The organism is Pseudomonas phytophila (assembly GCF_025643095.1).
Lineage (GTDB): Bacteria > Pseudomonadota > Gammaproteobacteria > Pseudomonadales > Pseudomonadaceae > Aquipseudomonas > Aquipseudomonas quasicaspiana.
On the sequence record NZ_CP081201.1, the window covers coordinates 113,881 to 169,373 of the forward strand.

56 protein-coding genes and 1 pseudogene (2 of these 57 only partly in view) are annotated in these 55,493 nt (G+C 58.1%); 32 read left to right on the forward strand and 25 right to left on the reverse strand.

Features of this window, described 5'->3' with window-relative positions; translation table 11 throughout:
• On the reverse strand, positions 1-405 hold the 5' portion of the coding sequence (argH, locus tag K3169_RS00525) for an argininosuccinate lyase (protein WP_122396899.1). The gene continues 990 nt to the left of window position 1, outside the view; only the first 405 of its 1,395 coding nucleotides appear in the window; the start codon lies at positions 403-405; the stop codon falls past the left edge of the window.
• Positions 406-537: 132 nt separating this feature from the next.
• Here argH and K3169_RS00530 point away from each other — a divergent pair, with 132 nt between their 5' ends.
• The 8 genes from K3169_RS00530 (at position 538) to K3169_RS00565 (ending at position 8,161) form a co-directional block, all read left to right on the forward strand.
• Entirely contained in the window at positions 538-1,620 is a 1,083-nt protein-coding gene (locus K3169_RS00530; protein WP_027899426.1) for a sensor histidine kinase, read from the forward strand.
• Positions 1,617-2,363: a LytR/AlgR family response regulator transcription factor gene (locus K3169_RS00535; protein WP_027899425.1), complete on the forward strand. Its 747-nt coding sequence runs from the start codon at positions 1,617-1,619 to the stop codon at positions 2,361-2,363. Before K3169_RS00530 ends, K3169_RS00535 begins: the two co-directional genes overlap by 4 nt.
• A 235-nt stretch (positions 2,364-2,598) precedes the next feature.
• Complete coding sequence (hemC, locus tag K3169_RS00540; RefSeq protein ID WP_027902933.1) at positions 2,599-3,540, forward strand: hydroxymethylbilane synthase; 942 nt, start codon at positions 2,599-2,601, stop codon at positions 3,538-3,540.
• Complete coding sequence (locus tag K3169_RS00545; RefSeq protein WP_263269495.1) at positions 3,537-4,313, forward strand: uroporphyrinogen-III synthase; 777 nt, start codon at positions 3,537-3,539, stop codon at positions 4,311-4,313. Before hemC ends, K3169_RS00545 begins: the two co-directional genes overlap by 4 nt.
• Before the next feature lie 48 nt (positions 4,314-4,361).
• Positions 4,362-5,504, forward strand: a complete 1,143-nt coding sequence (locus K3169_RS00550; protein WP_099270262.1) for a uroporphyrinogen-III C-methyltransferase — start codon at positions 4,362-4,364, stop codon at positions 5,502-5,504.
• Positions 5,501-6,745: a heme biosynthesis protein HemY gene (locus tag K3169_RS00555; protein ID WP_099270263.1), complete on the forward strand. Its 1,245-nt coding sequence runs from the start codon at positions 5,501-5,503 to the stop codon at positions 6,743-6,745. Before K3169_RS00550 ends, K3169_RS00555 begins: the two co-directional genes overlap by 4 nt.
• A gap of 230 nt (positions 6,746-6,975) precedes the next feature.
• Complete coding sequence (locus tag K3169_RS00560) at positions 6,976-7,506, forward strand: disulfide bond formation protein B (protein WP_263269497.1); 531 nt, start codon at positions 6,976-6,978, stop codon at positions 7,504-7,506.
• 181 nt (positions 7,507-7,687) lie between these two features.
• The gene (locus tag K3169_RS00565) at positions 7,688-8,161 is read left to right on the forward strand and encodes an Rsd/AlgQ family anti-sigma factor (RefSeq protein WP_027902928.1); all 474 of its coding nucleotides are present in this window, start codon (positions 7,688-7,690) and stop codon (positions 8,159-8,161) included.
• Between the two features lie 352 nt (positions 8,162-8,513).
• On the opposite strand, the gene K3169_RS00570 is transcribed toward K3169_RS00565, so the two are convergent.
• A complete protein-coding gene (locus K3169_RS00570; protein ID WP_027902927.1) occupies positions 8,514-9,191 on the reverse strand; it encodes an FKBP-type peptidyl-prolyl cis-trans isomerase in 678 nt (225 codons plus the stop codon).
• 217 nt (positions 9,192-9,408) lie between these two features.
• Here K3169_RS00570 and K3169_RS00575 point away from each other — a divergent pair, with 217 nt between their 5' ends.
• Positions 9,409-10,548 (forward strand): AlgP family protein, encoded by a 1,140-nt coding sequence (locus tag K3169_RS00575; RefSeq protein WP_263269500.1) that lies wholly within the window; start codon positions 9,409-9,411, stop codon positions 10,546-10,548.
• On the opposite strand, the gene K3169_RS00580 is transcribed toward K3169_RS00575, so the two are convergent.
• Positions 10,545-11,009, reverse strand: a complete 465-nt coding sequence (locus tag K3169_RS00580) for a TIGR02444 family protein (protein WP_099270267.1) — start codon at positions 11,007-11,009, stop codon at positions 10,545-10,547. The two genes, K3169_RS00575 and K3169_RS00580, sit on opposite strands and share 4 nt — an antisense overlap.
• Before the next feature lie 46 nt (positions 11,010-11,055).
• Between K3169_RS00580 and K3169_RS00585 the strand changes: the two genes are divergently transcribed.
• The 3 genes from K3169_RS00585 to K3169_RS00595 all read left to right on the forward strand — a co-directional run bounded on the left by K3169_RS00585 (position 11,056) and on the right by K3169_RS00595 (position 14,283).
• A complete protein-coding gene (locus K3169_RS00585) occupies positions 11,056-12,966 on the forward strand; it encodes an ATP-binding cassette domain-containing protein (RefSeq protein ID WP_099270348.1) in 1,911 nt (636 codons plus the stop codon).
• Between the two features lie 16 nt (positions 12,967-12,982).
• Positions 12,983-13,570: a mechanosensitive ion channel family protein gene (locus K3169_RS00590; protein WP_027902923.1), complete on the forward strand. Its 588-nt coding sequence runs from the start codon at positions 12,983-12,985 to the stop codon at positions 13,568-13,570.
• A gap of 86 nt (positions 13,571-13,656) precedes the next feature.
• Entirely contained in the window at positions 13,657-14,283 is a 627-nt protein-coding gene (locus K3169_RS00595; RefSeq protein WP_263269501.1) for a LysE family transporter, read from the forward strand.
• A gap of 134 nt (positions 14,284-14,417) precedes the next feature.
• Here the strand turns inward: K3169_RS00595 and rnk are convergent, their stop codons facing one another.
• The 3 genes from rnk to cyaY all read right to left on the reverse strand — a co-directional run bounded on the left by rnk (position 14,418) and on the right by cyaY (position 15,532).
• On the reverse strand, positions 14,418-14,825 hold the full coding sequence (gene rnk / locus K3169_RS00600) for a nucleoside diphosphate kinase regulator (protein ID WP_099270269.1): 408 nt from the start codon (positions 14,823-14,825) through the stop codon (positions 14,418-14,420).
• Positions 14,826-14,957: 132 nt separating this feature from the next.
• Positions 14,958-15,197 (reverse strand): DUF1289 domain-containing protein, encoded by a 240-nt coding sequence (locus K3169_RS00605; RefSeq protein WP_027902920.1) that lies wholly within the window; start codon positions 15,195-15,197, stop codon positions 14,958-14,960.
• 2 nt (positions 15,198-15,199) lie between these two features.
• Complete coding sequence (gene cyaY, locus K3169_RS00610; RefSeq protein WP_099270270.1) at positions 15,200-15,532, reverse strand: iron donor protein CyaY; 333 nt, start codon at positions 15,530-15,532, stop codon at positions 15,200-15,202.
• A 238-nt stretch (positions 15,533-15,770) separates the two neighbouring features.
• Here cyaY and lptM point away from each other — a divergent pair, with 238 nt between their 5' ends.
• From lptM to K3169_RS00640, 6 genes are read left to right on the forward strand one after another with little or no spacing between them, the layout of a single operon-like run.
• Entirely contained in the window at positions 15,771-15,917 is a 147-nt protein-coding gene (gene lptM / locus K3169_RS00615; RefSeq protein WP_049827215.1) for an LPS translocon maturation chaperone LptM, read from the forward strand.
• 9 nt (positions 15,918-15,926) lie between these two features.
• Positions 15,927-17,174, forward strand: a complete 1,248-nt coding sequence (gene lysA, locus K3169_RS00620) for a diaminopimelate decarboxylase (RefSeq protein WP_263269504.1) — start codon at positions 15,927-15,929, stop codon at positions 17,172-17,174.
• Between the two features lie 3 nt (positions 17,175-17,177).
• Complete coding sequence (dapF, locus tag K3169_RS00625; RefSeq protein WP_122396657.1) at positions 17,178-18,008, forward strand: diaminopimelate epimerase; 831 nt, start codon at positions 17,178-17,180, stop codon at positions 18,006-18,008.
• A gap of 13 nt (positions 18,009-18,021) precedes the next feature.
• Positions 18,022-18,756, forward strand: coding sequence for a DUF484 family protein (locus K3169_RS00630; RefSeq protein WP_122396656.1), 735 nt, complete (start codon positions 18,022-18,024; stop codon positions 18,754-18,756).
• Positions 18,757-18,758: 2 nt separating this feature from the next.
• The gene (gene xerC, locus K3169_RS00635) at positions 18,759-19,658 is read left to right on the forward strand and encodes a tyrosine recombinase XerC (RefSeq protein ID WP_027902915.1); all 900 of its coding nucleotides are present in this window, start codon (positions 18,759-18,761) and stop codon (positions 19,656-19,658) included.
• Positions 19,651-20,343 (forward strand): HAD family hydrolase, encoded by a 693-nt coding sequence (locus K3169_RS00640; protein ID WP_122396655.1) that lies wholly within the window; start codon positions 19,651-19,653, stop codon positions 20,341-20,343. Before xerC ends, K3169_RS00640 begins: the two co-directional genes overlap by 8 nt.
• A 209-nt stretch (positions 20,344-20,552) precedes the next feature.
• Here K3169_RS00640 and sutA read toward each other — a convergent pair whose 3' ends face one another.
• The 4 genes from sutA to glnK all read right to left on the reverse strand — a co-directional run bounded on the left by sutA (position 20,553) and on the right by glnK (position 23,359).
• Positions 20,553-20,879, reverse strand: coding sequence for a transcriptional regulator SutA (gene sutA, locus K3169_RS00645; RefSeq protein WP_027899839.1), 327 nt, complete (start codon positions 20,877-20,879; stop codon positions 20,553-20,555).
• Positions 20,880-20,979: 100 nt separating this feature from the next.
• Positions 20,980-21,405: a secondary thiamine-phosphate synthase enzyme YjbQ gene (locus tag K3169_RS00650; protein ID WP_263269506.1), complete on the reverse strand. Its 426-nt coding sequence runs from the start codon at positions 21,403-21,405 to the stop codon at positions 20,980-20,982.
• 245 nt (positions 21,406-21,650) lie between these two features.
• Positions 21,651-22,988: an ammonium transporter gene (locus K3169_RS00655; protein ID WP_027899841.1), complete on the reverse strand. Its 1,338-nt coding sequence runs from the start codon at positions 22,986-22,988 to the stop codon at positions 21,651-21,653.
• 32 nt (positions 22,989-23,020) lie between these two features.
• Positions 23,021-23,359 (reverse strand): P-II family nitrogen regulator, encoded by a 339-nt coding sequence (gene glnK, locus K3169_RS00660; RefSeq protein ID WP_002555808.1) that lies wholly within the window; start codon positions 23,357-23,359, stop codon positions 23,021-23,023.
• Positions 23,360-23,777: 418 nt separating this feature from the next.
• On the opposite strand from glnK, the gene K3169_RS00665 reads away from it, so the two are divergent.
• A complete protein-coding gene (locus K3169_RS00665; RefSeq protein ID WP_027899842.1) occupies positions 23,778-24,041 on the forward strand; it encodes an accessory factor UbiK family protein in 264 nt (87 codons plus the stop codon).
• Positions 24,042-24,275: 234 nt separating this feature from the next.
• Here the strand turns inward: K3169_RS00665 and K3169_RS00670 are convergent, their stop codons facing one another.
• Positions 24,276-25,325, reverse strand: coding sequence for a PLP-dependent cysteine synthase family protein (locus tag K3169_RS00670; protein WP_263269507.1), 1,050 nt, complete (start codon positions 25,323-25,325; stop codon positions 24,276-24,278).
• A 135-nt stretch (positions 25,326-25,460) separates the two neighbouring features.
• Between K3169_RS00670 and K3169_RS00675 the strand changes: the two genes are divergently transcribed.
• On the forward strand, positions 25,461-25,955 hold the full coding sequence (locus tag K3169_RS00675; RefSeq protein WP_122396652.1) for an Lrp/AsnC family transcriptional regulator: 495 nt from the start codon (positions 25,461-25,463) through the stop codon (positions 25,953-25,955).
• Positions 25,956-25,962: 7 nt separating this feature from the next.
• On the opposite strand, the gene K3169_RS00680 is transcribed toward K3169_RS00675, so the two are convergent.
• The 4 genes from K3169_RS00680 to K3169_RS00695 form a co-directional block, all read right to left on the reverse strand.
• Positions 25,963-28,383 (reverse strand): TonB-dependent siderophore receptor, encoded by a 2,421-nt coding sequence (locus K3169_RS00680; protein ID WP_263272376.1) that lies wholly within the window; start codon positions 28,381-28,383, stop codon positions 25,963-25,965.
• Positions 28,384-28,567: 184 nt separating this feature from the next.
• Complete coding sequence (locus tag K3169_RS00685) at positions 28,568-29,566, reverse strand: FecR domain-containing protein (protein WP_263269508.1); 999 nt, start codon at positions 29,564-29,566, stop codon at positions 28,568-28,570.
• Complete coding sequence (locus K3169_RS00690; protein ID WP_095093285.1) at positions 29,563-30,063, reverse strand: sigma-70 family RNA polymerase sigma factor; 501 nt, start codon at positions 30,061-30,063, stop codon at positions 29,563-29,565. Before K3169_RS00690 ends, K3169_RS00685 begins: the two co-directional genes overlap by 4 nt.
• 106 nt (positions 30,064-30,169) lie before the next feature.
• A complete protein-coding gene (locus tag K3169_RS00695) occupies positions 30,170-30,691 on the reverse strand; it encodes a nuclear transport factor 2 family protein (RefSeq protein ID WP_263269510.1) in 522 nt (173 codons plus the stop codon).
• Between the two features lie 442 nt (positions 30,692-31,133).
• Between K3169_RS00695 and K3169_RS00700 the strand changes: the two genes are divergently transcribed.
• Positions 31,134-32,627 carry a YifB family Mg chelatase-like AAA ATPase gene (locus K3169_RS00700; RefSeq protein WP_122396647.1) on the forward strand — a complete coding sequence of 498 codons (1,494 nt, stop codon included), beginning with the start codon at positions 31,134-31,136 and terminating at the stop codon, positions 32,625-32,627.
• Between the two features lie 233 nt (positions 32,628-32,860).
• Here K3169_RS00700 and K3169_RS00705 read toward each other — a convergent pair whose 3' ends face one another.
• The gene (locus K3169_RS00705) at positions 32,861-33,244 is read right to left on the reverse strand and encodes a hypothetical protein (protein WP_263269513.1); all 384 of its coding nucleotides are present in this window, start codon (positions 33,242-33,244) and stop codon (positions 32,861-32,863) included.
• 111 nt (positions 33,245-33,355) lie between these two features.
• On the opposite strand from K3169_RS00705, the gene K3169_RS00710 reads away from it, so the two are divergent.
• The 3 genes from K3169_RS00710 (at position 33,356) to K3169_RS00720 (ending at position 35,479) form a co-directional block, all read left to right on the forward strand.
• Positions 33,356-33,643 (forward strand): hypothetical protein, encoded by a 288-nt coding sequence (locus tag K3169_RS00710; protein ID WP_263269515.1) that lies wholly within the window; start codon positions 33,356-33,358, stop codon positions 33,641-33,643.
• Positions 33,644-34,231: 588 nt separating this feature from the next.
• The gene (locus K3169_RS00715) at positions 34,232-34,747 is read left to right on the forward strand and encodes a phage antirepressor protein (RefSeq protein ID WP_255878661.1); all 516 of its coding nucleotides are present in this window, start codon (positions 34,232-34,234) and stop codon (positions 34,745-34,747) included.
• Positions 34,748-34,834: 87 nt separating this feature from the next.
• The gene (locus K3169_RS00720; RefSeq protein ID WP_099270282.1) at positions 34,835-35,479 is read left to right on the forward strand and encodes a LysE family translocator; all 645 of its coding nucleotides are present in this window, start codon (positions 34,835-34,837) and stop codon (positions 35,477-35,479) included.
• 297 nt (positions 35,480-35,776) lie between these two features.
• Here the strand turns inward: K3169_RS00720 and K3169_RS29655 are convergent, their stop codons facing one another.
• The 3 genes and pseudogenes from K3169_RS29655 to K3169_RS00730 all read right to left on the reverse strand — a co-directional run bounded on the left by K3169_RS29655 (position 35,777) and on the right by K3169_RS00730 (position 38,872).
• Positions 35,777-36,637, reverse strand: a complete 861-nt coding sequence (locus tag K3169_RS29655; RefSeq protein ID WP_373562244.1) for a methyl-accepting chemotaxis protein — start codon at positions 36,635-36,637, stop codon at positions 35,777-35,779.
• Positions 36,632-37,753: pseudogene (locus K3169_RS29660) on the reverse strand (Cache 3/Cache 2 fusion domain-containing protein); the annotation flags it as partial. The pseudogene K3169_RS29660 and the gene K3169_RS29655, both read right to left, overlap by 6 nt.
• Before the next feature lie 195 nt (positions 37,754-37,948).
• Positions 37,949-38,872: a LysR substrate-binding domain-containing protein gene (locus tag K3169_RS00730; RefSeq protein ID WP_099270284.1), complete on the reverse strand. Its 924-nt coding sequence runs from the start codon at positions 38,870-38,872 to the stop codon at positions 37,949-37,951.
• Between the two features lie 157 nt (positions 38,873-39,029).
• On the opposite strand from K3169_RS00730, the gene K3169_RS00735 reads away from it, so the two are divergent.
• The gene (locus tag K3169_RS00735; protein ID WP_099270285.1) at positions 39,030-40,412 is read left to right on the forward strand and encodes a NorM family multidrug efflux MATE transporter; all 1,383 of its coding nucleotides are present in this window, start codon (positions 39,030-39,032) and stop codon (positions 40,410-40,412) included.
• Between the two features lie 594 nt (positions 40,413-41,006).
• On the opposite strand, the gene K3169_RS00740 is transcribed toward K3169_RS00735, so the two are convergent.
• A complete protein-coding gene (locus K3169_RS00740) occupies positions 41,007-42,677 on the reverse strand; it encodes a putative bifunctional diguanylate cyclase/phosphodiesterase (protein WP_099270286.1) in 1,671 nt (556 codons plus the stop codon).
• Between the two features lie 215 nt (positions 42,678-42,892).
• Here K3169_RS00740 and rep point away from each other — a divergent pair, with 215 nt between their 5' ends.
• A complete protein-coding gene (rep, locus tag K3169_RS00745; protein WP_099270287.1) occupies positions 42,893-44,902 on the forward strand; it encodes a DNA helicase Rep in 2,010 nt (669 codons plus the stop codon).
• A 44-nt stretch (positions 44,903-44,946) separates the two neighbouring features.
• A complete protein-coding gene (locus tag K3169_RS00750) occupies positions 44,947-45,522 on the forward strand; it encodes a xanthine phosphoribosyltransferase (RefSeq protein ID WP_122806907.1) in 576 nt (191 codons plus the stop codon).
• Positions 45,523-45,642: 120 nt separating this feature from the next.
• Here K3169_RS00750 and radC read toward each other — a convergent pair whose 3' ends face one another.
• Entirely contained in the window at positions 45,643-46,317 is a 675-nt protein-coding gene (gene radC / locus K3169_RS00755; RefSeq protein ID WP_122396640.1) for a RadC family protein, read from the reverse strand.
• Between the two features lie 132 nt (positions 46,318-46,449).
• Here radC and coaBC point away from each other — a divergent pair, with 132 nt between their 5' ends.
• The 4 genes from coaBC to argB all read left to right on the forward strand — a co-directional run bounded on the left by coaBC (position 46,450) and on the right by argB (position 51,750).
• Complete coding sequence (gene coaBC / locus K3169_RS00760; RefSeq protein WP_231677136.1) at positions 46,450-47,658, forward strand: bifunctional phosphopantothenoylcysteine decarboxylase/phosphopantothenate--cysteine ligase CoaBC; 1,209 nt, start codon at positions 46,450-46,452, stop codon at positions 47,656-47,658.
• 6 nt (positions 47,659-47,664) lie between these two features.
• A complete protein-coding gene (gene dut, locus K3169_RS00765) occupies positions 47,665-48,120 on the forward strand; it encodes a dUTP diphosphatase (RefSeq protein ID WP_095093254.1) in 456 nt (151 codons plus the stop codon).
• A 98-nt stretch (positions 48,121-48,218) separates the two neighbouring features.
• A complete protein-coding gene (locus K3169_RS29570) occupies positions 48,219-50,816 on the forward strand; it encodes a phosphomannomutase/phosphoglucomutase (protein WP_411567026.1) in 2,598 nt (865 codons plus the stop codon).
• 28 nt (positions 50,817-50,844) lie between these two features.
• Positions 50,845-51,750, forward strand: coding sequence for an acetylglutamate kinase (gene argB, locus K3169_RS00775; protein WP_027899861.1), 906 nt, complete (start codon positions 50,845-50,847; stop codon positions 51,748-51,750).
• A 279-nt stretch (positions 51,751-52,029) separates the two neighbouring features.
• Here argB and K3169_RS00780 read toward each other — a convergent pair whose 3' ends face one another.
• Positions 52,030-52,632 carry a DUF4124 domain-containing protein gene (locus tag K3169_RS00780; RefSeq protein WP_263269522.1) on the reverse strand — a complete coding sequence of 201 codons (603 nt, stop codon included), beginning with the start codon at positions 52,630-52,632 and terminating at the stop codon, positions 52,030-52,032.
• A gap of 48 nt (positions 52,633-52,680) precedes the next feature.
• The gene (pyrE, locus tag K3169_RS00785) at positions 52,681-53,322 is read right to left on the reverse strand and encodes an orotate phosphoribosyltransferase (RefSeq protein WP_099270291.1); all 642 of its coding nucleotides are present in this window, start codon (positions 53,320-53,322) and stop codon (positions 52,681-52,683) included.
• A gap of 82 nt (positions 53,323-53,404) precedes the next feature.
• Between pyrE and K3169_RS00790 the strand changes: the two genes are divergently transcribed.
• A complete protein-coding gene (locus tag K3169_RS00790; protein WP_027899864.1) occupies positions 53,405-54,184 on the forward strand; it encodes an exodeoxyribonuclease III in 780 nt (259 codons plus the stop codon).
• 805 nt (positions 54,185-54,989) lie between these two features.
• Here the strand turns inward: K3169_RS00790 and K3169_RS00795 are convergent.
• A complete protein-coding gene (locus tag K3169_RS00795; protein WP_027900044.1) occupies positions 54,990-55,358 on the reverse strand; it encodes a DUF4870 domain-containing protein in 369 nt (122 codons plus the stop codon).
• Positions 55,359-55,383: 25 nt separating this feature from the next.
• A protein-coding gene (gene rph, locus K3169_RS00800) for a ribonuclease PH (protein ID WP_027900043.1) crosses the window boundary here: on the reverse strand, positions 55,384-55,493 show its final stretch. It continues 613 nt past the right edge of the window; only the last 110 of its 723 coding nucleotides appear in the window; its start codon lies beyond the right edge, outside the window; its stop codon occupies positions 55,384-55,386.

Below are 55,493 nucleotides of genomic sequence, written 5' to 3' on the forward strand. Positions count from 1 at the left end.
CGACAGGATCAGGTCGATCTCGTCACGCAGCCACAGGCGGATATCAGTTGCCACCTGGTCGTTACGGCTGCGACCTGTGTGCAGTTTTTTACCGGTGATGCCGATGCGGTCAGTCAGACGCGCCTCGATATTCATGTGCACGTCTTCCAGATCGACGCGCCACTCGAAGCTGCCCGCTTCGATCTCGGTCTGGATAGTCTTCAAGCCGTCAATGATGGTGTCGCGTTCGGCATCGGTGAGAACGCCGACCTTGGCCAGCATCGTCGCGTGGGCGATGGAGCCCATGATGTCGTGGCGATAAAGGCGTTGGTCGAAGGTGACGGAGGCCGTGAAGCGCGCGACGAAGGCGTCGACGGGTTCACTGAAGCGGCCGCCCCAGGACTGGTTGGTCTTGTCGGTGCTCATGGATTCGCTCGTGATCTGCTGAAGAATGACATGCCCGCGTCTGCTCGCCGGGCACTCGCGATCATAACAGGTTGGCATTTTTTTATTTGCGGGCAGCTTGCCGCACAGCCCCGCACAGTCGAGACTGGGCTGATGCGAAATAGCTTATTGAAACAACCCTCGCCCAAAGGGCCTGGCAAAGAGTTTTTCCTCCCTGAGCTGTGCCTTCCGCAAGCGCTGTTGGTACTGGTCCTGCTCGCCGAATTATTGGTTCTGGTGTTGGTGCTGGTCGAACCCATGCGTCCGGGCTTTGATTGGGTGCGGCTGGCGCTCATGTCGTTGTTCGTGCAGTGGATTGTGCTCTTGTCAGCGGCTTTGTTGTGCGGGCTTCGACCGTGGCTGGCACGCTTGCCTGCGGGGCGTGCGGGGGTATTCGGTTGTTTGCTGGTTGTGGCGATTACCCTGCTCTGCACGGCAGTCACCGACGTTTGCCAACTGACCGGCAGAGTGACGTTTGGCGTGATGGTCGAGCGCTACGTACGTTATGGCCTTATCGCGCTGATCATGTCGGCCCTGATGCTGCGCTACTTTTATTTGCAGAGTCAGTGGCGCAAGCAGCAGCAGGGCGAGTTGCGTGCGCGCATCGAATCGCTGCAAGCGCGTATCCGGCCGCATTTTCTGTTTAATACCCTGAACAGCATCGCGAGCCTCGTGGCGACCAATCCGGTCAAGGCCGAGCAGGCGGTGCTGGATCTTTCCGACCTTTTTCGGGCCAGCCTGGCCAAGCCGGGAAGCCTCGTCACCTGGCGCGATGAGCTTGAGTTGGCAAAACGATATTTATCGATTGAGCAATATCGTCTTGGCGAGCGTCTACAGTTGGACTGGGTGATCAGTGGAATTCCAGACGACCTTCCAATTCCCCAGCTAACCTTGCAGCCACTACTCGAAAACGCTTTGCTTTATGGGATTGCACCTCGGGTCGATGGAGGTGTCGTAAAGGTAGAAGCAGATTATGAAAGGGGGGAGTTCATATTGTGTGTAAGCAATCCCTATGACGAAGTTGCCAGTCGGCAGACTTCCAACGGCACTCAGCAAGCACTGGTAAATATCGGTGCGCGCCTCACGGCACTTTTTGGTCCGCACGCCAGTCTGAGCGTGGAGCGCCGTGACGGTCGTCACTACACCTGTCTACGCTATCCTTGTGCGAGACTCACGCAGGAAGCCAGAGCTATATGAATGTCCTGATCGTTGATGACGAACCCCTGGCCCGCGAACGGCTTAGCCGGATGGTCAGTGAAATTGAGGGTTATCGGGTTCTGGAACCCGGTGCGTCCAATGGCGAAGAAGCCTTGGCGCTGATTGAAAGCCAAAAGCCGGATATCGTTTTGCTGGATATCCGCATGCCAGGCATTGATGGCCTGCAAGTCGCTGCCAGATTGTGCGAGCGGGAAACCCCGCCTGCTGTCGTCTTTTGTACTGCGCACGACGAATTTGCCCTTGAAGCTTTCCAGGTCAGCGCGGTCGGCTACCTGGTTAAACCTGTGCGGCCTGAGCATTTGATTGATGCCCTGAGAAAAGCCGAGCGCCCAAACCGCGTGCAGTTGGCGGCCATGACGCGCCCTGCGGCAGAAAGCGGCAACGGACCACGCAGCCACATCAGTGCACGGACCCGTAAAGGTATCGAGTTGATCCCGCTGGATCATGTGATCTATTTCATCGCTGATCACAAGTACGTCACCTTGCGCCATGAAGGGGGCGAAGTCCTTCTGGATGAGCCTTTGAAGGCACTCGAAGATGAATTCGGCGACCGTTTTGTGCGTATCCATCGCAACGCACTCGTTGCCCGTGAACGTATCGAGCGTCTGCAACGCACGCCTCTGGGGCATTTCCAGTTGTTCCTCAAAGGCCTCAATGGCGATGCCTTGATCGTCAGCCGTCGGCATGTGGCGGGTGTGCGCAAGATGATGCAGCAGCTGTAAAGCGGATTGAAATGCTATTCCTGTGGGAGCGGTGCTTGCCCGCGATAAGGCTGGACGTGATCTAAAGTGAACCGCGTCCAGCCTTATCGCGGGCAAGCACCGCTCCCACAATGTGTTCCAAGTCAAGAACTCACTGCTGGGATGATGCGTTGCACTGGTGCGACGACAGAGCACTGAGCCGTTTTTCCTGAACTGTTATCATCCGTCGCAACTACTACCCTGTACGGATTGATCCATGTCCTCTCGCGAAATCCGCATTGCCACCCGCAAAAGTGCGTTGGCCCTCTGGCAAGCCGAATACGTCAAAGCCCGCCTGGAGCAGGCTCATCCGGGGCTGGTCGTGACATTGGTGCCGATGGTTAGCCGTGGCGATAAGTTGCTTGACTCGCCCCTGTCGAAAATCGGCGGTAAAGGGCTTTTCGTCAAGGAACTGGAAACAGCTCTGTTGGAGGATCGCGCGGACATCGCGGTGCATTCCATGAAAGATGTGCCCATGGACTTCCCGCAAGGCCTTGGCCTGTTTTGCATCTGCGAGCGTGAAGACCCGCGAGATGCGTTTGTCTCCAACCAATTCGCCAGCCTTGAGGCGTTGCCCGCTGGCAGCATTGTCGGCACCTCCAGCTTGCGTCGCCAGGCTCAGTTGCTGGCGCGTCGTCCTGATCTGAAAATTCATTTCCTGCGCGGCAACGTCAATACCCGTCTGGCCAAACTCGATGCGGGCGAGTACGACGCGATCATTCTTGCTGCAGCGGGTTTGATTCGCCTCGGGTTCGAAGACCGGATCACCGCAAGCATCAGTGTCGACGACAGCCTGCCAGCCGGTGGCCAGGGTGCAGTGGGTATCGAATGCCGCAGCGTCGATGCTGAAATTCACGCCCTGCTTGCGCCGTTGCATCACGATGCAACCGCCATCCGGGTGGTTGCCGAGCGCTCGCTGAACAAGCACCTCAACGGTGGCTGCCAGGTGCCCATCGCCTGTTACGCCGTGCTTGAAGGTGAGCAGATCTGGTTGCGCGGTCTGGTGGGCGATCCGTCAGGTGCATTGCTGTTGCGTGCCGAAGCGCGTGCGCCACAGGCTGATGCTCAGGCGCTGGGTGTTCAGGTTGCAGACGCACTGCTGGAGCAAGGCGCAGAAGACATCCTGAAGGCTGTTTACGGCGTGGCGGAACGAGAATGAGTGGCTGGCGACTGCTGCTGACCCGTCCGGCAGATGAGTCTGCCGCGTTGGCGCAGACTCTGGCTGACGCCGGGGTGTTCAGCAGCAGCTTGCCATTGCTCGACATTGAGCCGCTCCCGTCCAGTCCCGAGCAGCACGCTCTGGTTCAGGATCTGGACCTCTACAGCGCCGTGATTGTGGTCAGCAAACCCGCTGCGCGCCTGGGTTTGCAACTGGTTGCACAGCTCTGGCCGCAGACGCCGATCCTGCCCTGGTTCAGCGTCGGTGCAGGCACTGCGCAAATTCTTCAGGACTACGGCCTGGATGTCAGCTGGCCCGAGAGCGGCGACGACAGTGAGGCGCTGCTGGATCTGCCCAGGTTGCAACAATCCATCGCCATACCCGGCTCGCGCGTGTTAATCATGCGCGGTGAAGGCGGCCGCGAGTTGCTCGCCGAGCGTTTGCGCAGTCTTGGCGCCAGTGTTGATTATCTGCAACTCTACACACGTAACCTGCCCTATTATCCATCGTCTACGCTGGCTCAGCGTATCCAGGCGGAACGCTTGAACGCGGTAGTGGTCAGCAGTGGGCAGGGTTTTGAACACTTGCGTCAGTTGGCGGGCGATGCCTGGCCTGAGCTGGCGCGTTTAACTATATTCGTGCCGAGCCCACGTGTTGCCGACATGGCGCGCGAAGCCGGAGCCCGAACAGTTCTGAATTGCCGCGGCGCCAGCGCTGCGGCTTTGCTGGCAGCGTTACGGGAACACCCCGGGCCTGCCCCTCAGGCGTATTGATCGACGTGCTCTCTTTACCGATTACGCCCAAATGCAAAGGATGGATACGTGAGCGAAACAGCCTTGCCTAAAGATGATTCCGAATCTGTGCTGACACCACCGACACCCGACCCATTGCGCCCTGAGCGTCCGGCCGGACGCAGCAACGGGCTGGTGGTGCTGGCTTTGTTATTTGGCGTTGCTGGCATCGCCGTCGCCGGTTGGGGGGTATGGCAACTGCGCGCTGTTCAGGCGAGCCATCAACTGCAACGCACTCAAATGCAGGATATCGCCGCGCAAACCCTGACATTGCAAACCAGCGAGAAACAGCTCTCCGAGCGGCTGGCGCAATTGCCTCCTGCCGATGAGCTGGAAGAGCGTCGGCGTCTGGTTGCACAGTTGCAAGGCGATCAGCAACGCTTGAGCCAGCGACTGGAAACCGTACTCGGTGCCAGCCGCAAGGACTGGCGTCTTGCCGAGGCCGAGCATTTGCTGCGTCTGGCGAGCTTGCGCCTCTCTGCATTGCAGGACATCAACAGCGCTCAGGCGTTGGTGCAGGGCGCTGACGAGATTCTTCGCGAGCAGGATGATCCAGGTTCCTTTGCCGCCCGTGATCAACTGGCGAAAAGCCTGGCGTCGCTGCGCAGCATCGATCAGCCGGACCGTACCGGTCTGTTCCTGCAGCTTGCAGCGTTGCGTGATCAAGTCGCCCAACTCAATGAGCTGGCCCCGGAATACAAAGACAAGGGCGAGTCGCTGCTCGGATTGACCGATGGCAAAAGCGAAGACAGCCATCTCGTGCAGTGGTGGAATGAGATCTCCCACTACATTCGCATCGATTTCAACGCCGACAAAAACATCCGCCCGTTACTGGCCGGGCAAAGCCTTACCCAGGTTCGTCTCGCGCTGAGCCTTGCGCTTGAGCAGGCGCAGTGGGCAGCCCTTAATGGCCAGCCACAAGTGTTTGAACACGCTCTGGCTGAGGCGAAAGAGGTGTTGCGCACCAACTTCAATCAAGATGACTCCCAGAGCAAGATGCTCTCGGCGCGTCTGGACGAGCTTTCCAAACAGCCGGTTTCGGTGATGACTCCCGATCTCGCCCAGAGCCTCAGTGCCGTTCAGGCCTATCTTGAGCGGCGTCATGCCTCGGCCGGTGCGCCGGCAGCCGTGAAAAGCCAACCTGCTGAAGCCCGCGAGGGGACCAGCCCATGAAACGTGCCTATGTGCTGTTGTTCATCGCAATCGCCGTAGCTGCGGCGATTGGTGTGGCGATTGCCGAGCATTCCGGCTACGTCCTGATTGCCTATAAAAACTTCCGCTACGAATCCAGTCTGTGGGCCACATTGGGCCTGTTGTTTGCCATCTGGCTGGTGCTTGTCGTGGTGCGTCTGCTGGTCCGTCTGCTCACGACGTCCGGTTCGGTCGCAAATCCATGGTCGCGGCGCAATCGCAGCCGACGCATTCAGGTGGCGATCGAGCAAGGTCAAATGGATCTGGTCGAAGGCCGCTGGGCCAGCGCACAGCGCCATTTGCATCGTGCCGCCGAATCAGAGCCGCAGCCCTTGCTGTATTACCTCGGTGCGGCTCGCGCCGCCAACGAGCTAGGCCATTACGATGAGAGCGACAGCTTGCTCGAGCGCGCCCTTGAACGTCAGCCTCAAGCAGAGCTGGCGGTTGCTCTGAGCCACGCCCAGTTGCAGCAGGACCGTGGCGACAGCGATGGCGCGTTGGTGACATTGCAGGCCATGAACGAACGCCATCCTCACAACGCGCAAATTCTGCGTCAGCTACAGCGGCTGTATCGCGAGCGCGGTGAATGGTCTGCGTTGATCAAACTCATGCCTGAACTGCGGAAAGACAAGGTTCTGCCACCGCAGGAGCTGGCGGAACTGGAGAAACGCGCCTGGGGTGAAAACCTCACGCTGGCGGCCTACCGCGAGCATGATGAAAACGGTAGCTCCGCGGGTTTGCCCGGTCTCGATAGCGCCTGGAAAGGCTTGACCTCGGCGCAACGTCAGGAGCCGCAACTGGTGCTGGCTTATGCCGAGCAGCTGCGCCGGTTAGGCGCAGACGCACAGGCCGAAGAGGCGCTGCGTGCTGCGCTTAAACGTGAGTACAACAGCCACCTCGCTCGTCTGTACGGTCTGGTGCGCGGCAGCGATCCTTCACGGCAGCTTCAAACCGCAGAGGGCTGGTTGAAAAACCATCCTGATGATCCGAGCCTGCTGCTGACCCTGGGCCGGCTTTGCCTGCAAAGCAGTTTGTGGGGCAAGGCCCGGGACTATCTGGAAACCAGCCTGCGATTACAGCGCAATCCGGAAACCTGTGCAGAGCTGGCGCGTCTGCTTGGCCAATTAGGCGAGACCGAGCGCAGCAACCAGCTCTTCCAGGAAGGCTTGGGCTTGCTTGACGAGCGACTGCTGGCACGACCACTCCCCGCCTTGGCAGGCTGATCAAACAGCCAGGATCTCTGGCTGCTTGAGATGTGTTTTGGCCGTCTATGTAGGAAAAGTCTCTTGTGTTTGCTTTTTGTAGGCACTGTCCTTCAAGAGATCGTGATGAAGCGTGCATCCATCGTCTGCAAATGCCCACCTAAACAGGGACGTATCCTTACGCTGGTGCCTTGAAAGGGTTGAGCGCTTTCACTACCGTAACTGCCTTCGTCTCTGGTTACGGATTTGCCATGCAACTGGCTCGCACACGCTCCCTGTTTTTTCTGGTGTTTATTGCCTGTGCAATGATCGTCGGCTCTGTTGTTTATCTGCAGTGTGTTGTCGTCGGGCTCTCACCTTGTGTGCTTTGTCTGTGGCAGCGTGCCGTCTTCGTGGCCAGTGGTCTTGTGGCATTCATCGCTACAATCCATGCGCCAGGCCGGGCAGGATGCGGGGCTTACAGTGCTGTCATCCTGCTGCTCACCTTGTCGGGTGCGGCAATAGCCGGTGGGCAAGTCTGGCTGCAGACGGCAACCATCGACCAGACCGCAGAGGTGATTGCGCAGGTCGAACGGCTGCTGGATATGCTCTCGCTTCATTCGCAGGTCGACAGATTGCGCAGTGATGCCGCGTTTTGTGCGGAAATTTCCTGGTCTTTGTTCGGCATCAGTTTGCCTGAGTGGAGTTTGCTGGCTTTTGTGGGCCTGGCGCTGGTCATGCTGTACGCACTGTTCAACGCTTCGGTCCGCGCTCCGACTGCCGAAAGTCGGGCCGGGGATTAAACACTTGTATGAACTTTATCTCCTGCGTACCTTGATGGGCTGGTCGTGCGGGCATAATCTGGCCCGCAAGCGTTATTGGATATATGCATCATCTGTTGCCCACAAAGCCTGTGTCGTCGACGCCGACGAGATCAAAACCAGGCCTGCGCAGACTGCATGCCCCTGAAGGGAAGTGATCATCATGTTGGAAAGCTGTCAGAACGCGCAGGAACGCTGGGGCGGGGTCAATAAGCTGATTGATCGCTGGCTGCAGGATCGCCTTGAACTGATACGCGTCTACGATGCTCTCGGTGACACACCCGAAGCCTTGGCGGCGGATCGTGAAGGCCTTCAGAAATTCTGCGAAGTACTTGTCGATTATGTTTCGGCCGGGCACTTCGAAATCTATGAGCAGCTCAACAGTGAAGCCAAGGCTTTCAATGATGAGCGTGGTCTTGAGCTGGCAGATACCATCTACCCGCGTCTGAAAGTCATCACTGAGTCCGCACTGGCCTTCAATGATCGCTGCGACAATGGCGACTGCTCTGATTGCACCGTTGTTGCTGCGGAGTTCAACAAACTGGGCGGCTTGTTGCATGAGCGTTTCGAGCTGGAGGATTGCCTGATCGAGGTGCTCCACAACTCCCACAAGGAAGAAGCGGCAACTCAAGCCTGATGACTTCTGCGTGAATGAAAAAAGGGGTGCCAGTGGGCACCCCTTTTTTGTTTCTGTCGGGATTAAAATTGAATCTCACTGTGGGAGATTCTGTTGTCTTCAAGCTTGATCGGCTTTAGCCGGGAGAGCGGTATTTCTGACGAAGAAAACTTAGCGAATGTACCGACGCCCTCCCGGCTAAAGCCGGTCCTGCGGGATTGTGGAACCTGTGGGAGCGAATTCATTCGCGAATGCGGCATTTCAAGCGATACATCAGCTGCGGATGTGCCGGCCCTTCGCGAATGAATTCGCTCCCACGGATTTGTGTTTGCAGGCCAACTGAGAATCTCCCACAGAGTTCAGTGCTGGATGATTACTGCGACACCCCAACCAGTTCGATTTCAAACACCAGCGGCGTGAATGGATCGATCAAGTCACCGGCACCCTCTGCGCCGTAAGCTTCAGCCGAAGGAATGACCAGGCGCCATTTGGCACCGACGGGCATATTTTGCAGTGCAGTGGTCCAGCCGCTGATTACGCTGTCGAGGCGAAACCATTGTGGCTGGGCGCTTTGGTCGAAGACGGTGCCATCTGGCAGACGACCGACGTAGCGAACCTGAACCCGGCCATCAACGCTTGGCTTGGGGCCTTTGCCTGCGACCAGTTCGGTCATCAATATGCCGTCTGCCAACTCGGTGACACCGGGTTTGGCTTTTTCGCTGGCCATGAATTTCTGTTCGCCTTCCATTGCAGCTTCGCTGAGCGGCTCGACGCTGCCTGACGCTTCGGCTTCGGCCACGGCGGCGTCATGTTCGCGCAGGATCTGCTCGATGCGCTCCTTCTTCAGCGCCAGAGGTTTGCCTTGGTAAGACTGCTGCAAGCCTTCAATCAGGGCAGGCAGATCAAGGTCCGGCACTTCCTGATGCAAACGCTCACCCAGGCTTGCGCCGAGGCTGTAGGCGAGATCGTGTGCCTCACTGGAAGGTGCGGCGTGCACAGCCTGAGCCACCGGCAACAACAGGAACAACGACGTTAACAGGTAGCGCGACATGAATGCTCTCCGGCCTGGGAAGGCAGCGATTATGCCAGTGCAATGGCCCGTGTGTGATGAGTGTTTGAAGATGAATTTCGCACTGCATTGGCAGTGACTGCAACAAGCATTTATCCGGGTATGCAACAGGGAGCGTTTCATGCTGTCAAGATGCCCTAGCGGCGCTGCGGGCAGAGGTCTAGTATGGGCCGCAAATCAGTCAGCCTGGAGGTAAGTCATGTCGGCCAAAAACAAGCCAGTAAATACCCCGTTGCATTTGCTACAACAGCTGTCGAGCAGCCTGCTCGAACACCTCGAAGACGCCTGCTCCCAAGCGCTGGCTGATGCGGAAAAACTGCTCGCCAAGCTTGAAAAACAACGTGGTAAAGCGCAGGAAAAACTGCACAAGTCGCGTACCAAATTGCAAGACGCAGCCACCGCTGGTAAAGCCAAGGCACAAGGCAAGGCCAAGTCTGCCGTGGCTGAACTTGAAGAGTTGCTGGACGCGTTGAAAGAGCGCCAGAGCGAAACTCGCGGCTACATCCTGCAGCTCAAGCGCGACGCTCAGGAAAGCCTGAAACTGGCTCAAGGCGTTGGCCGGGTCAAGGAAGCCGTCAGCAAGGCGCTGGACAGCCGTGCCGCTAAACCGGCTCCTGCCAAAGCAGCTCCGGCCAAAGCGGTCGCTGCAAAAGCCAAAGCACCAGCGGCCAAAACCGTTGCTGCAAAAGCTCCCGCTAAAACTGCGGCCAAGGCTCCAGTCAAAGCACCTGCCAAAGTAGCGGCCGCCAAGCCTGCCGCGAAAACGGTTGCCAAGGCTGTTCCTGCCAAAGCAACGCCAGCCAAAGCAGCCGTAAAACCGGCCGCCAAAGCACCGGCTGCCGCAGCAAAACCAGCCAGCAAGCCAGCCGTTAAAACCGCAGTCAAAGCCCCTGCGAAAACCACGACAGCAAAGCCAGCGTCAGTTGCTAAAGCCCCGGCCAAAACTGCAGCGGCAAAACCTGCCGCAGCGAAAGCGCCAGCCAAACCTGCCGCTGCTGCCAAGCCAGCCGTCAAAGCACCTGCTGCAAGCGCAGCCAAGCCAGTTGCGAAACCTGCTGCTAAAACTGCTGCCGCCAAGCCGGCTGTGAAAGCACCGGCCAAGGCTCCTGCCAAACCAGCCGCAGCCAAGCCCGCTGCTAAACCAGCTGTCGCCAAGCCAACTGCGGCGCAACCAGCCGTGAAGCCTGCCGCTAAACCCGCTGCTGCCAAGCCAGTCGCTGCCAAACCTGCAACGCCGACTGCTCCCGCTGCGACTGCAACCCCTGCTCCAGCGCCAGCCACTGCTGCGACGCCTGCGCCTTCGGCATCCAACAGCAGCACCCCGACCAGCGCTTCCTAAGGCCGGTCCATCGCGACGCGCAGCACCTGCAGCGCGTCGTGATTTTGCCCGGCGGCCTCGCCCGCCAGGCAAATCAACCAATCCCCTTGTTCTGCGGTTTCCTGTGCCGACCATTTCAGTGTCTGCGCTTCCAGCCTCCTCAGCAGTTCTCGTTCCGCCTCCAGTTCCAGGGCTTTGACTTGCTCGCGTAGCACGCTCAAGGGCGTATCGTGCTGAGCGCTGTTGCGCCATTGCGTGCGCAATTCCCGGAGCGGGCGCACCACGTCGTCATGCCAGGGCGTGGCCAACTGTCCGATTTCCAGCGCGCGTTCGGTTGTGCAAACGACACCGCGTTGACTCAGCCATGCGCCGCACAACAGCAGGCAAACATTGGCGCCGCTGGCCTGCAGGCTCAGACAAGCCTGCTCGACACCCGGCCTGGCATACAAATCGAGGGTGAAACTCCAAAGGTCAGAAGGCATAGTGCGCTACCTGTTTGAGACGAAGCTGGTAGACTCCGCCGCCATTATGATTCGACTTCAAAGCCTTACCTTACAGCGTGGCCCGCAACGTCTGCTAGAAGACGCCGAGCTGACCCTGCACGCCGGTCAAAAAGCCGGCCTGATCGGTGCCAATGGCGCCGGTAAATCCAGCCTCTTCGCTTTGCTTCGGGGTGAACTGACCCCCGATGCCGGTGACTGTCTGCTGCCCGCCGACTGGCGTATCGCACACATGCGCCAAGAGGTCGACACCCTTGAACGCATCGCCGTGGACTATGTCCTCGATGGCGACCTGCGCTTGCGCGAGGTGCAGCGCCTGCTGGTTGAAGCTGAAGCTGCTCAGGACGGCGCAGCCCAGGCACGTATGCACTCGGAGTTGGATAGCGCCGACGGCTATACCGCCGATGCACGGGCCCGCAAGTTGCTGGCCGGGCTGGGCTTCAGCAATGAACAGATGGAAAAGCCGGTCGGAGATTTCTCCGGTGGCTGGCGGATGCGCCTGAACCTGGCGCAAGCCTTGATGTGCCCTTCGGATCTGTTGTTGCTCGACGAACCGACTAACCACCTGGATCTCGATGCGATCCTGTGGCTGGAGGACTGGCTGAAGAGCTATCCCGGCACGCTGCTGCTGATCTCCCACGACAGGGATTTTCTGGATGCCGTGGTTGACCATGTCGCGCACGTCGATCAGCGCAAAATAACCCTCTATCGCGGCGGCTACAGCGCTTTCGAGCGCGCCCGTGCGGAACGTATGGCCCAGCAGCAACAGGCCTACGAGAAGCAGCAGGCGCAGCGCGCGCACATGGAAAAGTTCATCACGCGCTTCAAGGCTCAGGCCACCAAAGCCAAGCAGGCACAGAGCCGGATCAAGGCTCTGGAGCGTATGGAAGAGCTGTCCGCGGCGCATGTGGACTCGCCATTCGACTTCACTTTCCGTGAGTCCAGCAAGATTTCCAGCCCGTTGCTGGATCTGTCCGATGCGCGTTTGGGTTATGGCGATAGAGCGGTGCTGGAGAAGGTCAAGCTGCAACTGACCCCGGGTGCCCGTATCGGCTTGCTCGGGCCGAACGGCGCGGGTAAGTCGACCCTGATCAAAAACCTTGCGGGTGAACTCGAACCTTTGAGCGGCCACATGGCTCGGGGCGAAAACACGGTGGTGGGCTACTTTGCCCAGCACCAGCTGGACTCGCTGGATGCCAAGGCCAGCCCGATGCTGCACCTGCAACGTATCGCTCCGACCGAGCGCGAGCAGACGCTGCGTGACTTCCTGGGTGGCTTCGACTTCCGCGGCGGACGTCTTGATGAGCCGGTGCTGAATTTCTCGGGTGGTGAGAAGGCGCGTCTGGCCCTGGCGTTGATCGCGTGGGACCGGCCGAACCTGTTGCTGCTCGATGAACCTACCAACCACCTGGATCTGGAGATGCGACTGGCGTTGACCATGGCCCTTCAGGAATTCAGTGGCGCGGTATTGGTGGTCTCCCACGATCGGCATCTGCTCAAAAGTACGACCGATGATTTCCTGCTGGTCGCTGACGGCCGTGTTCAGGAGTTCGACGGCGACCTGGAAGATTACGCACGCTGGCTGGCTGAGTATCGGCTGCGCAATGCGCCGGTCAGCAATACGCCGATCAACGTCGACAAGACCGATAAAAAGGCCCAGCGCCAGCAAGCGGCTGCGCTGCGTCAGCAGTTGGCTCCGCACAAGAAGTTGGCGGACAAGCTTGAGCGCGACCTTGGCACGTTGCACGAGCGGCTCGCCAAGGTTGAGGCGGAACTGGCCGACAGCGCCAATTACGAAGCGGCCAACAAAGACAAACTGCGTGATTTGCTCGCCGAACAGGCGAAGCTCAAAGTGAGTGAAGGCGAGTTGGAAGAGTCGTGGATGGAGGCTCTGGAGTTGCTGGAGTCCATGCAGGCTGAACTGGAAGCACTTTCGTGAGCACGTCGAGGGACTGATGGAAGCATTTGCATCGCTGGTTCCGCCGCACTGGGTGGAGCCGATCTGGCTGGGATTGCAGATACTGCTGATTCTGGTCGCCGGTTACATGGCGCAGCGGCTGGTGGGGCGTTTTCTGACGCGTCTCGGCGAGCGCTATCCGTTGCCCCCTGAACTACTGCTGCCACTGCGCGGTGGTTTACGCTGGTTCATCATGGGTAGTGCATTCGTGATTGTGCTGGGCCAGCTCGGGGTTTCTGCCACGGTACTCTGGACCGCCCTCTCAGGCTTCGTGGCGGTCGCTGCGGTGGCGTTCTTCGCCATGTGGAGCGTGTTGTCCAACCTGCTTTGCGCCGTGTTGATCTACACCATCGGGCCGTTTCGAATTGGCGATGTGGTCGAGTTGGTCGACACCCTCGACAAGCCGGGCGTCAAAGGCCGCGTGCTGGAAATCAACCTGATGTTCACCACCCTGATCGAGCCTCCCGAGGCCGGTGGCGCGCTGGTGCAGGTCCCCAACAGCCAGTTTTTCCAGAAGTCGGTGCGTCGCTGGCGCGGTTCCGATGGCTTCCCGACCATTGCGGTCGACAAAACGCCGGAAAATTAATTTTCGCGGCACCCCCCTGCTGAATCTAGTCAATTGCCCGAGAAGCCACTAGCTTATCGGGCATTGGTGTTTGTCCGAGGTGTGTAATGTCTTTTGATACATGGCTGGCTTTCTTTGCTGCTTGTTGGGTGATCAGTCTGTCGCCGGGTGCAGGCGCTATCGCGTCGATGTCCAGCGGCTTGCGTTATGGTTTCTGGCGCGGCTACTGGAATGCCTTGGGCCTGCAGATCGCATTGGCGGCACAGATCGCAATTGTCGCTGCAGGCCTCGGGGCGGTGCTCGCTGCCTCGGACATGGCATTCACGCTGATCAAGTGGTTTGGTGTGGCGTATCTGGTGTATCTGGGCATCAAACAATGGCGGGCGCTGCCTGCAGACCTGTCCGAAGATTCGACCATTCGGCCTGTTGGTAAACCCATGGCGTTGGTCGTCCGCGGGTTTCTGGTGAACATCAGTAACCCGAAGGCAATGGTCTTCATGCTGGCAATCCTGCCGCAGTTCATCGACCCTAACGCACCGCTGCTCGCCCAGTACCTGACCATCGGAGCAACAATGGTCACTGTGGACATGATCGTCATGGCGGGCTATACCGGGCTGGCTTCGAAGGTATTGCGTGCGCTCAAGACCCCAAAACAGCAACGCCGCATGAACCGGACCTTTGCCGGTTTGTTCGTGGGCGCTGCGGGTTTCCTGGCGACGCTGCACAGGGCGTAGCAGCAACCTTTGTGGGAGCTGAGCTTGCTCGCGATGAACGATAACGCGACCTGACTTTTAAACTGTGTCGTCCTTATCGCGAGCAAGCTCGGCTCCCACAGGGGGCCGTTCAGACTTTTGACCCGCTCTGAAGATTACAAATACTCCCCCGCCGCCTCCGGCTGATACTCCACCGCCAGCAATGTCAGCTTGAGGGTCTTGCCGCCCGGGGCGGGCCAGTCGATGTGCTGGCCGACCTGCAGGCCCAGCAAGGCTGAGCCAATAGGTGCGAGGATTGAGACTGTGTCCTCGGCACCGGCATCTTTCGGGTAGACGAGCTTCAAGTGGTAATCCTTGCCACTGACTTCTTCGCGGCAATGCACTTTTGAATTCATGGTCACGACACCGGCGGGTACGTCTTCGTGGCTGACCACTTGCTCGGCGCGGTCCAGCTCGGCTTGCAGGGCTTCGAGGCCGGGAGTGGTTTCCTCAAGGCTCTCGATCAACTGTTCAAGACGCTGCACGTCCAGCCGGGTCAGGATGATGGAAGGTTGTGTCGACATGTTGGCAGGCTCCTTTTTCTGCGCTGCATAAAACAAAACCCCGCCTGAAGTGGCGGGGTTTTGAAGGGCTTCATCGATGAAGCATGTCTGGACACTAACACAGCAGGGGCATTACACAACCCGGCAAGACCGTTATGCGTCGGGAGACTGAGTAGCGTCAGCCACTTCTCGGCGCTGGTCTGCATTGGCGCGAATCTGTCGGCGTCGATTGTCGTCTGCCGAGCGCCATTCACGGATGTCTTCCACATGGCGGAAGCAACCGAGACACACTTTCTGCTCGTCGAGCCGGCACAGGCTGATGCAAGGCGAAGGCACTGCCGGGCTGACGTTACTGTACAGCGGCTTGGGCGGTCGGACGGAAGTAGCGGTCACGCTCAAATCTCGTCGAAGTCTAGTTCGACGCCAGCCTGCTCCAGCGTGAAGCGCTTGAGCATTTCGCTCAACAGCTCATCGCTGGTGTCGCAACTCCAGCGCTGCTCTTCTTCGTCGTAGTCGAAGTGAAAGCCGCCCGAACGCGCTGCCAGCCACAGCTGACGCAGGGGTTCCTGACGGCTGAAAATCAGCTGAGTGCCATTTTCGAACTTGACGGTCAACACACCGGCCGAGTTTTCAATGTCCAGATCCAGACCACTCTCGTCGAAAACATCTTCCAGATTTTGCTGGGTGGCATCGACCAGGTCGTGAAAGCGGGCTTCGGTCAAACTCATCAGGGGAACCTCAAAAAGTGTCTGCTGTTGGCGCAGCGACGCAAGATACGGTCGCTTTGAAGCAAATGCAAAGCTTACCCGCCCAACGAACAACACAGCGCCAATAATTCGCTCTGGCTACCACTGAATCAGTGGCGGAGCGTCAAAGCCCCGCCGGACGGGAACCCGGCCACGTAGGCAAGCCGCTGGGTGGCCGGTATACTCGGGCGCAATTAATGCTTTTACAAAGGATTTCGCCATGAAGCGCCTGATCTCTTCGCTTGCTGCGCTTGTCGCGGTCGCTTGTCTTGTTACTGCCTGCGGCCAAAAAGGCCCGTTGTATCTGCCGGATGACCAGAAATCTTCCGATGACCAGGCCAAGTCGCAATCGCACAAGCATCTTTAAGGGAATTACATGGACGCCTTCAACTACCGCGATGGTGAGCTGTTCGCGGAAGGTGTAGCGTTGTCTGCCATTGCCGAGCGTTTCGGCACGCCGACCTACGTCTACTCCCGCGCTCACATCGAAGCGCAATACAACGCCTATGCTGATGCCCTGAGCGGTATGCCGCACCTCGTCTGCTACGCCGTCAAAGCCAATTCCAACCTGGGCGTGCTCAACGTACTGGCGCGTCTGGGTTCAGGCTTCGACATTGTTTCCCGTGGCGAACTGGAGCGAGTGCTCGCTGCAGGCGGCAAAGCAGAAAGGATCGTGTTTTCAGGGGTCGGCAAGACCCGTGATGACATGCGCCGCGCGCTGGAAGTGGGCGTGCACTGCTTCAACGTCGAGTCCACCGACGAGCTTGAGCGTCTGCAGATTGTCGCGGCCGAAATGGGCGTTCGTGCCCCGATCTCGCTGCGCGTCAATCCGGACGTCGATGCTGGCACGCATCCGTACATCTCCACCGGCCTCAAGGAAAACAAATTCGGCATCGCCATCGCTGATGCTGAAGACGTCTACATCCGCGCTGCACAGTTGCCGAATCTGGAAGTCATCGGCGTCGATTGTCACATCGGCTCGCAACTGACCACGCTTGAGCCGTTCATTGACGCGCTTGATCGCCTGCTCGCGCTGGTGGATCGTCTTTGCGATTGCGGCATCCTGCTGAGCCACATCGATCTGGGTGGCGGTCTTGGCGTGCGTTATCGCGATGAGGAGCCACCGCTGGCTTCGGATTACATCAAGGCCGTGCGTGAGCGGATGGAAGGTCGTGACCTGTCACTGGTTTTCGAACCCGGCCGCTTCATCGTTGCCAACGCGGGCGTGCTGCTGACTCAGGTCGAGTACCTCAAGCATACCGAGCACAAGGATTTCGCCATCGTCGATGCGGCGATGAACGACCTGATTCGCCCGGCGCTGTATCAGGCCTGGATGGACGTCACTGCCGTTCGCCCACGTGACAGCGCGCCTCGCGCCTACGACATCGTCGGGCCGATCTGCGAAACCGGCGATTTCCTCGCCAAGGGCCGCGAACTGGCTCTGGCTGAAGGTGATCTGCTGGCCGTGCATTCGGCCGGTGCCTACGGTTTTGTCATGAGCTCGAACTACAACACCCGCGGTCGCACCGCTGAAGTGTTGGTCGACGGCTCGCAGGCTTTCGAAGTACGCCGCCGCGAGACCGTGGCCGAGCTGTTTGCTGGCGAAAGCCTGCTGCCGGAGTAACCCATGCTGCTGCGTTTTACCAAGATGCATGGCCTGGGCAACGACTTCATGGTTTTGGACCTGGTCAGCCAGCACGCGCATATTTTGCCCAAGCACGCCAAACAATGGGGTGACCGGCACACCGGCGTCGGTTTCGATCAGCTGTTGCTGGTTGAGACCCCGACCAATCCGGATGTCGATTTCCGCTACCGGATTTTCAACTCCGATGGTTCCGAGGTTGAGCAGTGCGGCAATGGTGCCCGCTGCTTTGCGCGTTTCGTGCTGGACAAGCGTTTGACCGCCAAGCGCCTGATCAAGGTCGAAACCAAAAGCGGAATTATTGAGCTGGAAATCCGCAATGACGGGCAGATCAGCGTCGATATGGGGCCGCCACGGCTGGTCCCGGCGGACATCCCGTTTCAGGCCACCGAGCAGGCATTGAGCTACAGCGTCGACGTTGACGGCCAGACGGTCGAGCTGGCCGCGGTGTCCATGGGCAACCCCCATGCGGTGTTGCGCGTGGACGACATCAACAACGCGCCCGTGCATGCACTGGGTCCGAAAATTGAACACCATCCGCGCTTTCCGGCGCGGGTCAACGTAGGCTTTCTCTACGTCGTCGATCGTCAGCGTGCGCAATTGCGTGTCTGGGAGCGCGGAGCCGGGGAAACCCAGGCCTGTGGTACTGGTGCGTGTGCGGCAGCCGTTGCGGCGATCAGCCAGGGCTGGATGGATTCGCCTCTGCTGATCGATCTGCCGGGTGGACGTCTGTCTATCGAGTGGGCTGGTCCGGGCCATCCGGTCCTGATGACCGGTCCCGCTGTACGGGTCTATGAAGGCCAGGTTCGTCTATGAGTGAGCAAAAGCGATGACTGACAAGCCTAAGACTTCAACCGACAAGTCTGGCGAATCGCCGGTCGATACGGCAGCGCCAAACCTTGAAGCAGAGGCGATCATCGCTTACCTGCTCGATCACCCGGATTTCTTTGCCGAGCACGACGAGTTATTGGTTTCGATGCGTATCCCGCATCAGCGCGGCGACACCGTTTCCCTGGTCGAGCGTCAACTCAAGCTGCTGCGCGAGCGCAACATCGAGATGCGCCATCGTCTGTCTCAACTGATGGACGTCGCTCGGGACAACGACCGGCTGTTCGAAAAGACCCGCCGCCTCAACCTGGCATTGATGGACGCCAGCAGTCTCGAAGAAATCGTGATCGCCGTTGAAGACAGCCTGCGGCAGGACTTTCAGGTGCCTTTTGTCAGCCTGATTTTGTTCAGTGACAGCGCGATGCCGGTTGGCCGTTGGGTTAGCAGTGTGGATGCGCAAAAAGCTATCGGTGGTTTGATCGGCGACAAGACCGTGTGTGGCGCCTTGCGTGAGCACGAGCTGACCTTCCTGTTCGGTGCCGAGCAAGGCAAGGAAGTCGGCTCCACCGCCGTCGCAACCCTCAGCCATCTCGGCCTGCATGGCGTGCTGGCCATTGGCAGTCGCGATCCGCAGCATTACAAAAGCTCGGTGGGAACCCTGTTTCTCAACTACATCGCCGATGTACTGAGCCGTCTGCTGCCGCGCTTCACCCACTCCCTACGCTCGGTTCGCTAGTGATGGAACGACAGCTGGACGCTTACTGCACACATTTGCGCAGTGAGCGCCAAGTGTCGCCACACACACTTGAAGCCTATCGCCGTGACCTCAACAAGGTGCTGGCGTACTGCGAGAAGCAACAGCTGAACAGTTGGGCTGCGCTGGATATTCAACATCTGCGCAGTCTGATCGCCCGCCAGCATCAGCAGGGCCAATCCTCGCGCAGCCTGTCCCGCCTGCTCTCCGCAGTACGTGGGCTTTATCACTACCTCAATCGCGAAGGCATCTGCGAGCACGACCCGGCCAATGGCCTGTCGCCCCCCAAAGGCGAACGACGCCTGCCGAAAACCCTCGATACCGACCGTGCCCTGCAACTGCTGGACGGCGGGGTCGAAGACGATTTCCTCGCCCATCGTGATCAGGCGATTCTGGAGTTGTTCTATTCGTCGGGCTTGCGCCTGTCCGAGCTGACCGGTTTGAACATGGAGCAACTGGACCTGAGCGAAGGCCTGGTGCAAGTGCTCGGCAAAGGCAGCAAGACCCGCGTTCTGCCGGTGGGCAGGAAGGCCCGTGAAGCGCTGCAGGCGTGGATCGCATTGCGAGCGCTGGCCAATCCTGAGGATGACGCCGTGTTCATCAGCCAGCAGGGTCGACGCCTTGGGCCGCGCGCCATTCAGAAGCGGGTCAAGGCCGTTGGTGAGCGCGAGTTAGGGCAAAACCTGCACCCGCACATGCTGCGTCACTCGTTTGCGAGCCATCTGCTTGAGTCGTCTCAGGATTTACGCGCGGTGCAGGAGTTGCTCGGTCACGCTGATATCAAGACCACGCAGATCTACACCCATCTGGATTTCCAGCATTTGGCGTCGGTCTACGACAGCGCCCATCCGCGGGCCAAACGCAAAGGTTCTGACCATGATTAAGCTGATCACCTTCGACCTCGATGACACGTTATGGCACACCGCACCGGCTATCGTCGGCGCCGAAGCCACCCTGCGTGACTGGCTGGCTGCCAACGCGCCAAAGCTTGGTCCGGTGCCTGTCGAGCATTTGGGGGAGATTCGTGCGCGGCTCGTGGAAGCTGATCCGACCTTCAAACACCGCATCAGCGCACTGCGGCGGCGCGTGCTGTTCCATGCGCTGGAAGACGCCGGTTATGCCTCGGCTGAAGCTCAAGCGCTGGCTGATCAGGCTTTCGAGGTGTTTTTGCATGGCCGCCATCAGGTCGAGATATTCCCTGAGGTCCATCCGACCCTGGAGATTCTGGCCGCGACCTACACGTTGGGTGTGATCACCAACGGCAATGCCGATGTGCGTCGTCTGGGGCTGGCCGATTATTTCGCCTTCGCCCTCTGTGCCGAAGACCTGGGCATCGGCAAGCCGGACCCTGCTCCCTTTGTGGAGGCACTCAAACGTGCCAATGTCGATGCTGGCGCTGCGGTGCACATCGGCGATCACCCCGGCGATGACATCGCAGGCGCCCAGCAGGCCGGTATGCGAGCGATCTGGTACAACCCGGCGGGTAAGCCTTGGGAAGCAGACAAGCAGCCTGACGCCGAGATCAGCAGCCTGACGCAGTTGCCAGGGGTGTTGAGTCGCTGGGTGTAGGTGATGTGCGGTTGCTGATGACTGTGGGAGCTGGGCTTGGTCTGGGCGGCATTCCGACGATAAGGCTAGACGCGATCTAAAGTGAACCCAGTCCAGCCTTATCGCGGGCAAGCCCAGCTCCCACAGGGGATCGCGTCTCTTCCATAAAATTTACCCAAAAAAAAGCCCGCAGCGACAGCGGGCTTTTTCTTATCCGGCAACAGGCTCCCTTAGATAGGGCGGCTACCGTATTTGTTATCAGGCTTCTTGGGCGGATCGGCGACCACGTTGGCCTCCACTTCCTGCACCTTGCCACCGCGGGCGAGGAACTCTTCCATGGCACGAGCCAGAGCATCACGCTCTTTGTTCTTGGCTTCGACACTAGGCAGTTCATCAACCGAGACAGCAGCCTTGGCCTTGCCTTTGGTCGGGGTTACCGTAGCTTCCGCACCGTCATCGGCATCAGCGCCATCTTCTTCGGGAGCAGCCGCAAGCTCCTCACCGTCCTCTTCACCTTCCAGATCATCAACCAGATCGTCGTTGTCATCGTCGCTCATGTTCTACCTCATGACTTGCGAAAGCAGATTAGTTATAGCCCAGCTGCGTACGTTTACGAATGCTGCCGGAAGAAATTCAACATCCGCTGCAAAACAGCGGTTATGCCCGTTCACCCTGAAGGGTGGCGAGGACGTTGCGAGCACCGCCAGCATCACGGTGCTCACCCAGATAAACACCTTGCCAGGTGCCTAGCGCCAATCGACCCGCCGAAACCGGCAATACCAGCTGGCAGCCTAGCAAACTGGCCTTGAAATGCGCCGGCAGATCGTCAGGGCCTTCGTCCTCATGTTCAAAGCCGTGGGTGCCTTGTGGCACCAGACGGTTGAAAAAGCGCTCGAAGTCACGACGCACAGCCGGGTCGGCGTTCTCGTTGATGGTCAACGAAGCCGAGGTATGCTGCAGCAACAAATGCAGCAACCCGACTCGACACTCTCGCAGCTCCGGCAAGCCTGCGAGAATTTCATCGGTTACCAGATGAAACCCGCGTGGCCTTGCCCGCAGGGTAATTCTGGTCTGTTGCCACATACAGTTCTCCGCATATTCGGCGCGCATTCTAACGCGCTGGCAGAAAAAGCAAAGCGCGCAATAATCCGTGTTTTCTGTAAGCCATCAGCGCTTGTTCGCCAACTTGACCAGTCTCTCCGCAAACTGTCAGGAATGCCCCTTGCAAAGCCATTCATGTACTGGGGTGAGAGGTTTGAACCAGGCAATCTATCGACAAACTCCAGACAAAAAAATGCCCGGTAAACCGGGCATTTTTTTACAGTGGCTTACAAGTTGTAGCCACGCTCGTTGTGTTGCGCAAGGTCGAGGCCGACAGCTTCTTCCTCTTCGGTGACACGCAGACCCATAACAGCGTCCAGCACCTTGAGGATGATGAAGGTCACGATCGCGGTGTAGATGATCGTGAAGCCGACGCCTTTGCACTGAATCCAGACTTGGGCTGCGATGTCAGTCACGGTGCCGAAGCCGCCCAGAGCAGGGGCTGCGAACACGCCAGTCAGGATTGCGCCGATGATGCCGCCGATGCCGTGAACGCCGAAAGCATCCAGGGAGTCGTCGTAGCCCAGCTTGCGCTTGAGGCTGGTGGCGCAGAAGAAGCAGATCACGCCTGCAGCCAGACCGATGATCAGGGCGCCCATTGGGCCAACAGTACCGGCAGCCGGAGTGATGGCAACCAGGCCAGCAACCACGCCCGAAGCGATACCCAGTGCGCTTGGCTTACCGTGGGTCAGCCACTCGGCGAACATCCAGCCCAGAGCAGCAGCGGCGGTCGCGATCTGGGTAACCAGCATCGCCATGCCTGCAGTGCCGTTGGCGGCCGCAGCGGAACCGGCGTTGAAGCCGAACCAGCCTACCCAGAGCATTGCCGCGCCGATCAGGGTGTAACCCAGGTTGTGCGGAGCCATTGGAGTGGTAGGGAAGCCTTTACGCTTGCCCAGTACCAGGCACGCAACCAGACCCGCCACACCCGCGTTGATGTGAACCACGGTGCCGCCTGCGAAATCCAGGACTCCCCAGTCCCACATCAGGCCGCCGACGCCGCCCCAGACCATGTGCGCGATTGGCGCGTAGACCAGAGTGAACCAGATAGCCATGAAGATCAGCATCGCGGAGAACTTCATGCGTTCTGCGAAAGCACCGACGATCAGGGCTGGAGTGATGATGGCGAAGGTCATCTGGAAGGTGACGAACACCGCTTCAGGGAACAGTGCAGCAGCGCCGGTGATGCTGGACGGCGTGATGCCTGCCAGGAACGCTTTGCCCATACCGCCGAAGAAGGAGTTGAAGTTGACGACGCCTGCTTCCATACCGGTAGTGTCGAACGCAATGCTGTAGCCGTAAACGACCCACAGGATGCTGATGAGGCCGGTGATGGCGAAACACTGCATCATCACAGAAAGAATGTTTTTCGAGCGGACCATGCCGCCGTAGAACAGCGCAAGACCAGGGATGGTCATGAACAGCACTAAGGCTGTCGAGGTCAGCATCCAGGCGGTGTCACCTGAGTTGAGTACTGGGGCTGCCACTTCGTCTGCCGCCATGGCCAAGCCAGGGGTTACGAGGGACAACAGGGCTCCTAGCCCTGCGAATTGACGCAGAGTCATATTGTTTTCTCCTGGGGCGTTGGGTTGGCGGCTTAGATTGCGTCGGTATCGGTTTCGCCGGTACGGATGCGAATTGCCTGTTCCAGATTCACAACAAAGATCTTGCCGTCACCAATCTTGCCGGTGTTGGCTGCTTTGGTTATCGCCTCGATAACGCGATCCAGATCCTTATCGTCAATGGCAACATCGATCTTCACCTTGGGAAGGAAGTCGACTACATATTCCGCACCGCGATACAGCTCGGTGTGGCCTTTCTGACGTCCGAAGCCTTTGACTTCAGTAACGGTGATGCCCTGCACGCCGATTTCGGACAGCGACTCGCGCACGTCGTCCAGTTTGAACGGCTTGATGATGGCAGTGACTAGCTTCATGAAACTTTCTCCCGAATTGGTGGACTTGCCCCAGGAAAACAAACCCGACTCAAGTCTAAGCGCAGTGCCTGGCTTTGTAACGCATCGGTCGCCTGAAGGAGGTCCGACCAACCCCAGAAAACCGCTTTTGACGAAACATTCCCCGCTCCGCCTGCCGCACTGTAATCGTCAACGCGACTGCATCAGTGCATGGGTCATCAGCGACTAAGCAGAAAGCTTGCCATCTCCTGATTTTTCATTGAATACAGGCCCTTGATCCCTGTTTAAGGCACCGGAGCCGCCCGGCGAAGTGCGTCGGCGCACAACTAAAGTGCGTCCGTGCACGCGCTGGTGCGCCATTATCGTGCGTCCGCCTTCGCTGGAAATGACTATAGACGCTCCGTGCTACACTGCCGCTTATCTGAAACCGGAGGTAGACATGCTCGCGCCCAAAGCTTTTCTCGATGCCCTGAGCGGCCACGCCTCGCGCTTGTTCAATGGCGAAACACCGATCCCGCGTAATGAATTTGAAACCCAGTTCAAAGCCTTGCTGCAAAGCGGCTTCAGCAAACTGGATCTGGTCAGTCGGGAAGAATTCGACAGCCAGATGGCCGTCCTCGCCCGCACCCGTGCCCGCCTCGAAGCGCTGGAGGCAAAGGTTGCGGAGATGGAAGCGAAGCTGAACCCGCCTGTGGGTGAGTAAATAGCGCCGAGTGTGTGGGCTGTGCCCTTATACCTGATTTGGAATGATGTTCTTGTGGGAGCGAGGCTTGCCCGCGATAAGGCTGGACGCGGTTCACTTTAGATCGCGTCCAGCCTTATCGCGGGCAAGCCTCGCTCCCACAGGGATTTGCATTTGCTGTACGACAGCTTGTTGTCAGGATAGAAGGGAAATTTCCTGCAGACACAAATTGGTGCATACCTTGTGAGCAGGAACTCACCCCGCAACCAACAACCGCTCCAGCCGTTTCGTATACGGCGAAAGATCACCAATGGTGCGTGCGACCCATTCAGGGTCGTAATAGGTGTCCAGATAGCGCTCGCCGCTGTCGCACATCAGGGTCACCACTGAACCCTTCAAGCCCTGCTCCTGCATGTCCAGCGCTACCTTCAGCGCGCCCCAGACGTTGGTCCCCGTCGAACCGCCCGGTTTCTTGCCGATCAGCTTTTCCAGCCAGCCAAGGGTGGCAATGCTGGCTGCATCGGGGATTTGCAGCATGTCGTCGATGACCCCCGGCAAGAACGACGCTTCTACTCTGGGTCGCCCGATGCCCTCGATACGGCTGCCCTTGAGGCTGATCAGGCTTGTATCGCCGCTGCGGTAGCTGTCGTAGAACACCGAATTCTCCGGGTCGACGACGATCAGTCTGGTGGCATGGCCCTTGTAGCGTATGAACCGGCCAATGGTCGACGACGTACCGCCCGTTCCTGCGCTCATCACAATTGCGGTCGGGACGGGATGTTCTTCGCCACTCAACTGATCAAAGATGCTGTCAGCAATGTTGTTATTACCTCGCCAGTCCGTAGCCCGTTCCGCGTAAGTGAACTGATCCATGTAATGACCGTTGTCGAGGCGAGCCAACCGCTCTGCTTCGGGGTACATGTCGCAGGATTGCTCCACGAAATGGCAGCGCCCGCCGAGCATCTCGACCTGCTGGATTTTCCTGCTGGCGGTATGGCGCGGCATGACCGCTTTGAAAGGCAGCCCCAGCAGTTTTGCGAAGTAAGCTTCTGAAACCGCCGTGCTCCCGGAAGAGGCCTCCACCACATGCGTGCCCTGGTGAATCTTGCCGCTGCAGATTGCATGGAGAAACAACGAGCGTGCCAAGCGATGTTTAAGGCTGCCGCTGGGGTGAGTGCTTTCGTCCTTGATGTAAATATCGATGTCGCCAAGTGCCGGAACATCGAGCTTGAGCATGTGCGTATCGGCCGAGCGGCGCTGATCGCAGTCAAGGGTTTTGATCGCGTTACGAATCCAGTTATTCATCACTCTGCGCTCCGGCAAAAACACATCTATTCTTGAGGGCAAAGGTTACCGATTGCTGGAAAAAAGAATTTCTTTTTGTTCTACTCGATCAGCTATTTGATAGAAAAATTTTCTACGAAAGGACTGATTTGAAAAATGGACAGTCTTGATCGTCACATCCTCAGCATTTTGCAGCGTGATGCCACTATTGTGCTGAAAGACCTGGCTGATGCCGTCAACCTCTCAACTACGCCGTGCTGGAAGCGAGTCAAAAAGCTCGAAGAAGCCGGGTACATCAAATCCCGAGTCGCGCTTCTCGACCCGGAAAAACTCGGGCTGGGATTGTCGGTTTTCGTTCAGATCAAAACCCGGCACCATGACACCCAGTGGCTTGAGCAATTCGCCCAAACCGTCATGCAGTACGAAGAGGTCATGGAGTTCTACCGGATGGCGGGCGAATGGGACTACATGCTGCGTCTGGTGGTCACCGATATGGCCGCCTATGACCGCTTCTACAAAAAACTGATCAGCAGCACCGAAGGGCTTTCGACGATTACCTCCAGCTTCGCCATGGAGCAGTTGAAGTACACCACGGCGCTCCCTCTGCCCCGCAGTCAGGCCTGTTCCCCGAGGGGGAACAGGCTGATTTAACGGTCGGCTAGAAGTTGTAGCTGACCGTGGCGCTGACGTTACGCTCCTCGCCCAGATAGCAGTAGCTCAGGCTTGCACAGGACGCAACGTAGGATTCGTTGGTCAGGTTGTTCGCGTTAACCCGCACGTCGACGCCTTTGAGCCCGACTTTGCTCAGGTCGTAACCGACTGACGCATCGAACAGTGTGTAAGACGGCACCTTCAGGGTGTTTTCAGAATCCGCCCAGCTGTAGCCGACGTAGCGAACCCCTGCACCCAGCCGCAAACCATCCAGCGCACCGCTATTGAAGGCATAGTCGCCCCAGAGAGACGCCATGTGTTTAGGCGCTTGGGTCGGCGAGTTGCCTTTGTTCTCTATGACATTGGTCGGCGTGCTCAACGTGCTGATCATCGATTTGGAGTATTCGATGTCAGTCAGGGTGTAGCCGCCCAGCACTTTGAAGTTATCGGTTAACTGCACGTGCGCTTCCAGCTCCAGGCCCTGGGAGCGAACCGCGCCAATGGGGCGATAGAAATTCTCTTGCGGCAGTTTGGACGCCAGGTTCTCTTGATCAATCCGGAATACCGAGGCAGTGAACAGGTTGTCCGTGCCGGGTGGTTGGTACTTGATGCCTGCTTCCCACTGAGTGCCGTCTGTTGGCGCGAGAGGGTTGCCGTCGCTGTCGGCGTAAGAGTTCGGGTTAAACGACTCGGAATAGCTCAGGTACGGCGCAATGCCGTTATCGAACAGATACAGCACGCCTGCCCGTCCGGTGAGTTTGGTACGTCGATCGCTGATTTCGGTGCCCTCAGGCCGCCCGGCTTCTGCGAGTCGGTTTTCATCCGAGGTTTCTACCCAGTCCTGACGCAGGCCCAGAGAGAAGCGCCATTTATCCAGCTCGATCAAATCCTGTGCATACACGCCGGTTTGCTCCAGACGGCGCACGTAGCTGGTTGGGCTGAAATAACTGATCGCTGAATTGCCGTAGACGGGATCGAAGCCATTAAGCGAGGCGACTGAGCCGCTGGTCCAGTCCACCACGGTCTTGCGTCGCTGGTAGTCAACACCGAGCAGCGCAGTGTGTTTGGCCGAGCCAGTGAAGAACTCCGCCTGCAGCATGTTATCGACGATGAACGCGTGCAGCCGCTCGTCACCGCCGGAGTAATAACGCGTCAGTTCGTTGCTGGTGGGCGTCGTCCAGTCGTAGGCGTAGATCTGATCGTTCTTCACCTTCGAGTCCAGATAACGGAAGTTCTGTCTGGCGGTAAATACGTCGTTGAAGCGGTGCTCGAACTGATAACCGAAAGACTGTTGATCGCGGCTGAAGCCATCGACGCCAGGCTCGCCATCGAAGAAGTGCTCGGAGATACGTTGCCCGTTGCGCTTACGCAGCGTGCCGCTGGCCGGTACGCCACCGTGATAGCCGCCTTCCGGATCGTGTTGGAGATAGGCTTGCAGGGTCAGCGATGTGTCTTCGCTGAAGTCGATGCTGACAGTCGGTGCCAGCGCATAGCGCTTCTCTTCAACGTGATCGAACTGCGTGTCTGACTTATCCACAAGCCCGGTCAAGCGATAGGCAACGCGCTTGTCGTCATCCACAGGCCCGCTGAAATCGAACCCCATGCCGCGCTGACCTTGCGTGCCGACGGTAGCCTGAACCTGATGATACGGCTCAAACAACGGTTTTTTGCTGGTCAATGCCACCAGACCACCCGGCGAACTGCGTCCGTAAAGCACCGACGACGGACCTTTCAGAATGTCGACCCGCTCCAGAAAGTACGGATCAACCTGCATCGTGCTGTAGGTGCCGCTATCGCCCATGGACTTGAGACCGTCCAGGTAAATGTTATCCACAGAGCCGTCGTTGAAACCGCGCAGAGCCACATAGTCATAGCGGTGAGTTGCACCGTAGGGATTGGTCAGCACGCCCGGCGTATACCGCATGGCCTGCGCGACGGTTTGTGAACCCTGGTCATCCATTTGCTGGCGCGTCACCACCGAGACTGACTGCGACGTTTCCAGCACCGACGTGCTGGTCTTGGTGGCGATCTGGCTGTGAGTCGCGTTGTAGCCTTCCATGCTGCCCAAGGCGTTACCCAGTGCGAACCCGCGAATGTCGGTGCTGGGCAAGGCCATTGCCTCGCCCGTCGTTTCGCGCAGCACATAACTACTGCCGTCCTGGGTAACGGCTTGCAGGCTGTTGCTGCCGAGCAGGATGGTCAGAGCCTGATCCGGGGCATAGCTGCCTTGCAGGCCCGGCGATTGCTTGCCGGCCGTTTGCGCCGGGGTGGCGGCCAATGTGATACCCGCTTGCCGGGCGAACTGGTTCAAGGCTTCGCCCAACGGACCGGCCGCGATGGAATAGCTGCGCACAGCACCTATCGCCGCTGGATCGTCCTGGGCTTGCACCGCTACAGGCAGCGCGGCGGCGCCCAACGCCACGCACATCAATGTCGCGCGCACCGCTGTGGCGAGGTGTGTTGCGCGCGCGTCAACGGCGACGTTTTGCAGGCTTGATTGCGATTTACCTAGAGGCCGGGTCATGGACGATTCCGTAAAGTCTGTTAAGAGAACAAAGGGGCTGATCTCTAAGCCGGACTTGTAGGCAAAACCCGCCAAAAAATTTCAGACGTCATGCCTCGCGCTGCAACGTCACCCACCAGCGCGTGCGATACCTGAGCTGGACAGGCAACGTCTGGGTAACAACCGTGAGCAATTTGTCGGTGTCTTCGAGCCGAAACACGCCCGAAAGACGCAGGTCGGCAACATCGTCAGCGCAGCCCAGATGACCGTGGCGATAAGCTCCGACCTCGGTGAGGAAGTCTCGGAGGCGCATGTTGCGGGTCACGATCAGGCCTTCGCTCCAGGCACCAGCATCCATGTTCAACGCAGGCAGTTGAACCGCTTCGCGAGACGACACCAGATAATGCTGCCCGGCGCTCACCGTGACGGGAGACGCGGCGGGCGAGCGGATAATCGACTGGCCTTCAAGCACGCTGAGACGCGTCTGGTCCTGATACTGCCTGACGACGAAGCGTCCATTGATACCTTCGAACAACCCATGGCGGCTCTGCACCAGCAGTGGTCTGTGGGTTGGGCTTTGGACATCTGCACCGCACCCCACGAGAATTTCACCACGATTCAAGGTAATCAGACGGCGTTCGGCGTTGAAGTTCTGATCCACCGCGCTGTCGGTATTCAATTGCAGGCTTGAACCGTCGCTTAGCTGAAAACGCCCACGCTGCCCGACGCTGGTCGCGAAATCTGCGCTCCATTGTTGCCAGGGCATAACCTCTCGCGACAGCCAGGCACTTGAACCCACAACGACCAGACCGGACAGTAATTTCAGGGTTTGTCTGCGGCTCAAACGTTGGGCGCTGTTTTCCAGTGCTTCCAGGGCTGCACCCGGTGCAGGAATATTCTGAAAGCGGCTGTTGAGCTCGTTGTTCAAGGCCTGGATACGCTGCCAGGCGCACTCATGGTCGGCATGTGCAACACGCCACTGCTCACATTGCTCGCGCAATTGTGGGTTGTGCCCTTGGCTGTTGAGGCGCATCGACCACTGAATCGCCTGTTTCACGACCTGTGGCGAAGGCTCTTGCGAACGCGCATGAGCAGAGGCGCCGCTCACGCTGGATACCGCAACAGATAACAGTGATAAAGCGCGTCGGCGACATAGCGTTCTACCGAGCGCACCGACACGCTCATTCGTTCGGCGATCTGCTTGTAGGGCATGCCTTCACACTGAGCCAGCAGAAAGGCCTGACGGACTTTGGGTTTCAAGCCATCCAGCATCTTCGCAATGCTCTCCAGCAACTCGAAAACCAGCTCACGGGACTCGGGCGAAGGCGACTCGTTGCAGGGTAAATGCGCGATGGCTTCAAGATAGGCGCGCTCCAGCTCCTCGCGTCGCCAGTGATCAATAACGATCCCTTTGGCAACAGTGCGCAGAAACGCACGGGGGGCTTTCAGCTCAAGCAGTTCGTGGCGATTGAGCAGCCGGACAAACGTATCCTGCGCCAGATCCGCCGCATCGGCTGCATTGCCCAGCTTGCTGCGCAGCCAGGTGTTGAGCCAGCCGTGATGATCGATGTAGAGCGAACGCAGTGTGGCGTGATGAGAGGGCATCGTGGCGCGCCATCCCAGCGCGGCGTAAATGATAATGAGTCGCATTGTGTTAAAGCGCTGCACAATTTGCAACTGCTTAAGGGATGGGACGCCAGCTGCGTGTGGCTTATGCCCTCAGGTATTGCAGGACGGTTTCGATGCTGGCCAGTGGCGGCGCGGACATTAACTGCCCCGTCGGGCACCACGGATAACTGACCTGCTGCAACCAATCCATCACCGGCTCCACCTCTGCAGCCGGGCAGACCAGCATCTGCTCGATGGTGATTTTCAAATGCGTCGCCAATCCTGAATCAAACTGCCAGTCATATTGCCCGCAACCAAAGCGCAGATCCCGGGTGGCCTTATCCGACATTCCCACCAGCCACGTGCAGTGATGCTCGGTCGCCTCCTCGGCCGGCGGCTCACCGATACAGAATGTGTAGACGTTTTCATAGGTCTGCCCGAAACGCCGCACCAGCACCTCCGCGATACCGTCCCGGCCTTCAACGGTGGGCGGGAATGAAATGGCTCCGGTGTGGACAACCATCTCCAGCGTGGCGTCGCTGACGAATGCCTGGCGTAGCAAGTGCGGGCGATTGCCGTCTTTGGCGAGGATGTAGTGTTCGATGGCTTGGGCTGGGGTTGGCATTGAGGGCTCTTTTTGTTTGGAAAACGACTTGGACGATCAGCTTATCGTATGACCTGATTCACAGGGCCGATCAAACCAGATCCCCCTTTGAAATGCGTTTTTGTAGGAGCTGCCGAAGGCTGCGATGCATTTATTCTGACATACCGCTATCGCAGCCTTCGGCAGCCTTCATAAAACCAAAATAATTTACTGAATCTAAATGCTTTTCTGTAGGAGTGAGCTTGCTCGCGATGGCGTCAGCCCATGCGATAAATTTGTCGACCAGGAAATCGAATCGCGAGCAAGCTCACTCCTACAGGTCATTTATGAACCACGTGGCGGCGCAGTGTCAGGCATAAAAGAGGTTTATCGCGGGCATGCATTAACACCCTGTATCCATTCATTCCTTCAAAGCTCGCCCCAATGTCGCAGGATGCGAGGGTCGCTTTTTCAAGGAAGAATCATGTCTCTGGCCATTGTTCATAGTCGCGCCCAAGTGGGCGTTGAGGCGCCTGCGGTTACGGTCGAAGCGCACCTTGCGAACGGTCTGCCTGCGCTGACGCTGGTGGGTTTGCCGGAAGGTGCGGTGCGGGAAAGCAAGGATCGGGTGCGCAGTGCGATTCTCAATTCCGGGCTGAAATTTCCGGATCGGCGTATCACGCTCAACCTCGCGCCCGCTGATCTGCCCAAGGACGGCGGCCGATTTGATCTGGCGATCGCTTTGGGTTTGCTGGCTGCCAGTGGTCAGGTGCCATTGGTGGCGTTGCAGGATGTGGAATGCCTCGGCGAACTGGCGTTGTCGGGTGCAATTCGGCCGATTCAGGGTGTGTTGCCTGCAGCGTTGGCAGCACGCGCGGCGCAACGCACGCTGATCATCCCGGCGGTAAATGCTGAAGAGGCGTGTCTGGCATCGGGTTTACGGGTGATTGCGGTCAATCATTTGCTGGAGCTGGTGGCGCATTTCAACGGACAGACGCCTATCACGCCGTACCAGTCCAGCGGGCTCATACATCAGGCCATGCCTTATCCGGACCTCAGCGAAGTGCAGGGCCAGACGGCCGCCAAACGGGCGCTGATCATTGCCGCTGCTGGCGCGCACAACTTACTTTTTAGCGGCCCACCCGGCACCGGCAAAACCCTGCTCGCCAGCCGCTTGCCGGGTTTGCTGCCACCGCTGGATGAGTATGAGGCGCTGGAAGTGGCGGCGATTCAGTCGGTCGCCAGCCAGATCCCGCTGACCAGTTGGCCGCAGCGTCCGTTTCGTCAGCCGCATCACTCGGCATCCGGCCCCGCATTGGTCGGCGGGGGCAGTCGACCACAGCCCGGTGAGATCACCCTCGCCCATCACGGCGTTCTGTTTCTTGATGAGTTGCCGGAGTTTGATCGCCGGGTGCTTGAGGTGCTTCGCGAGCCTCTGGAGTCAGGCCACATCGTGATCTCTCGAGCGCGGGATCGGGTGCGGTTTCCGGCGCGCTTTCAATTGGTCGCTGCCATGAATCCGTGCCCCTGTGGATATCTTGGCGAGCCGACCGGAAGGTGCCGGTGTTCGACGGAGCAGATTCAGCGCTACCGCAACAAACTGTCCGGACCGTTGCTGGACCGTATTGATCTGCACCTGACTGTCGCCCGAGAAACCACCGCTCTCAACCCGACTGTACAAGGCGGTGAAACTACCGCCAGCGCTGCGGCAATCGTTGCCAAGGCGCGGGATCGCCAGAACCAGCGTCAAGGTTGCGCGAATGCGTTTCTGGATATGCCCGGTCTGCGCAAGCATTGCGTGTTAACCAGTGAAGACGAGGCCTGGCTGGAAACGGCATGTGAGCGATTGACCTTGTCGCTGCGTTCGGCGCATCGGCTGTTGAAGGTGGCAAGGACGTTGGCCGATCTGGAGCAGGTGGACGAGATTAATCGCAGCCATGTGGCGGAGGCGTTGCAGTACCGGCCGGCGAGTGGTTGAAATTGCTGGTTCTGCGGGATTGCGCCTATCAAAAAATATTCAATCATCTGATTTGGAATACTTTTTTGCCTGTAGGAGCGCGCTTGCCCGCGAATCGGTCTATCAGTTGATAAATATATCGGCCGTGCTGACGCTATCGTCCGGATGCGCCCAGACCAAGCGCGCTCCTACAGGATCCTGTTTGCTGCACGATAGCGTGGCGCCATGGACGCCGCTCGGCAGGTCCACGATAACTAAATAACCAGCTCAACCTGTGCGCCGCTGAATATAGTTTGCAATGCGTCTTTTAATGCGGAGAACTGCGTTGACGAGTCGTTACTCCCTTGCGGTATTTCTGCCACAAAACTTGAACTACCAAAAAAATCAATAAACTCAGGTTTGACTGTCACTTCGAGACTATCAGAATGCAAACTAACCTTTGCGATTGCATCAGGCATCTCATATTCTGCTTCATGTGTTTGAAAGCCGATACCATCATTGACAGTCGCGTTATCTTCATCGTCCAGGCGGGTAATAATAATGAAGTTCGCCGGATTTTCTGGGTCATCACCCAAGGCAACTATTAATACTCCGTCTTCCTCGTAGCACTTGATGGTCGACGCAACAAACTTTTTCATTATATCCTTCCTTCGTCGCATGACCGAGGGCATCGCTTCAGCTCAAGGTTCAGGCCTTGTGAGGCGGCCAGGCTCGGAATATATATCAGAACTATCGGACCGGACAAGGCAATGAAGGACTCAGAAAAAGCGGTGCGAAAGATAGAGATAGCCACTCAGGCGATTGCTGACGAAATCATACGCAATAAAAATAACGCTTTGTTATTCACAACAAATGAGCAGTTGGAACAATTTAAAGCGGTGCTAGACGTGACGTTAATTAAAATAATTTTCGGCAGTGTTCCTGAAAAAAGTGATCGCAATCTTGGTTTGGCGAAAATCATTGTAGATAAATGGCCCTATGAGTTTAGCTTGGGGATTAAAATTGTTGAGGCGGAACAGGCTTATAAAGATTTATAGCTGCTTTTGGCTTGTCATCCTTCGCAGTCATATGGCCGATGCGTTACAGCATCGGCCGGGGAGTAGTTGAAAGGTTTGTATCTACAGGCCGGCGCCATCTGTGTGTGATGTGATCAAGGACTTGCGCAAAACCTGTGGGAGCTGGGCTTGCCCGCAATAAGTGCGACTCCGTTTATCTGGCAGACCGCGGTGCCCTTATCGCGGGCAAGCCCGGCTCCCACATGACAGCGACCAGCCATAGTGCTGTGTGCGCTCCTCAAGTTTTCCACAGGCTGGTTTCCTACAGTCGGAGCGGAGTTATCCACAGATCGCCAGCGTCCTGTGCCGACAGTCGTGTGCGCCTCAACGGATTAACCTCTCTCCCGGCTGAATATTCAGCTACTGGATTTGGCGATCTGGTTGGGAACCAATACATTGACTATTAAGTGTGGGCAGATCTTGCCCAAGCTTTATGGCTGTTGTGTGCGGGAGATCTTAGGGTCTGCCGGAATGGTTCTCCCCCGGTTCGCCAACCTGCACACAGCCGCCACCTATTCGTTTGGCGATGTCTAGGCGGTGGAGTCATTTATTCTAGAGAACTTCTACCTGATGGATAAACACACTCAGCCACCCCACATCCCCATGCTCTTCATCCGCCAGAAAAAACATATGCACGCCATTTGCCTCGAAGGCCAGGTCTGGCTCTGCGCGCGCGACCTTGGCTATCTGATGGGGATTTTTCTGGATGAGCACCGCGCTCGCAAACTGGCACCCGATCAACGCAAAACCGTTTTGCTGGAGCGCTATGGTGTGACAAAGGACACGTTGATGATCAGCGAGTCCGGGGCCTACATGTTATTGCTCTATCAGCACGGCGCTCAAAACGGGCCGTTGCGCGAATGGCTTGAGCATCATGTGGTGCAGGCCTTGCGCGACAGGCATGAAGTCCCGACAGCGCAACGCCCGGTGCTGGGATTGATGCATTGGCCAGAGATGACCCTGAGTCTGCTGAACTGGCAGAACGAATCGTGGATTCGCGTGCGGGACATGCCAGAGATCTTGCTGGAGCGTTCACGGCAGAACGCCGGAAAGACTGCTTCGTGGTGGCGACGGTTGTTGGCGTAAGCCATACAGTTGGCGCCGCGCACTGTATCTTGCGACACATCTGCCTCCTGCTTAAAGTGTCGCGCACTTAAGTGAGGAAACATCCAGATGGAATTCAACAACGGCTTCCTGCTCAGCCTCTCGCTGTGCCTGGAAATTGGCCTGGCCAATATGGCGATGATCAATATCGCCATGCAGCGCGGTTTCGCTCAGGGTGTCTGGCTGGGGCTTGGCACCTGTGTTGGCGATTTGATTTACGCCGTGCTGGCGATGATGGGCATGGCAGTGTTGTTGCAATTCGAGGCGGTGCGCTGGGTGCTGTGGATTGGTGGCTCGCTGGTGCTCTGTTTCCTGAGCGTGAAAATGCTGCTCAGTGCTTTCAAGACTGACGGGACGATGCAGCAGAGCGGTGAGCAGTGGGGCAAGACCAATCTGGCGTTGTTCTCCAAGGGCGTCATGCTGGCGATGTCTTCGCCCAGCGCCATCCTGTGGTTTGCTGCTGTAGGCGGCGCGATCATTGCACGTCAGGGGCATGACGTGGCGAGCGCGGGTCTGTTCCTGTCAGGCTTTTTTGCGGCGGGTCTGCTGTGGACGATTTCACTGTGCGCGGTGGCCTGGCAAGGCGGTCGGCTCATCGGCGAGAAGCTGATGAAGTACACCTACATTGCGTCGGCGCTGATCTTCGCTTACTTCGCTGTGTATGTGGTGGTGAGTGGGTATGTGGAGTTTGTCGGGGCTCCGGTTGGTCTGTAGGGGCCAACATGCACTCCCTTGCATTGAAATGCAGCTACCCCGGTGTTGATGGCACCGCGCTGTCGCGCAGCAAACATAGGGCCTGTAGGAGCTGCCGAAGGCTGCGATCGCGGTGTATCAGGACAAATGCTTCGCAGCCTTCGGCAGCTCCTACAGAAAATGCATTTCAATCCAGTGGTTTGCATGGTGCTCGTGCGCTCCTACAGTTCTATGTTTGCAGCGCGAAAGCATGGTGTCAGCAAAACCGACCTTCAACAAAAAACGCCCCGAAGGGCGTTTTTGTTTATCACTTAACCCTCAACGAAACCGGTCAACCTCGGTACGCAAATCAGCGGCCAGGGTGTTCAGTTCTTCTGCGGTTATAGCCAGGTGCGAGACAACTTCACGTTGTTCGCTGTTGGCCAGCGCGATGCTTTGCAGGTTGCTGCTCAACAAGGTGGCGGTGCTGCTTTGTTCCTGGGTGGCAGTAGTGATCGCGGCGAATTGCTGACCGGCCGAGCGGCTTTGCTCGTCGATCTGCTCCAGCGCGGCAGCCACTTTGGCGTTACGTGCCAGGCCTTCCTGCATCTGGGCATTGCCCTGTTGCATGGTGGAGATGGCGTTGCCGGTCTCTTGCTGGATGCTGGTGATCATCCCGGAGATTTCGTTGGTCGCATCCCGCGTACGGGTTGCCAGGCTACGCACTTCGTCAGCCACCACGGCGAAACCACGACCTTGTTCGCCAGCCCGTGCTGCTTCGATGGCCGCGTTGAGGGCCAGCAGGTTGGTCTGGTCGGCAATCGAGGTAATTACACCGACGATGCTGCCGATTTCCTGAGAGCGTTGCCCCAGGGTATTAATGACCGATGCAGTGCTATTGATAGAGGCAGCAATCTGCTCCAGGGACGACGAGGCTTCCTGCATCGAGGCGCGACCGATACGGGTCTGCTGAGCGTTTTCCTGAGCCAGACGTTCGGTGTTGCCCATGTTGTCGGCGATGTTCAGCGACGTGGCACTGAATTCTTCAACCGCGCCCGCCATGCTGACGATTTCACCCGATTGCTGTTCCATGCCGCGATAAGCACCGCCGGACAGACCGGACAGCTCATGGGCGCGGCTGCTGACTTGTTGAGCGGCCGTGCGGATGTGAGAAACCATGGTCGACAGGGCTTCGCCCATCTTGTTGAAGCTGGTTGCCAGTTGGCCAATTTCGTCATGGCTGCTGATGTTCAGGCGCACGCTCAAATCACCGGCACCCAGTGCTTCGGCCTGACGCACCAGCTCAGACAGCGGACGCAGTTTGCTGCGCAGCAGCCAGATGGCGGAGCCCACGGCAATCAACATCGCCAACAGGCTGCCGATGGCCAGTTGCGTACCGACGTTCCAGGTCACGGCGCTGATTTCGTCTTTGGGCATGTTCGCCAGAACGGTCCACGGCCCACCGCTGAAGGGTTGGGCAACGCTATAGAAATCCTCGCTGGTATCGCTCCAGTACTGCCCTTTACCCGGCTGCTTGCCTAAATCAGCGACCGCTTTGCCCGCCTGCTCAAGTGCCTGCACGCCTGCTGGCGGCACCAGCCAGCGGTTCTGATCATCAAGCAGGGCCAGAGAGCCGGTTTTGCCGATGCGGAAGTTTTTCAGGTTTTCGAACTGGGTTTTCTCTGCGTCGGTGTAATCGAAGCCGACGAACAACACCGCAATGACTTTGCCGGAGCTGTCTTTCACGGGGGTGTATTGCGTCATGTAGGAGCGCTCGAACAGCACGGCTTTACCGACGTAGCCCTGACCTGACATCAAGCGGTCGTATGCAGGGTGCTTGCGGTCGAGCATTGTGCCGATGGCTCTGCTGCCATCCTGCTTGGTCAGCGAGGTGCTGATGCGGATGAACTCGTCGCCGCTGCGCACGAAGACCGTGGCCACGCCTTCAGTCAGTTGACGGAACTCGTCAACTTCCTTGAAGTTGTTGTTCAGCGCGTGGTCTCCCAGGATCAGGCTGGGTGTCTGTGTCCCGGCGACTGTGATCGGTTGGTCCGCCTGAACGGTAAGGCCACTGGCGAAACGCTTTTCAAACAACCCGCTCAGACGCTGGGTGCTGACCCGCAGTGTGCTGTGAAACGTGTTGAGCTGGTCGGCCAGCAAGCGGGCCTCACTCGACATGTGCTCTTCACGAATGACGAGGTTGGCGGAGTCCAGCGAGCGCAGCGCGAAGACAGTACTGCCGGAGATGACAACTGCCAGAATAACGGCCAGAGCAATACCGAGTTGCGAAGCAATTCGTGCACGGGGCTTGGACATGACGGCTCCTGGCCGAACGGAGGGTCTTGAGTGACCTCTAATAGCCGTTCAGCTGAATGTAATTAAGTGAAGGTAGCCTTGGTTGTACAGAATTTGTACAAAGGGGCGTCGATTCTAACATCGGCCCGGGACTTCAATACTTGAGTATCGTTCCCGGAATTAGCCGACTAGTTTACGGCATGTGTCGCAATGCCACTATCCCTTGAGGATTTGCACCTCAGGTAATTCCATGGCGTTGACCTCGCTTTGCAGGAAATCCCCCAACCGGCGCAGGCGTTCGCTGCCGGGGCGGGTTCTGGGCCAGACCAGGTAATAATCTTCGCCGCTATAAACAGCGGTACGCCACGGCAGACTCAAACGGTTCTGGGCAACATCTTCGGCGACCATGAGCAGGTCCCCCATGGAGACGCCATAGCCGCGGGCGGCGGCAATCATGCCGAGTTCCAGCGTGTCGAACACCTGTCCGCCTTTGAGTGACACGTGTTCTGACAAGCCCGTGCGCTCAAGCCAACTGCGCCAGTCTCTGCGGTCCGGCGTCGGGTGCAGCAATTCTGCGCTGGCCAAGCGTTGGATATCCCAAGGCTGATCGTCGACCAGATTCGGCGCTCCGACCGGAATCAGCAATTCCGGGAACAAGCGTATTGCCTCCCACTCAGCGGGGAGATGGCCACGACTGAGCAGCACGGCGCAGTCGAAAGGCTCGTGACTGAAGTCCACCACATCTATTTCCATCCATGCGCTGGTCAACTGGACTTCATTACCTGCCTGCAGGTGGCGAAAGCGACTGAGCCGCGCCAATAACCAGCGCATGGTCAAGGTGGGCGGCGCCTTCATGCGCAAGATTCCTTCATCAACGGAGAGCGTGTTGCAGGCGCGTTCCAGTGAAGAGAAGCCATCGCGCACGCCGGGCAACAAGGTCCGCGCGGCTTCGGTCAGCTGGATGTTACGACCGATGCGCTGAAACAGTCGGCAGGCAAAGTGTTCTTCAAGGGTACGAATGTGCCGACTGACTGCACTTTGGGTGATCGACAGTTCTTCGGCTGCCCGCGTGAATGAGCTGTGCCTCGCCGCCGCTTCAAATGCGCGCAATGCATAAAGAGGAGGAAGACTGCGAGGCATTCAGAACGCTCCTACCGTGGGGGACGGCGATTCTAGCTAAAAAACTAACAGATGAGTTTTACTCATGCTAACGATCTTTATTATCCCTTTGTGCTCGTCCCCTTAAGTACCGAGAATGGGCGGCTCATAACTGCCCCCTGAAATCGAGCGTCGCGCCATGCAACAACCTGCCATCAAAGAACTCTGGATCATCCTGCGCCTTGCCGGGCCGCTGATCGCTTCACAGATGGCGCACATGGTCATGGTTTTCACCGACACGGTGATGATGGGCCACATTGGCCCGGAAGCCTTGGCGGGCGGCGGTTTGGGCGCGGCCACTTACAACTTTATTTCGTTCTTCTGTGTCGGGGTCATGGCCGCTGTCGGTACGCTGGTCGCCATCCGTCATGGTGCAGGAGACAGCAAAGGCGCCGCGCAACTGGTTCAGGCCGGTGTCTGGCTGGCGTGGGGCATGGCATTGATCGCCATGTTGATCCTGTGGAACCTCGAACCGATCCTTCTGCATTTCGGCCAGACCGAATCCAACGTGCATATGGCCGGTCAATTTTTGATCACCTTGCCGCTGGCGTTACCCGGCTTGCTGACGTTCATGGCCTTGCGCGGTTTTACCAGTGCGTTGGGGCGTGCAGGCCCGGTCATGGCAATCAGCGTGGGTGGCGCGATTGCCAATTTCGTCCTCAACTACGCCCTTATCCATCAGATGTTCGGGCTGCCCAATCTGGGCCTGATGGGTATTGGCCTGGTTACTGCGGTGGTCACCAATGGTATGGCGTTGATTCTCGCCCTGCATATCCGTCGCCATCCGGCCTACGCGGCCTACCCGATCCGCGAAGGTTTCTGGCAGCTGTCGCGCAGTCATCTCAAAGAGCTGTGGAAGCTGGGCTTGCCCATTGGCGGGACCTACGCGGTTGAGGTTGGTCTGTTTACTTTTGCGGCGTTTTGCATGGGTGCGATGGGCAGTGCGCAAATGGCGGCGCACCAGATCGCCCTGCAGTCGGTGTCGATGGCGTTCATGATTCCGGTGGGGATTTCCTACGCAGTGACCATGCGCATTGGTCTGCACTATGGCGCGGGCAATCTGCTGCTGGCTCGCACTGCCGGGCGTGCGGGGATTATCTTTGGCTCATTGGTCATGCTGATGTTCGGCATGCTGTTCTGGCTGGCGCCGCATCTGGTGATCGGGCTCTTCCTTGATATCAAGGATCCGAAATTCGCCGAGATTGTCGAGCTGACGGTCAAGCTGCTGGCGATTGCCGCCTGGTTTGAAATTCTGGACGGCGCGCAAACCATCGCCATGGGCGCGATCCGTGGCTTCAAGGATGCGCGCACCACCTTCCTTATCGGGCTGGCCAGTTACTGGCTAGTGGCGGCCCCGGCGGCGTGGATATTTGGTTTCTACACCAACCACGGTGCCGAGGGCGTCTGGTGGGGGCTGGCGTTGGGGCTGCTGTGCTCAGCGATTGCGCTGACCTTTGCCTTCGAGAGGAAGACTTCGAAGTTGCTGCGCCGGGAAGCTGCGGCGGTGCCGGTGATGGGGTGAGGATGTTTGATGTTGTCTGCTACCGCTGTAATGGACCAAACAGACAACACTTAAAACTCTAAACTCACACGGAACCTGTGGGACCGAATTCATTCGGGAAGGCGGTATTTCAGGCGATACACAAGGTGCGGATGTACCGGCCCCTTCGCGAATGAATTCGCTCCCACCGGGAACAGACATAGTATCTGCCACAGAAGAAGCGTCCGCAGGCAGATCAAAGGATTTCGTGAGAGCGCCTGGTCCAAATCACGGGCGCTACATCAAACCTGTGGGACCGAATTCATTCGGGAAGGCGGTATTTCAGGCGATACACAAGGTGCGGATGTACCGGCCCCTTCGCGAATGAATTCGCTCCCACCGGGAACAGACATAGCATCTGCCACAGAAGACGCGTCCGCAGGCAGATCAAAGGCTTTCGTGAGAGCGCCTGGTCCAAATCACGGGCGCTACATCAAACCTGTGGGGCCGAATTCATTCGGGAAGGCGGTATTTCAGGCGATACACAAGGTACGGATGTACCGGCCCCTTCGCGAATGAATTCGCTCCCACCGGGATTGCGCTTGCAGTCCAATCCGGTGACAGGTAGCCCGGAAATCAAACCCGGCTCAACGCCTCTGGCGCTTGCTTGTCCCGCTTCAGGTACTTGATCAACTCCGGCAGCGGCAGCGGTTTGCTGATCAGGTAGCCCTGAACCTGATCACAGCCGAAACCGCGTAACAGCGCCAGCTGCTGAGCGGTTTCGACACCTTCGGCCACCACCTCAAGGCTCAGGTTGTGAGCCAGGTTGATCATGGCGTGGACCAGTTTGCGATTCTCTTCGCGCTGTTCCATTTCGCCGACGAAGCTTTTATCGATCTTCAGTAGCGCGATGGGCAGGTTGTTGAGGTGCACGAACGACGAAAACCCTGTGCCGAAATCATCCAGCGAGAACCGGACTCCCAAGCGTCCAAGCGCATCCATGGTTTGTTTGACCAGATCGCTGCGGCGCATAACGGCGGTTTCAGTCAGTTCGAATTCCAGCCACTGCGCATCAATGCCCCGCTCGGCAATCAATCGGCCTAATGTCGTCAGCAGCTGGTTGTCCTGAAACTGGCGGAATGACAGGTTAATCGCCATGTGCAGTTGCGGCAGGCCATTTTCCAGCAACCCCTGCATATCGCGCAGAGCCCGGGATATCACCCAGTAGCCCAATGGCACGATCAGCCCGCTTTGTTCCGCCAGCGGCACGAACTCGCTGGGTGGCAGCAAGCCTCGCTCCAGGTGTCGCCAGCGGACCAGCGCTTCGAGGCCGACGATGCGGCCGCTGGTCAGGCAGAGCCGCGGTTGGTAGTGCAACTCCAGCTCATCGCGTCGCAACGCGCGGCGCAACTCGCCTTCCAGATCGGCGAGGCTACGGGCGTTGCGATTGAGCCGGTCGTTGAAGATATGAAAGGTGCAGCCCTGAATGCCTTTGGCTTGCTGCATCGCGATATGTGCATGCCACATCAGCGGATCAGCGCCTGCTTCTGCGCGGGAATGAGCGATCCCCAGGCTGCAGCCGATGAGCAGACTTTCGCCGTCAACCCAGTAAGGCTCGGACAAGGCTTCGGTGATGCGTTCGGCCATCCACTCGGCACGCTCGGGCGCGCGGCGGGTATCGATCAGCAGTGCAAATTCGTCGCTGCCCAATCGGGCAATCTGGTCGCCGACTTCCATCTGTCCTTTGAGTCGCGCCACCACCTGCAAAATCAGGCGGTCCCCGGCTTGATGGCCCAGTGCATCGTTGGCGCGGCGGAAGTTATCCAGGTCCAGATGGCCCAGCGCAAGGCCGCGCCCGTCGTTGTCCAGCAGGCGCGCTGCCAGCAGGGTCTGGAAACCCTGGCGGTTGGCAATGCCGGTCAGTGTGTCTTGCTCGGCCAGACGCTGCAGGGTGTTTTCCAGCAATGCACGCTCGCCCACGTGGCGCAGGCAGTTGCGCAGTGCTGCGGGCGTCATTTCGCTGCGAATCAACCAGTCACTGGCGCCAAGCGGCGCGATCAGTGGCTCTTCTTCAAGCAGCATGACCACCGGAAGATTGCAGCGGCCGGGCGGAGGCTGAAGCTCTGGAGTGGTCAGTAATACCGTATGGTGGTCATCAACCAGTGCGGCGTTAATATCGTTCCAGTGCGAAAAGAACAACGGATTTGCCTGATTCTGCTCTTGCGTGAGGCAACTGCGAAGCAATACCAGCCATTCCGGCTCGTGGGCCAGCACTAACAACCGCAAGGGTTGGACAGGCGTAGGCAAGCTAGCTCCCTAGACTCGAAAAGAGACAAACAGAAGGCCCGGAATAAGGGGCAAAACAGAGCGTTAGTTCAGCATTCGGATAAGCAAATGTAACAAAACCAAAAAAATTAGATAGCAGCGGGCGATATAAGACCTCACTCATTGGCAGACGGTCGCTGCACAATCGCCATAGCCTGCTAAAATGCCCGCCCATTTCGTTAGTGACTCTTTTTTTCATGTCCCGACTCAATCCTCGGCAACAAGAAGCCGTGAACTACGTCGGCGGCCCTCTTTTGGTGCTCGCCGGTGCAGGCTCCGGCAAGACCAGCGTGATCACTCGCAAGATCGCCCATCTGATCCAGAATTGCGGGATCCGCGCCCAGTACATCGTCGCCATGACCTTTACCAACAAGGCCGCCCGGGAGATGAAGGAGCGGGTGGGTACCCTGCTGCGCGCTGGCGAAGGTCGCGGCTTGACCGTATCGACGTTTCACAACCTGGGGCTGAACGTCATCCGCAAGGAACACGCACGGCTGGGGTACAAGCCGGGCTTCTCGATCTTCGACGAGACCGACGTTAAAGCCCTGATGACCGACATCATGCAGAAGGAATACTCGGGCGACGACGGCGTCGACGAGATCAAGAACATGATCGGCTCCTGGAAAAACGACCTGATCCTGCCTGCGCAAGCGCTGGAAGAAGCCCGCAACCCCAAGGAACAGACCGCTGCCATCGTTTACACCCACTATCAGCGCACGCTCAAGGCGTACAACGCAGTGGACTTCGACGACCTGATTCTGTTGCCGGTAAAGCTGTTTCAGGAACATGCCGACATTCTGGAGAAGTGGCAGAACAAGGTCCGCTACCTGTTGGTGGACGAATATCAGGACACCAACGCCAGCCAGTATCTGCTGGTGAAGCTGCTGATCGGCATGCGCAATCAGTTCACCGTGGTAGGCGACGACGACCAGTCGATCTATGCCTGGCGCGGGGCGCGTCCGGAAAACCTGATGTTGCTCAAGGAAGACTACCCGTCGCTGAAGGTGGTCATGCTGGAGCAGAACTACCGCTCGACCAGCCGTATCTTGCGCTGCGCCAACGTGCTCATTTCCAACAACCCTCACGAGTTCGAAAAACAGCTGTGGAGTGAGATGGGGCACGGCGATGAAATTCGTGTGATTCGTTGCCGCAACGAAGACGCCGAAGCCGAGCGCGTGGCTGTTGAAATCCTCAGCCTGCACTTGCGCACTGATCGGCCTTACAGCGATTTTGCGATCCTCTATCGCGGTAACTATCAGGCCAAGCTGATCGAGCTGAAGTTGCAGCATCACCAGGTGCCGTATCGCCTGTCCGGCGGTAACAGCTTCTTCGGACGTCAGGAAGTGAAAGACCTGATGGCCTACTTCCGCTTACTGGTTAACCCTGATGACGACAACGCCTTCCTGCGGGTGATCAACGTGCCGCGTCGGGAAATCGGCTCCACTACCCTGGAAAAGCTCGGCAATTACGCCACCGAGCGAAAAATCTCGATGTACGCCGCCACCGACGAAATTGGCCTGGGCGAGCATCTGGACAGCCGTTACACCGACCGCTTGCAGCGCTTCAAGCGCTGGATGGACGGCGTACGTCAGCAGTGCGCGCAGAACGATCCGATTGCCGCGCTGCGCAGCATGGTCATGGACATCGATTACGAGAACTGGCTGCGTCAGAACAGCTCCAGCGACAAGGCTGCCGACTACCGCATGGGCAACGTCTGGTTCTTGATCGAGGCGTTGAAAAACACCCTCGAGAAAGACGAAGAAGGTGAAATGACCATCGAAGAAGCCATCGGCAAGCTGGTCTTGCGTGACATGCTCGAGCGTCAGCAGGAAGAAGAGGACGGCGCGGAAGGCGTGCAGATGATGACCCTGCACGCTTCCAAAGGCCTGGAGTTTCCGTACGTGTTCATCATGGGCATGGAAGAGGAAATTCTCCCTCACCGCTCCAGTATCGAAGCCGATACCATCGAGGAAGAGCGCCGTCTGGCTTACGTGGGCATCACCCGTGCGCGTCAGACCCTGGCGTTTACCTTTGCTGCCAAGCGCAAGCAGTACGGTGAGATCATCGACTGCTCGCCAAGCCGCTTCCTTGATGAACTGCCGCCCGACGACCTGGCCTGGGAAGGCAATGACGACACCCCGACCGAAGTGAAGGCAGTGCGCGGCAATACCGCATTGGCGGACATCCGCGCGATGTTGAAAAAGTAATTTTTACTATTGATTGCGCAGATTCGCGCACCCGAGGAAGCAACGTGGAAGCATTGCATCAGAAGATTCGCGCAGAAGGCATCGTACTTTCCGATCAGGTATTGAAAGTCGACGCTTTTCTCAATCATCAGATCGACCCGGTGCTGATGCAGCAGATTGGCGACGAGTTTGCGGCGCTGTTCGCGGATTCGGGCGTGACCAAGATCGTTACCATTGAGGCCTCAGGTATTGCGCCTGCGGTGATGACCGGTTTGAAACTGGGTGTGCCGGTGATTTTCGCCCGCAAGCATCAGTCGCTGACCCTGACCGAAAACCTGCTGCTGGCCACGGTGTATTCGTTCACCAAACAGACCGAAAGCACAGTTGCGATCTCGCCTCGTCATCTCAACAGCAGCGATAACGTGCTGATCATTGATGACTTTCTGGCTAACGGAAAAGCGTCTCAGGCGCTGATTTCCATCATCAAGCAAGCAGGCGCAACGGTCGCCGGGCTGGGCATCGTGATCGAAAAGTCCTTCCAGGGCGGCCGCGCCGAGCTGGACGCGCAGGGTTATCGTGTCGAGTCCCTGGCGCGGGTTAAATCCCTGGCGGATGGGGTTGTAACGTTTGTTAATGAGTAGCACCGTATTTCTGTAGGAGCGCGCTTGCCCGCGATGGCGTCCTGCCAGATATCTGCCAGATATTAAGGTATCGACTGCCATGCCGAATCGCGGGCAAGCGCGCTCCTACAGTGGGTAGAACTACATCAACCCGCACTCCACCATCGACAGCGGGTCACCGTCGCCGATGATCAGGTGATCCAGCACCTTTACGTCGATCAGCCACAACGCATCGCGCAGGCGTTTGGTCAGGTCGATATCGGCCTGGCTGGCGTCGGTGACGCCCGAGGGGTGGTTATGGCAGAGGATCAGGCTGGCTGAGTTATGGGCCAGGGCGCGCTTGACCACTTGCCGAGGATGCACGTGGGCGCTGTTGATCGAACCGTGGAACAGGATTTCGAAAGTCTGAACCCGATGCTTGTTGTCCAGAAACAGGCAGCCAAACACCTCATGGGGTTCATGGCGTAACAGCGCCTTGAGGTAGTTGCGCACCTGCTCCGGGCTTTCCAGCGCAGAATCGCGCCTCAGGCTTTCCGCCATGTGTCGGCGAGCCATTTCCATGACGGCCTGCAACTGCGCGAATTTGGCAGGCCCAAGCCCCAGATGTGAGCTGAACATGGTCAGGTCAGCATCCAGTAACGGTCGCAGCCCACCGAATTGATTCAACAGGTATCGGGCGAGGTCTACAGCGCTTTTTCCGGCCACACCGGTACGCAGGAAAATAGCCAGCAGCTCTGCGTCGGACAGGCTCGCCGAACCCAGCTCCAGTAGCCGCTCACGCGGGCGTTCGGCCTCAGGCCAGTTGCGAATACTCATACCACCTCCATGTGTGTGGGGACCGCTGTTCCAGCACGGTCGCTGTGCTATCTTAGCCCATCTTTTTTGCGCGGCGATCGGCCTGGGAAACGCCCATCGCCGCCGCGTACCACTCGACTAAAAGGCAGGCCTATGCAGCGGCTGTATCGGAAACGCATCGTTCTTGGCGTTGGCGGCGGTATCGCGGCCTACAAGAGCGCAGAACTGGTGAGACGCTTGCGTGACCAGGGTGCTGAAGTGCGTGTCGTCATGACCCGAGGTGGTGCCGAGTTCATCACCCCGCTGACCATGCAGGCCCTTTCCGGGCATCCGGTTCATCTGGATTTGCTCGACCCGGCCGCAGAAGCGGCGATGGGGCATATCGAGCTGGCCAAATGGGCCGATCTGATACTGATTGCACCCGGTACCGCAGACCTTATTGCGCGTTTGGCACAAGGTATTGCCAACGATTTGCTGACCACGATTGTTCTGGCCACCGACGCCATTGTGGCCGTTGCCCCGGCGATGAATCAGGCGATGTGGCGCGACGCGTCCGTGCAGGCCAACATCCGCTTGCTGGAAGAACGTGATTTCCGCATATTCGGCCCTGCTTCCGGCAGTCAGGCCTGTGGCGATGTTGGCTTCGGGCGCATGCTTGAACCCAATGATCTGGCCCAGTCCGCCGCCGATTGCTTCCAGCGTCTGTCTTTGACCGGCAAGCACGTGCTGATTACGGCCGGTCCGACCCAGGAAAACATCGACCCGGTGCGTTACATCACCAATCACAGCTCCGGCAAAATGGGTTTTGCCCTGGCCGAGGCCGCGATCGAGGCTGGCGCACGCGTCACGCTGATCACCGGCCCGGTTAACCTGCCGACGCCTGATCGTGTGTCGCGCATCGACGTCGTCAGCGCCCGGGACATGCTGGCCGCCTGTGAGGCTGCGATCCCCTGCGATCTGTTCATCGCTTCCGCAGCGGTCGCGGATTACCGACCTGAGGTGGTTGCCCCGCACAAACTCAAGAAGGATCCGTCTACGGGTGACGGCCTGTTGCTGCAGATGGTCCGTAACCCGGACATCCTGGCGACTATCGCTACCCGCCCGGATCGCCCGTTCAGTGTTGGCTTTGCCGCTGAAACTGAACACTTGCTCGACTATGCTGCACGCAAGCTCAAGGACAAGAACCTTGATCTGATCGTCGCCAACGATGTTGCCAACCCCAGCATCGGCTTCAACAGCGAAGAGAATGCTTGCAGCGTGATCGACCGCGCGCTGCATGCAACGATTTTTGCCCAGACCAGCAAGGGCAAGATTGCCCGCCAACTGATCACTTTTATCGCCGAACGAATGAACCAGGTTTAATTACGAATGCACGCCCTACAAGCCAAGATCCTCGACCCTCGCATTGGCAGCGAATTTCCTTTGCCGGCCTATGCCACTGTTGGCTCCGCCGGGCTCGACCTGCGCGCCATGCTCAAAGAGGACACTGTCCTGGAACCAGGCCAGACACTGTTGATCCCGACCGGCCTGTCGATCTATATCGGTGATCCAGGGTTGGCGGCATTGATTCTGCCGCGCTCCGGTCTTGGTCACAAACACGGTATTGTTTTGGGTAACCTGGTGGGTCTGATCGACTCCGATTACCAGGGCGAACTGATGGTCTCCTGCTGGAATCGGGGACAGACCGCTTTCAATATTTCTATAGGCGAGCGCATTGCCCAACTGGTGCTGGTACCGGTGGTGCAAGCGCATTTCGAACTGGTTGAAGAGTTCGATGAAAGCCAACGTGGTGCTGGCGGTTTCGGTCACTCAGGCAGCCACTGACCTTTGAGCCGATGACTGGATGCCGGGCAGCCTGGGGCTGTTGCGGCATCGAGTGAGTGACTGTCCAGCTTCAGGATGAATGACCGGGGAGCGTTCAGGTGCAAGGCAGCCAACAGCATGCAACATCCGATACTCAGCCTCCGGCGCCAGCTCTGGCTGTGCTGGTTCCGGGCATTTTTCCTGCGCTGATCGCGCTGATCATTGCCAGCGCTCTGGTCTATCTCGCCCTGACCAGCAATCCTCAGGGGCGTCAGCACCTTGAGCAAGCCTGGGGTGGTAGTCAGGCCTCGGCAATGGGGCGGGCTCTAAAACAGATCGTTGCCGAGACTCAGGCCGCGGCCCGGGATCCCGCACTCCTTCAGGCTTTGCAAAGCGGTAACCCTTCTCTCGTCGACGAAGCGCAAAACCGGCTGCGCTTTCGCGATGGCGTACTGGGCGCCCGTCTCAACCCGCCAGGTATGTCTGAAGTGGGCAGCCAGGGTGCGTTGCCTGTCAGTTTCTCGACGCTGGACATGCTCAGCAAAGTGACTCGCGGCGAGGAGCCTGTGCCTGAGGCTCGCGCAGTTGGCGAGCGCTGGATGATCTACAGCGCCGCGCCGCTGCGTTCTGATCCGTCTGCACCGGTCAGCGGCACGCTATTGCTGGCCTTTGATCCGCAACGATTGCTCGATGCGCTTCCCGTCATGCCTGAATCGACGGGCAAGATTCGTTTGATTCAGCAGTTTGGTAATGGTCCAGAGCAGGTTTTGCTACAGCGCGGCGAAGCGGATGGCGCCAAACCACAACGGCTGGAAACGGGCTATGCGAACTGGAAGCTGGAGTTCACGCCCGGTCCGGCGCTGGACTCCTCACCTCCCTGGGTATTGCTGACGCTGGCGGCACTCGTCGCTCTAGCCGGTGTTTTGCTGGGGCTTTACCTCAATGAAAGGGCTCTGCAACGGGCCATTTGCGCCGACGTCCGACAACTTGATCAGCTGCTTCAAGAACTCTCTCGCGGAAAAGCCGTCAAACCCTTCGGTTTGGGCCTGCCTGTCCTCAATGGGCTGGCTAGACGTCTTGCCTGTTTTTCTCCCTCGCTTCAACAACCGGTAACGGAAATCGTTGATAAGAGGGATGGGTCAGGCTCGGCTGCTGGCTCCAAGATGACCGACTTAAAGACACGCAGTGCTTCAGCATCGGCTTCACACGTCGCCACTGGTGACGACTGGACCGATCCGCTGTTTCAAGATACCGACATTCTCGATATCGACATCCTCGACGAAAACCAGGACTTCCTGAGATCGGAGCACCCCCCAGTTATGAGCAGTCCAGCATCTGTGGCACCAAAATTTCCTGACGATATCTTCCGCGCCTATGACATCCGCGGCATCGTGGGTGACACCCTCAGCGCCGAAACGGCGTATTGGATTGGTCGCGCCATTGGCTCCGAAAGCCTGGCCCAGAACGAGCCCAACGTCAGCGTTGGCCGCGATGGACGCCTTTCCGGCCCCGAGTTGGTCCAGCAACTGATTCAAGGTCTGCACGACAGCGGTTGTCACGTCAGTGACGTTGGCCTGGTGCCAACACCTGCCTTGTACTACGCGGCCAACGTGTTGGCGGGCAAGACCGGTGTGATGCTGACCGGCAGCCACAACCCCAAGGATTACAACGGTTTCAAAATCGTTATCGCTGGCGACACCCTGGCCAACGAGCAGATCCAGGCGCTGCACGAGCGCATCAAGACGGGCAATCTGACTTCGGCCAAAGGCAGCATCACTAAAGTCGACATCCTTGATCGCTACTTCAAGCAGATCAAAGAAGACATCGTCATGGCCCGCAAGATGAAAGTGGTCGTGGACTGCGGCAACGGCGCTGCCGGTGTCATCGCCCCGCAACTCATCGAGGCGCTGGGCTGCGAAGTGATTTCGCTGTTTGCTGAAGTGGACGGCAACTTCCCGAACCATCACCCGGATCCGGGCAAGCTGGAAAACCTTCAGGACCTGATCGCGAAGGTTAAAGAAACCGGCGCTGATCTGGGCCTGGCTTTCGACGGCGACGGCGACCGTGTGGGCGTTGTCACCAACAAAGGCAACGTGGTCTACCCAGACCGTCTGCTGATGCTGTTCGCGCTGGACGTGCTCAAGCGCAATCCGGGTGCCGACATCATTTTCGACGTCAAATGCACCCGTCGTCTGACACCTTTGATTCAGCAGCATGGCGGTCGCCCGGTAATGTGGAAGACCGGTCATTCGTTGATCAAGAAAGAAATGAAGAAAAGCGGCGCGCTGCTCGCAGGCGAAATGAGCGGCCACATCTTCTTCAAAGAGCGTTGGTTCGGTTTTGACGACGGCATCTACAGCGCTGCGCGCCTGCTGGAGATCCTCAGTCAGGAGTCGCAATCGGCTGAAGATCTGTTCGAGACCTTCCCGAACGACATTTCGACGCCTGAAATCAACATCAAAGTGACTGACACCACCAAGTTCAGCATCATAGAAGCTCTGGAGAAAGATGCTCAGTGGGGCGATGCCAAGCTGACCACCATTGACGGCGTACGAGTGGACTATCCGAAGGGCTGGGGTCTGGTGCGCGCTTCCAACACAACACCGGTACTGGTGCTGCGTTTTGAGGCCGAAACCGAAGCCGAGCTGCAACGTATCAAGGATGTGTTCCACGCCGAACTGAAAAAGGTTGCGCCGGACCTTCAACTTCCGTTCTGATTGTTTTTTCCTTTGACTGGAGCCTTGAATGACCCTCGAACGTGATTCCGCCGCCAACATCGCCAAAGTATTGTCCGAAGCGCTCCCCTACATTCGCCGCTTTGTGGGCAAGACGCTGGTGATCAAGTACGGCGGTAACGCCATGGAGAGCGACGAGCTGAAAACCGGCTTTGCGCGCGACATCGTGTTGATGAAGGCTGTTGGCATCAACCCGGTGGTGGTTCACGGCGGGGGGCCTCAGATCGGCGATCTGCTCAAGCGGTTGTCGATCGAGAGTCACTTCATTGATGGTATGCGCGTCACTGATGCGGAAACCATGGATGTGGTGGAAATGGTTCTGGGCGGCCAGGTCAACAAGGACATCGTCAATCTGATCAACCGTCATGGCGGCAGCGCCATCGGCCTGACCGGTAAAGACGCCGAGCTGATTCGCGCCAAGCGTCTGACCGTTACACGTCAGACGCCGGAAATGACCAAGCCTGAAATCATCGATATCGGGCATGTTGGTGAAGTAGTCGGGATCAATACCGACCTGCTGAACATGCTGGTAAAAGGCGATTTCATCCCGGTCATCGCGCCCATTGGCGTGGGCGCAGACGGCGAGTCTTACAACATTAACGCCGATCTGGTGGCAGGCAAAGTCGCTGAAGCCCTCAAGGCTGAAAAGCTGATGCTGCTGACCAACATTGCCGGCCTGATGGACAAGCAAGGCCAGGTGCTGACCGGCTTGACCACCGAGCAAGTCAACGGCCTGATCGCCGATGGCACGATCTACGGCGGCATGCTGCCGAAGATCAAATGCGCGCTGGAAGCGGTGCAAGGCGGCGTGACCACCTCGCACATCATTGACGGTCGTGTACCGAATGCCGTGCTGCTGGAAATCTTCACCGACACCGGTGTAGGTACCCTTATCAGTAATCGCAAACGTCACTGATCACGCTTGATGCTTCATGAAAGCCCTGCCGGTTTCCGGCGGGGTTTTTTTATGGCTGTTGTTGCTGGCGGTCGGACAACATGCAAACTACTGGATTGAAATGCATTTTCTGTAGGAGCTGCCGAAGGCTGCGAAGCATTTCTGCTGATACATCGCGATCGCAGCCTTCGGCAGCTCCTACAGGCCCATGTTTGCCGAGACAGCGCGGTGCTATCGACACTTGGGCATCTCTCAATGAATACATCCACTACTTCAGCTTATTGAGTGTGAGCTGGAAACTCAGGGCGCTGTCAGTCGCTGAATCCGGGCGCGATCTTGTGTAAACGCTGCCTCGGCCTGGGCGCGAGCTTGTTGATAGCGCTGTATGTTCAGGTCGAGGTCATGTTGCTGGTCGCGGAGATCGCCCATCTGGTCAATCAGTGATTGAGGCACCGGTTTGCCGGCCCGCTCCAGATCCGCCGCCTGCCCCTGTAACGACGCCTGCTGCGTGTCCAGGCCTTTGAGATTGCCTTGCGCCAGGGCAATCAAGGCATCCAGTTCGGAAAGTTTGCGGGCCTTAGCGCGATCGACATCTTCGACATTGCTGTAAAGATTGAGCAATTGCGCGTCTGCGCTTGCCTGGGCCTTTTTCGCCTGGGCCTGATTTATCTCATCGGCGGTTGGCGGGGGCGGCACCACCTGCACAACGCGGCCTTGGGCATTGAGGACCTCATAACCCTTGGCAACGTACTCGGGTGGTACACCCTGACGATCCAGCACCGTCACGCCGCGGCTATCAACATAGCGATAGAGCAACGGCTGCGGGGCGTCAGCAGCCTGGATCGCTGCAAACGGACTGATGACAAGGGACAGCAGCAAGCAAACCAAGCGTGGCTTAGTCATTCAAACATCCTTGATGTATCAATCCGAATGGCGACGGACATGACGCTCCTAGATCCCGAACTGCGCCCGATACGCTTCAACAGCAGGCAGGTGCTGTTTGAGTTGCGGATCGTCGGCCAGGAACTCCAGCACCTGATTCAGCGAGACGATGCTGACGACCGGGATCCCGAAGTCGCGCTCCACTTCCTGAATGGCCGACAGCTCGCCATTGCCGCGCTCCTGACGGTTGAGTGCAATCAGCACCCCCGCCGCAGTTGCTTCCTGGCCTTTGATGATCTGCATGACTTCGCGAATTGCGGTGCCTGCGGTGATCACGTCGTCGATGATCAGCACATTGCCGGTCAGTGGTGCGCCGACCAGACTGCCGCCTTCACCGTGATCCTTGGCCTCTTTGCGGTTGAAGCACCAAGGCAAATCGCGCCCGTGATGTTCAGCCAAAGCCACGGCTGTTGTGGCTGCCAGAGGAATCCCCTTATAGGCTGGGCCAAACAGTACGTCGAAGGAAATACCACTCTCGACCACTGCTGCGGCGTAGAAACGACCCAGCTGTGCAAGGGCCGAACCGCTGTTGAACAGGCCGGCATTAAAGAAGTACGGACTGGTGCGACCGGACTTGAGAGTGAACTCACCGAACCGCAAAACCCCACGGTCGATGGCAAAACGAATGAAATCGCGTTGATACGCTTGCATGAAAAAAGCCCCGAATACCACGGATTTAGCTAATTAGGTAGAGCTCGGGTATCATACACGCACGTGATTTTTGGGGCCATTTATGCGGATCATCAGTGTGAACGTAAATGGCATTCAGGCGGCAGTCGAGCGCGGTTTGCTCAGTTGGCTGCAGGCTCAGAATGCCGACGTCATCTGCCTTCAGGACACCCGCGCATCCGCCTTCGAACTGGACGACCCAGCTTATCAGCTGGATGGCTATTTCCTTTACGCGTGCGAAGCTGAAGTTCCGGCCCAAGGTGGCGTGGCGCTTTACTCGCGGCTGCAACCGAAGGCGGTAATCAGCGGCCTTGGCTTTGAAACAGCCGACCGCTACGGGCGTTACCTGCAAGCAGATTTCGACAAAGTCAGTATTGCCACTTTGCTGCTTCCTTCGGGAATGAACGGCGACGAAGACTTGAATCAGAAATTCAAGCTCATGGACGATTTCGGCAAATATCTGGATAAACAGCGGCGCAAGCGTCGTGAGTACATCTATTGCGGCTCGTTGTACGTGGCGCAGCAGAAGCTCGACATCAAGAACTGGCGTGACAGCCAGCAATCTCCTGGCTTCCTCGCGCCCGAGCGTGCCTGGATGGACGAGATTGTCGGCACCATGGGTTATGTTGATGCTCTGCGTGAAGTCAGCCGTGAAGGCGATCAGTACAGTTGGTGGCCGGATAGCGAGCAGGCAGAGATGCTCAATCTCGGCTGGCGCTTCGACTATCAGTTGCTGACGCCGGGCCTGCGACGCTTCGTGCGTAGCGCGCGTCTGCCACGTCAGCCACGCTTCTCGCAGCACGCACCGCTGGTAGTGGATTACGACTGGACGCTAACGATCTAGTATCCACCACCCACAAAAAAGCCGACTTCGTGTCGGCTTTTTCGTTTGGGTCGGGACCCGCAATCCCGGTGGGAGCGAATTCATTCGCGAAGACGTCGGTACATCCACTGCATGTGCATCGTCGGAAACATCGCCTTCCCGAATGAATTCGGTCCCACAGGGTGGGCGCGAGGCCTATTTGGTCAGCCGCGATGTAAGCGGATACTGTTACATCCATCGCCCACAAAAAAGCCGACTTGGTGTCGGCTTTTTCGTTTGGGTCGGGACCCGCAATCCCGGTGGGAGCGAATTCATTCGCGAAGACGTCGGTACATCCACTGCATGTGCATCGTCAGAAACATCGCCTTCCCGAATGAATTCGGTCCCACAGGGTGGGCGCGAGGCCTACTTGGTCAGCCGCGATGTAGGCGGATACCGTTACATCCACCACCCACAAAAAAGCCGACTTGGTGTCGGCTTTTTCGTTTGGGTCGGGACCCGCAATCCCGGTGGGAGCGAATTCATTCGCGAAGACGTCGGTACATCCACTGCATGTGCATCGTCAGAAACATCGCCTTCCCGAATGAATTCGGTCCCACAGGGTGGGCGCGAGGCCTACTTGGTCAGCCGCGATGTAGGCGAATACCGTTACATCCATCGCCCGCAAAAAAACCGACTTCGTGTCGGCTTTTTTGTTTGGGTCGGGACCCGCAATCCCGGTGGGAGCGAATTCATTCGCGAAGACGTCGGTACATCCACTGCATGTGCATCGTCAGAAAACATCGCCTTCCCGACTGAATTCGGTCCCACAGGGTGGGCGCGAGGCCTACTTGATCAACCGCCATGTAAACGGATACCGATACGCCACGCCTTCATTCGCCTTGATGCCGGCAATGATCGTCAGCACCAGTGCGCCGACGCCTACGAGGCCTATCAGCGCGAAGCCGATGACCAGCAGCATCAGAAAGAAGCACGCGACTATGGCTAGCGAAACCGTGATCTGAAAATTCAGTGCTTCCTTGCCGTGAGCATCAATGAACGGATCGGAATCCTTCTTGAGCTGCCACAGAATCAGCGGGCCCAGCAGGTTGCCGAACGGGAAGATCATGCCGAGGAACGCAGCAAAGTGACAGAACATCGCCCATTGGCGAGCTTCCGAGCTGGGTGCTGGAACGGGCATTTGGCTGTCACTCATATTCGTCTCCTGCTGGCTGCTTTGATCAGTCGGCCAGTGCTGCGGTCTGCAGTTCGAACAGTTCGGTCATGCCTTTTTGCGCCAATGCCAGCATGGCGTTGAGCTCTTCAGGCTGGAACGGAGCGCCTTCGGCAG

Excerpts from the sequence above, each read along its gene's own strand:
- K3169_RS00560 (WP_263269497.1), top strand. The coding sequence starts at position 6,976 with ATGCAACTGGCTCGCACACGCTCCCTGTTTTTTCTGGTGTTTATTGCC.
- K3169_RS00670 (WP_263269507.1), bottom strand. The coding sequence starts at position 25,325 with ATGAATAACTGGATTCGTAACGCGATCAAAACCCTTGACTGCGATCAG.
- K3169_RS00575 (WP_263269500.1), top strand. The coding sequence starts at position 9,409 with ATGTCGGCCAAAAACAAGCCAGTAAATACCCCGTTGCATTTGCTACAA.
- K3169_RS00565 (WP_027902928.1), top strand. The coding sequence starts at position 7,688 with ATGTTGGAAAGCTGTCAGAACGCGCAGGAACGCTGGGGCGGGGTCAAT.
- K3169_RS00695 (WP_263269510.1), bottom strand. The coding sequence starts at position 30,691 with ATGCCAACCCCAGCCCAAGCCATCGAACACTACATCCTCGCCAAAGAC.
- K3169_RS00790 (WP_027899864.1), top strand. The coding sequence starts at position 53,405 with ATGCGGATCATCAGTGTGAACGTAAATGGCATTCAGGCGGCAGTCGAG.
- K3169_RS00530 (WP_027899426.1), top strand. The coding sequence starts at position 538 with ATGCGAAATAGCTTATTGAAACAACCCTCGCCCAAAGGGCCTGGCAAA.
- dut (WP_095093254.1), top strand. The coding sequence starts at position 47,665 with ATGCACGCCCTACAAGCCAAGATCCTCGACCCTCGCATTGGCAGCGAA.
- cyaY (WP_099270270.1), bottom strand. The coding sequence starts at position 15,532 with ATGAGTTTGACCGAAGCCCGCTTTCACGACCTGGTCGATGCCACCCAG.
- K3169_RS00545 (WP_263269495.1), top strand. The coding sequence starts at position 3,537 with ATGAGTGGCTGGCGACTGCTGCTGACCCGTCCGGCAGATGAGTCTGCC.
- K3169_RS00535 (WP_027899425.1), top strand. The coding sequence starts at position 1,617 with ATGAATGTCCTGATCGTTGATGACGAACCCCTGGCCCGCGAACGGCTT.
- K3169_RS00655 (WP_027899841.1), bottom strand. The coding sequence starts at position 22,988 with ATGACTCTGCGTCAATTCGCAGGGCTAGGAGCCCTGTTGTCCCTCGTA.
- radC (WP_122396640.1), bottom strand. The coding sequence starts at position 46,317 with ATGAGTATTCGCAACTGGCCTGAGGCCGAACGCCCGCGTGAGCGGCTA.
- coaBC (WP_231677136.1), top strand. The coding sequence starts at position 46,450 with ATGCAGCGGCTGTATCGGAAACGCATCGTTCTTGGCGTTGGCGGCGGT.
- K3169_RS29655 (WP_373562244.1), bottom strand. The coding sequence starts at position 36,637 with ATGGGCGAAGCCCTGTCGACCATGGTTTCTCACATCCGCACGGCCGCT.
- dapF (WP_122396657.1), top strand. The coding sequence starts at position 17,178 with ATGCTGCTGCGTTTTACCAAGATGCATGGCCTGGGCAACGACTTCATG.
- rnk (WP_099270269.1), bottom strand. The coding sequence starts at position 14,825 with ATGTCGACACAACCTTCCATCATCCTGACCCGGCTGGACGTGCAGCGT.
- argB (WP_027899861.1), top strand. The coding sequence starts at position 50,845 with ATGACCCTCGAACGTGATTCCGCCGCCAACATCGCCAAAGTATTGTCC.
- rep (WP_099270287.1), top strand. The coding sequence starts at position 42,893 with ATGTCCCGACTCAATCCTCGGCAACAAGAAGCCGTGAACTACGTCGGC.
- K3169_RS00735 (WP_099270285.1), top strand. The coding sequence starts at position 39,030 with ATGCAACAACCTGCCATCAAAGAACTCTGGATCATCCTGCGCCTTGCC.
- K3169_RS00555 (WP_099270263.1), top strand. The coding sequence starts at position 5,501 with ATGAAACGTGCCTATGTGCTGTTGTTCATCGCAATCGCCGTAGCTGCG.
- K3169_RS00590 (WP_027902923.1), top strand. The coding sequence starts at position 12,983 with ATGGAAGCATTTGCATCGCTGGTTCCGCCGCACTGGGTGGAGCCGATC.
- K3169_RS00640 (WP_122396655.1), top strand. The coding sequence starts at position 19,651 with ATGATTAAGCTGATCACCTTCGACCTCGATGACACGTTATGGCACACC.
- K3169_RS00650 (WP_263269506.1), bottom strand. The coding sequence starts at position 21,405 with ATGTGGCAACAGACCAGAATTACCCTGCGGGCAAGGCCACGCGGGTTT.
- K3169_RS00710 (WP_263269515.1), top strand. The coding sequence starts at position 33,356 with ATGAAGGACTCAGAAAAAGCGGTGCGAAAGATAGAGATAGCCACTCAG.
- K3169_RS00705 (WP_263269513.1), bottom strand. The coding sequence starts at position 33,244 with ATGAAAAAGTTTGTTGCGTCGACCATCAAGTGCTACGAGGAAGACGGA.
- pyrE (WP_099270291.1), bottom strand. The coding sequence starts at position 53,322 with ATGCAAGCGTATCAACGCGATTTCATTCGTTTTGCCATCGACCGTGGG.
- K3169_RS00630 (WP_122396656.1), top strand. The coding sequence starts at position 18,022 with ATGACTGACAAGCCTAAGACTTCAACCGACAAGTCTGGCGAATCGCCG.
- K3169_RS00795 (WP_027900044.1), bottom strand. The coding sequence starts at position 55,358 with ATGAGTGACAGCCAAATGCCCGTTCCAGCACCCAGCTCGGAAGCTCGC.
- K3169_RS00585 (WP_099270348.1), top strand. The coding sequence starts at position 11,056 with ATGATTCGACTTCAAAGCCTTACCTTACAGCGTGGCCCGCAACGTCTG.
- K3169_RS00680 (WP_263272376.1), bottom strand. The coding sequence starts at position 28,383 with ATGTGCGTGGCGTTGGGCGCCGCCGCGCTGCCTGTAGCGGTGCAAGCC.
- K3169_RS00675 (WP_122396652.1), top strand. The coding sequence starts at position 25,461 with ATGGACAGTCTTGATCGTCACATCCTCAGCATTTTGCAGCGTGATGCC.
- K3169_RS00730 (WP_099270284.1), bottom strand. The coding sequence starts at position 38,872 with ATGCCTCGCAGTCTTCCTCCTCTTTATGCATTGCGCGCATTTGAAGCG.
- glnK (WP_002555808.1), bottom strand. The coding sequence starts at position 23,359 with ATGAAGCTAGTCACTGCCATCATCAAGCCGTTCAAACTGGACGACGTG.
- xerC (WP_027902915.1), top strand. The coding sequence starts at position 18,759 with ATGGAACGACAGCTGGACGCTTACTGCACACATTTGCGCAGTGAGCGC.
- K3169_RS00580 (WP_099270267.1), bottom strand. The coding sequence starts at position 11,009 with ATGCCTTCTGACCTTTGGAGTTTCACCCTCGATTTGTATGCCAGGCCG.
- K3169_RS00570 (WP_027902927.1), bottom strand. The coding sequence starts at position 9,191 with ATGTCGCGCTACCTGTTAACGTCGTTGTTCCTGTTGTTGCCGGTGGCT.
- K3169_RS00690 (WP_095093285.1), bottom strand. The coding sequence starts at position 30,063 with ATGCCCTCTCATCACGCCACACTGCGTTCGCTCTACATCGATCATCAC.
- K3169_RS00780 (WP_263269522.1), bottom strand. The coding sequence starts at position 52,632 with ATGACTAAGCCACGCTTGGTTTGCTTGCTGCTGTCCCTTGTCATCAGT.
- K3169_RS00715 (WP_255878661.1), top strand. The coding sequence starts at position 34,232 with ATGGATAAACACACTCAGCCACCCCACATCCCCATGCTCTTCATCCGC.
- K3169_RS00595 (WP_263269501.1), top strand. The coding sequence starts at position 13,657 with ATGTCTTTTGATACATGGCTGGCTTTCTTTGCTGCTTGTTGGGTGATC.
- K3169_RS00700 (WP_122396647.1), top strand. The coding sequence starts at position 31,134 with ATGTCTCTGGCCATTGTTCATAGTCGCGCCCAAGTGGGCGTTGAGGCG.
- sutA (WP_027899839.1), bottom strand. The coding sequence starts at position 20,879 with ATGAGCGACGATGACAACGACGATCTGGTTGATGATCTGGAAGGTGAA.
- hemC (WP_027902933.1), top strand. The coding sequence starts at position 2,599 with ATGTCCTCTCGCGAAATCCGCATTGCCACCCGCAAAAGTGCGTTGGCC.
- K3169_RS00665 (WP_027899842.1), top strand. The coding sequence starts at position 23,778 with ATGCTCGCGCCCAAAGCTTTTCTCGATGCCCTGAGCGGCCACGCCTCG.
- lptM (WP_049827215.1), top strand. The coding sequence starts at position 15,771 with ATGAAGCGCCTGATCTCTTCGCTTGCTGCGCTTGTCGCGGTCGCTTGT.
- lysA (WP_263269504.1), top strand. The coding sequence starts at position 15,927 with ATGGACGCCTTCAACTACCGCGATGGTGAGCTGTTCGCGGAAGGTGTA.
- K3169_RS00720 (WP_099270282.1), top strand. The coding sequence starts at position 34,835 with ATGGAATTCAACAACGGCTTCCTGCTCAGCCTCTCGCTGTGCCTGGAA.